Origin of the sequence: Ferrovibrio sp. (assembly GCF_019636075.1) — a bacterium.
Lineage (GTDB): Bacteria > Pseudomonadota > Alphaproteobacteria > Ferrovibrionales > Ferrovibrionaceae > Ferrovibrio.
In genome coordinates, this window is the sequence record NZ_JAHBYG010000018.1 from 1 (window position 1) to 56,797 (window position 56,797).

Annotated in this window: 52 protein-coding genes and 1 tRNA gene (1 of these 53 cut by a window edge); 40 read left to right on the forward strand and 13 right to left on the reverse strand. The window is 61.9% G+C overall.

Annotated features, from left to right (window positions below; all coding sequences use genetic code 11):
• Positions 1-348 (forward strand): cytidine deaminase (locus tag KF827_RS09435; protein ID WP_291003966.1); only part of this gene is annotated, 348 nt, incomplete at its 5' end.
• Positions 349-466: 118 nt separating this feature from the next.
• Here the strand turns inward: KF827_RS09435 and KF827_RS09440 are convergent.
• Positions 467-1,870, reverse strand: coding sequence for a membrane dipeptidase (locus KF827_RS09440; RefSeq protein WP_291003969.1), 1,404 nt, complete (start codon positions 1,868-1,870; stop codon positions 467-469).
• Between the two features lie 142 nt (positions 1,871-2,012).
• Here KF827_RS09440 and KF827_RS09445 point away from each other — a divergent pair, with 142 nt between their 5' ends.
• The gene (locus tag KF827_RS09445; protein WP_291003972.1) at positions 2,013-2,417 is read left to right on the forward strand and encodes an OmpA family protein; all 405 of its coding nucleotides are present in this window, start codon (positions 2,013-2,015) and stop codon (positions 2,415-2,417) included.
• Positions 2,418-2,438: 21 nt separating this feature from the next.
• Here KF827_RS09445 and KF827_RS09450 read toward each other — a convergent pair whose 3' ends face one another.
• Together KF827_RS09450 and ruvX are read right to left on the reverse strand one after the other, a co-directional pair.
• Positions 2,439-3,662 carry an MFS transporter gene (locus KF827_RS09450; protein WP_291003975.1) on the reverse strand — a complete coding sequence of 408 codons (1,224 nt, stop codon included), beginning with the start codon at positions 3,660-3,662 and terminating at the stop codon, positions 2,439-2,441.
• A gap of 125 nt (positions 3,663-3,787) precedes the next feature.
• Complete coding sequence (ruvX, locus tag KF827_RS09455) at positions 3,788-4,237, reverse strand: Holliday junction resolvase RuvX (protein ID WP_291004132.1); 450 nt, start codon at positions 4,235-4,237, stop codon at positions 3,788-3,790.
• 191 nt (positions 4,238-4,428) lie between these two features.
• Between ruvX and gatC the strand changes: the two genes are divergently transcribed.
• The 4 genes from gatC (at position 4,429) to KF827_RS09475 (ending at position 8,587) form a co-directional block, all read left to right on the forward strand.
• Positions 4,429-4,716 carry an Asp-tRNA(Asn)/Glu-tRNA(Gln) amidotransferase subunit GatC gene (gene gatC, locus KF827_RS09460; protein ID WP_291003978.1) on the forward strand — a complete coding sequence of 96 codons (288 nt, stop codon included), beginning with the start codon at positions 4,429-4,431 and terminating at the stop codon, positions 4,714-4,716.
• The gene (gene gatA, locus KF827_RS09465) at positions 4,716-6,194 is read left to right on the forward strand and encodes an Asp-tRNA(Asn)/Glu-tRNA(Gln) amidotransferase subunit GatA (protein WP_291003981.1); all 1,479 of its coding nucleotides are present in this window, start codon (positions 4,716-4,718) and stop codon (positions 6,192-6,194) included. Before gatC ends, gatA begins: the two co-directional genes overlap by 1 nt.
• A gap of 2 nt (positions 6,195-6,196) precedes the next feature.
• Positions 6,197-7,663, forward strand: coding sequence for an Asp-tRNA(Asn)/Glu-tRNA(Gln) amidotransferase subunit GatB (gatB, locus tag KF827_RS09470; RefSeq protein ID WP_291003984.1), 1,467 nt, complete (start codon positions 6,197-6,199; stop codon positions 7,661-7,663).
• A 168-nt stretch (positions 7,664-7,831) separates the two neighbouring features.
• Positions 7,832-8,587, forward strand: a complete 756-nt coding sequence (locus KF827_RS09475) for a methyltransferase domain-containing protein (RefSeq protein WP_291003987.1) — start codon at positions 7,832-7,834, stop codon at positions 8,585-8,587.
• Between the two features lies 1 nt (position 8,588).
• Here KF827_RS09475 and KF827_RS09480 read toward each other — a convergent pair whose 3' ends face one another.
• The 3 genes from KF827_RS09480 to KF827_RS09490 all read right to left on the reverse strand — a co-directional run bounded on the left by KF827_RS09480 (position 8,589) and on the right by KF827_RS09490 (position 11,439).
• Positions 8,589-9,767 carry a VWA domain-containing protein gene (locus KF827_RS09480; RefSeq protein ID WP_291003990.1) on the reverse strand — a complete coding sequence of 393 codons (1,179 nt, stop codon included), beginning with the start codon at positions 9,765-9,767 and terminating at the stop codon, positions 8,589-8,591.
• Between the two features lie 14 nt (positions 9,768-9,781).
• Entirely contained in the window at positions 9,782-10,627 is an 846-nt protein-coding gene (locus KF827_RS09485) for a MoxR family ATPase (protein ID WP_291003993.1), read from the reverse strand.
• Between the two features lie 122 nt (positions 10,628-10,749).
• Complete coding sequence (locus KF827_RS09490) at positions 10,750-11,439, reverse strand: MarR family transcriptional regulator (protein ID WP_291003996.1); 690 nt, start codon at positions 11,437-11,439, stop codon at positions 10,750-10,752.
• Positions 11,440-11,636: 197 nt separating this feature from the next.
• On the opposite strand from KF827_RS09490, the gene KF827_RS09495 reads away from it, so the two are divergent.
• From KF827_RS09495 to KF827_RS09505, 3 genes are all read left to right on the forward strand, one after another.
• On the forward strand, positions 11,637-12,572 hold the full coding sequence (locus KF827_RS09495; RefSeq protein ID WP_291003999.1) for an RNA polymerase factor sigma-32: 936 nt from the start codon (positions 11,637-11,639) through the stop codon (positions 12,570-12,572).
• A gap of 62 nt (positions 12,573-12,634) precedes the next feature.
• Positions 12,635-12,711: transfer RNA gene (locus tag KF827_RS09500), tRNA-Asp, on the forward strand.
• Between the two features lie 321 nt (positions 12,712-13,032).
• Positions 13,033-14,241, forward strand: a complete 1,209-nt coding sequence (locus KF827_RS09505) for a hypothetical protein (RefSeq protein ID WP_291004002.1) — start codon at positions 13,033-13,035, stop codon at positions 14,239-14,241.
• Between the two features lie 162 nt (positions 14,242-14,403).
• On the opposite strand, the gene KF827_RS09510 is transcribed toward KF827_RS09505, so the two are convergent.
• Entirely contained in the window at positions 14,404-15,288 is an 885-nt protein-coding gene (locus tag KF827_RS09510) for a LysR family transcriptional regulator (RefSeq protein ID WP_291004005.1), read from the reverse strand.
• Between the two features lie 104 nt (positions 15,289-15,392).
• Here KF827_RS09510 and KF827_RS09515 point away from each other — a divergent pair, with 104 nt between their 5' ends.
• The 25 genes from KF827_RS09515 to KF827_RS09635 all read left to right on the forward strand — a co-directional run bounded on the left by KF827_RS09515 (position 15,393) and on the right by KF827_RS09635 (position 39,776).
• A complete protein-coding gene (locus KF827_RS09515; RefSeq protein ID WP_291004008.1) occupies positions 15,393-16,520 on the forward strand; it encodes an S-(hydroxymethyl)glutathione dehydrogenase/class III alcohol dehydrogenase in 1,128 nt (375 codons plus the stop codon).
• On the forward strand, positions 16,520-17,368 hold the full coding sequence (gene fghA, locus KF827_RS09520; RefSeq protein ID WP_291004011.1) for an S-formylglutathione hydrolase: 849 nt from the start codon (positions 16,520-16,522) through the stop codon (positions 17,366-17,368). The genes KF827_RS09515 and fghA overlap by 1 nt, the downstream gene beginning before the upstream one ends.
• Positions 17,369-17,549: 181 nt before the next feature.
• The gene (locus tag KF827_RS09525) at positions 17,550-17,915 is read left to right on the forward strand and encodes an NADH-quinone oxidoreductase subunit A (protein WP_291004014.1); all 366 of its coding nucleotides are present in this window, start codon (positions 17,550-17,552) and stop codon (positions 17,913-17,915) included.
• A complete protein-coding gene (locus KF827_RS09530) occupies positions 17,912-18,466 on the forward strand; it encodes an NADH-quinone oxidoreductase subunit B family protein (RefSeq protein ID WP_291004018.1) in 555 nt (184 codons plus the stop codon). Before KF827_RS09525 ends, KF827_RS09530 begins: the two co-directional genes overlap by 4 nt.
• Positions 18,467-18,475: 9 nt before the next feature.
• Positions 18,476-19,120 carry an NADH-quinone oxidoreductase subunit C gene (locus tag KF827_RS09535; RefSeq protein ID WP_291004020.1) on the forward strand — a complete coding sequence of 215 codons (645 nt, stop codon included), beginning with the start codon at positions 18,476-18,478 and terminating at the stop codon, positions 19,118-19,120.
• 1 nt (position 19,121) lies between these two features.
• Complete coding sequence (locus KF827_RS09540; protein ID WP_291004023.1) at positions 19,122-20,300, forward strand: NADH-quinone oxidoreductase subunit D; 1,179 nt, start codon at positions 19,122-19,124, stop codon at positions 20,298-20,300.
• Positions 20,297-20,941: an NADH-quinone oxidoreductase subunit NuoE gene (gene nuoE, locus KF827_RS09545; protein ID WP_291004026.1), complete on the forward strand. Its 645-nt coding sequence runs from the start codon at positions 20,297-20,299 to the stop codon at positions 20,939-20,941. The genes KF827_RS09540 and nuoE overlap by 4 nt, the downstream gene beginning before the upstream one ends.
• A 12-nt stretch (positions 20,942-20,953) precedes the next feature.
• The gene (gene nuoF, locus KF827_RS09550; protein WP_291004029.1) at positions 20,954-22,243 is read left to right on the forward strand and encodes an NADH-quinone oxidoreductase subunit NuoF; all 1,290 of its coding nucleotides are present in this window, start codon (positions 20,954-20,956) and stop codon (positions 22,241-22,243) included.
• 5 nt (positions 22,244-22,248) lie between these two features.
• The gene (gene nuoG / locus KF827_RS09555; protein WP_291004033.1) at positions 22,249-24,303 is read left to right on the forward strand and encodes an NADH-quinone oxidoreductase subunit NuoG; all 2,055 of its coding nucleotides are present in this window, start codon (positions 22,249-22,251) and stop codon (positions 24,301-24,303) included.
• Positions 24,296-25,327: an NADH-quinone oxidoreductase subunit NuoH gene (gene nuoH / locus KF827_RS09560; RefSeq protein ID WP_291004036.1), complete on the forward strand. Its 1,032-nt coding sequence runs from the start codon at positions 24,296-24,298 to the stop codon at positions 25,325-25,327. The genes nuoG and nuoH overlap by 8 nt, the downstream gene beginning before the upstream one ends.
• Before the next feature lie 4 nt (positions 25,328-25,331).
• A complete protein-coding gene (gene nuoI, locus KF827_RS09565) occupies positions 25,332-25,820 on the forward strand; it encodes an NADH-quinone oxidoreductase subunit NuoI (protein WP_291004039.1) in 489 nt (162 codons plus the stop codon).
• A gap of 24 nt (positions 25,821-25,844) precedes the next feature.
• Positions 25,845-26,459, forward strand: coding sequence for an NADH-quinone oxidoreductase subunit J (locus KF827_RS09570; protein ID WP_291004042.1), 615 nt, complete (start codon positions 25,845-25,847; stop codon positions 26,457-26,459).
• A 2-nt stretch (positions 26,460-26,461) separates the two neighbouring features.
• On the forward strand, positions 26,462-26,770 hold the full coding sequence (gene nuoK, locus KF827_RS09575; protein ID WP_291004045.1) for an NADH-quinone oxidoreductase subunit NuoK: 309 nt from the start codon (positions 26,462-26,464) through the stop codon (positions 26,768-26,770).
• A gap of 15 nt (positions 26,771-26,785) precedes the next feature.
• On the forward strand, positions 26,786-28,717 hold the full coding sequence (gene nuoL / locus KF827_RS09580) for an NADH-quinone oxidoreductase subunit L (RefSeq protein ID WP_291004135.1): 1,932 nt from the start codon (positions 26,786-26,788) through the stop codon (positions 28,715-28,717).
• 1 nt (position 28,718) lies between these two features.
• Positions 28,719-30,227, forward strand: coding sequence for an NADH-quinone oxidoreductase subunit M (locus tag KF827_RS09585; protein WP_291004048.1), 1,509 nt, complete (start codon positions 28,719-28,721; stop codon positions 30,225-30,227).
• An 11-nt stretch (positions 30,228-30,238) separates the two neighbouring features.
• On the forward strand, positions 30,239-31,681 hold the full coding sequence (gene nuoN / locus KF827_RS09590; RefSeq protein ID WP_291004051.1) for an NADH-quinone oxidoreductase subunit NuoN: 1,443 nt from the start codon (positions 30,239-30,241) through the stop codon (positions 31,679-31,681).
• A gap of 29 nt (positions 31,682-31,710) precedes the next feature.
• Positions 31,711-32,460 (forward strand): biotin--[acetyl-CoA-carboxylase] ligase, encoded by a 750-nt coding sequence (locus KF827_RS09595; protein ID WP_291004054.1) that lies wholly within the window; start codon positions 31,711-31,713, stop codon positions 32,458-32,460.
• Between the two features lie 12 nt (positions 32,461-32,472).
• Complete coding sequence (locus KF827_RS09600) at positions 32,473-33,240, forward strand: type III pantothenate kinase (RefSeq protein WP_291004057.1); 768 nt, start codon at positions 32,473-32,475, stop codon at positions 33,238-33,240.
• A 13-nt stretch (positions 33,241-33,253) separates the two neighbouring features.
• Positions 33,254-34,909, forward strand: coding sequence for a ribonuclease J (locus KF827_RS09605; protein WP_367273131.1), 1,656 nt, complete (start codon positions 33,254-33,256; stop codon positions 34,907-34,909).
• A gap of 69 nt (positions 34,910-34,978) precedes the next feature.
• Positions 34,979-35,383, forward strand: a complete 405-nt coding sequence (gene mce / locus KF827_RS09610; protein WP_291004063.1) for a methylmalonyl-CoA epimerase — start codon at positions 34,979-34,981, stop codon at positions 35,381-35,383.
• 9 nt (positions 35,384-35,392) lie between these two features.
• Positions 35,393-35,659: a DUF1467 family protein gene (locus KF827_RS09615; RefSeq protein WP_291004066.1), complete on the forward strand. Its 267-nt coding sequence runs from the start codon at positions 35,393-35,395 to the stop codon at positions 35,657-35,659.
• 436 nt (positions 35,660-36,095) lie between these two features.
• On the forward strand, positions 36,096-36,419 hold the full coding sequence (locus tag KF827_RS09620) for a hypothetical protein (RefSeq protein WP_291004069.1): 324 nt from the start codon (positions 36,096-36,098) through the stop codon (positions 36,417-36,419).
• 88 nt (positions 36,420-36,507) lie between these two features.
• Complete coding sequence (gene proS / locus KF827_RS09625; protein WP_291004072.1) at positions 36,508-37,836, forward strand: proline--tRNA ligase; 1,329 nt, start codon at positions 36,508-36,510, stop codon at positions 37,834-37,836.
• 4 nt (positions 37,837-37,840) lie between these two features.
• Entirely contained in the window at positions 37,841-39,091 is a 1,251-nt protein-coding gene (locus tag KF827_RS09630; protein ID WP_291004074.1) for a lipoprotein-releasing ABC transporter permease subunit, read from the forward strand.
• Between the two features lie 7 nt (positions 39,092-39,098).
• Positions 39,099-39,776: an ABC transporter ATP-binding protein gene (locus KF827_RS09635; RefSeq protein ID WP_291004137.1), complete on the forward strand. Its 678-nt coding sequence runs from the start codon at positions 39,099-39,101 to the stop codon at positions 39,774-39,776.
• On the opposite strand, the gene KF827_RS09640 is transcribed toward KF827_RS09635, so the two are convergent.
• Complete coding sequence (locus KF827_RS09640) at positions 39,773-40,306, reverse strand: GNAT family N-acetyltransferase (RefSeq protein ID WP_291004077.1); 534 nt, start codon at positions 40,304-40,306, stop codon at positions 39,773-39,775. The genes KF827_RS09635 and KF827_RS09640 overlap by 4 nt on opposite strands.
• 281 nt (positions 40,307-40,587) lie before the next feature.
• Between KF827_RS09640 and dnaE the strand changes: the two genes are divergently transcribed.
• Both dnaE and pepN read left to right on the forward strand, forming a co-directional pair.
• Positions 40,588-44,049 (forward strand): DNA polymerase III subunit alpha, encoded by a 3,462-nt coding sequence (gene dnaE, locus KF827_RS09645; protein WP_291004080.1) that lies wholly within the window; start codon positions 40,588-40,590, stop codon positions 44,047-44,049.
• 11 nt (positions 44,050-44,060) lie between these two features.
• Complete coding sequence (pepN, locus tag KF827_RS09650) at positions 44,061-46,691, forward strand: aminopeptidase N (RefSeq protein ID WP_367273132.1); 2,631 nt, start codon at positions 44,061-44,063, stop codon at positions 46,689-46,691.
• Here pepN and KF827_RS09655 read toward each other — a convergent pair.
• From KF827_RS09655 to KF827_RS09665, 3 genes are read right to left on the reverse strand one after another with little or no spacing between them, the layout of a single operon-like run.
• The gene (locus tag KF827_RS09655; protein ID WP_291004083.1) at positions 46,688-47,317 is read right to left on the reverse strand and encodes a TetR/AcrR family transcriptional regulator; all 630 of its coding nucleotides are present in this window, start codon (positions 47,315-47,317) and stop codon (positions 46,688-46,690) included. The genes pepN and KF827_RS09655 overlap by 4 nt on opposite strands.
• Complete coding sequence (locus KF827_RS09660; protein WP_291004086.1) at positions 47,314-48,927, reverse strand: DHA2 family efflux MFS transporter permease subunit; 1,614 nt, start codon at positions 48,925-48,927, stop codon at positions 47,314-47,316. The genes KF827_RS09655 and KF827_RS09660 overlap by 4 nt, the downstream gene beginning before the upstream one ends.
• A gap of 6 nt (positions 48,928-48,933) precedes the next feature.
• Positions 48,934-49,971, reverse strand: coding sequence for an HlyD family secretion protein (locus tag KF827_RS09665; protein ID WP_291004089.1), 1,038 nt, complete (start codon positions 49,969-49,971; stop codon positions 48,934-48,936).
• Between the two features lie 148 nt (positions 49,972-50,119).
• Here KF827_RS09665 and KF827_RS09670 point away from each other — a divergent pair, with 148 nt between their 5' ends.
• A complete protein-coding gene (locus KF827_RS09670; protein WP_291004092.1) occupies positions 50,120-51,394 on the forward strand; it encodes an MFS transporter in 1,275 nt (424 codons plus the stop codon).
• Here KF827_RS09670 and KF827_RS09675 read toward each other — a convergent pair.
• Positions 51,391-52,707 carry a pentapeptide repeat-containing protein gene (locus KF827_RS09675; RefSeq protein WP_291004095.1) on the reverse strand — a complete coding sequence of 439 codons (1,317 nt, stop codon included), beginning with the start codon at positions 52,705-52,707 and terminating at the stop codon, positions 51,391-51,393. The two genes, KF827_RS09670 and KF827_RS09675, sit on opposite strands and share 4 nt — an antisense overlap.
• Positions 52,708-52,730: 23 nt before the next feature.
• Entirely contained in the window at positions 52,731-54,044 is a 1,314-nt protein-coding gene (locus tag KF827_RS09680) for a pentapeptide repeat-containing protein (protein ID WP_291004098.1), read from the reverse strand.
• Between the two features lie 283 nt (positions 54,045-54,327).
• On the opposite strand from KF827_RS09680, the gene rpsB reads away from it, so the two are divergent.
• The 3 genes from rpsB to pyrH all read left to right on the forward strand — a co-directional run.
• Positions 54,328-55,116: a 30S ribosomal protein S2 gene (rpsB, locus tag KF827_RS09685; protein ID WP_291004101.1), complete on the forward strand. Its 789-nt coding sequence runs from the start codon at positions 54,328-54,330 to the stop codon at positions 55,114-55,116.
• Between the two features lie 109 nt (positions 55,117-55,225).
• Positions 55,226-56,149, forward strand: coding sequence for a translation elongation factor Ts (gene tsf / locus KF827_RS09690; protein WP_291004103.1), 924 nt, complete (start codon positions 55,226-55,228; stop codon positions 56,147-56,149).
• 140 nt (positions 56,150-56,289) lie between these two features.
• A protein-coding gene (pyrH, locus tag KF827_RS09695) for a UMP kinase (RefSeq protein WP_291004106.1) crosses the window boundary here: on the forward strand, positions 56,290-56,797 show its 5' portion. Its footprint extends 233 nt past the window's final position; the window shows 508 of its 741 coding nt (coding positions 1-508); its start codon is at positions 56,290-56,292; the stop codon falls past the right edge of the window.

Sequence of the window (56,797 nt, forward strand, 5' to 3'; positions counted from 1 at the left end):
CATCATATCGCGGCGGCTTTGCGCACCCGCTCGGGCAAGATCGTCACCGGCCTGCATCTGGATACCTATGTCGGCCGCGCCTCGGTCTGTGCCGAAGCCGTGGCGGTGGGGCAGGCGATGGCCGATGGTGCCGGCGCGGCCGATCCGATCACTGCCATCATCTCGGTGCGCCATCCGCGCCCCACCGAGGCGAACCAGAGCATTCAGGTGGTGGCGCCCTGCGGTATCTGCCGTGAAATGCTGCGCGACTTCGCGCCCGATGCGCGGGTGATCCTGAATGTGGATGGCGCGCTTGCAAGCTATAGTACGGCGGACCTGCTGCCGTTGAAGTATCACCGCCAGCCGTAGGGCTGGAAAAGAGGGCCGCCAGCCGTAAGGCTGGAAGAGAGGGCCGCCAGCCGTAAGGCTGGAAGAGAGGGCCGCCAGCCGTAAGGCTGGAAGAGAATGCCGCCAGCCTTAGGGCGTTTCAGCCGGCCAGACTCTGCTCGAATACCCGGGCATAATTGCCGCCGAGGATTTTCAGCACGTCTTCTTCCTTGAGGCCTTGCTGCAGCAGGGCCGTGGCGAGCAGCGGCAGCTCTTCATATGTATCCAGCACCGATCCGCTGGGCATGCCCATCATGTCGGTGCCCAGGCCGACATGGTCGATACCGATCAGTCCTGCCAGCTGCGCCATGCCGGCGGCCATGGCCGGCAGGTCGGCGAAGTTCGATTGGTTGGGCCAGATGCCGATCACGCCGCCGGTATCGGCGATCAGCCTGGCATGGGCTACATTGATGCGGCGGCTGAACTCTCGCGGCTTGGCACGATAGGATGTGTGCGACAGGATCAGCGGCGTGCGGCTGGTCTTGGCGGCGCGTGCCACCAGGTCGAAGGTGCCATGCGCCACATCCACCACGATGCCGAGGCTGTTACAGCGCTCGATCACGGCAGCGCCGAAATCGGTCAACCCGCCATGTACCGCTGGCTCGGTCTGGATATCGCCCAGTTCGTTCGGCCGGTAATGCACAAGCTGCAGATGGCGCAGATGCCAGTCGCGATGCGCGGCCTCCAGGCGCTCGAGTTTGCCTTCCAGGAAATCCGCGCCCTCGGTGGCAATGATCACGCTGGGCTTGTTGGCACTGGCCGCGCGCAGATCGGCGATGCTGCGGATGATGCCCAGCTTCTGTTCGCGTACCAGGCCGAGCGCGCGCTCCATGCCGGCCTTGGTATGGGCATAAAGCTCGCCCTGCTTGGGATTGCGTTGCGGGCGGATGCGCCGGTCGGCATCCAGACGCGTCACCGGACTATCGGCCACCACGCTCAGGCAGATCGCCGCCATGCCGCCCGCGCGCATCGGCGCCGCCACCGGCTGGTAGGGCGCGCGTTCGGCGATGCGGCGGACCCCGTTGATGGCGCCGGCATGGCTGTGCAGATCGATGGTGAGATGGCCGGCCAGCAGGCGCCGGCCCGGTTGCGGATCGATCTCGGCCGCGTTGGCGGGCAGGGGCTGCCAGGCCGACAGCCCGAAAGCCAGGGCGGCGCCAATCGCTTGCCGCCGGCTGAACCCGGCGGCGATGGCGGTCTGCTGAACAGCCTGGGCATCATGCAACTGATAGCGCCAGCCGGATGCATCATCCTCGGGCAGGCGCAGCAGCCGGCCGCGCAGGCTCAGGGCTCCGCCATCCAGATGGATCGGTTCGGCGGCAAAGATTTCCACCCGGCGCTCGGCATCCTGCGGCAGGCAGCCAGCGCAGCAGATGGCATCGTCGGCCAGGGCGAAATAACGGAGGCTGGCGGTCTCACACTCAGCCGGCGGCAGCGGCCAACCTTCCAATTCCACCAGGCTGTCATTCGGGCTTTGCGCCAGATCTTTCCATGCGATGCGCATGGGCTACTCCATCTGTACTTAAGGAATACTCTGGTTTTCTAGCATAAAACGGTTGTTTTTGCCCTAGATTCTGTCCGATCCGGCCACAAAGGCGCCCTAATCCAGCAGCAGGTTGGGACCGTACAAAAACAGGAGGTGGGTCATGCGCTCTCGCCTGATAGCCATTGCTTTTAGCCTTTTGCCCTTTGCCGCCCCGATTGCGGCTTCTGTCGCAACTGCCGAGGAACGTTCAGGTCCGGTGCAGTCCGTGGTGTTTTTTGAAAACCGCTCCACCGGGTTGAGCCCGATGGCCCGCATGGTGCTGGATCGTCAGGTGCAGATGATCGAGGAACGGTTGCAGCCGCTGCCGCTGGCCCTGATCGGCCAGGCGACGCCCGATGAGGCGTCGGAAGCGGAAATCCTGTCGATCCGCCGTGCCGAGGCCGTGCGCGATTATCTGGTGGCGCGAGGTGTGCGGCCGGAAAATCTGATGCTGGGCAACCGCCCGCGGGCGGAAGCGCCTGCGGTGATCGCCACGCCGGCGCCAGCCACGGTGTTGATCAACTGACGGGCTGATCAACTGATCGGCTTAAGCCTGCCGGCTTGTCTTGCCGATGCCGAGCACGGTGAGGGTGGTAAGCGCCAGGATGACCGCCACCATCAGCAGCACGGCCTGCGGATTGCCGTGATCGAGCAGGATGCCGATCGCCAACGGTGCCAGTGCAGAGCCGGCATCCAGGCCTGAATAGACGAAACCGAACACCCGGCCGGAGGCGCCCTTGGGCGAAGCCTGGCGCACGATCATGTCGCGCGAAGGCGTTGTGCTGCCCTGCAGGAAGCCGGCCAGGGTGACCAAGGCGACCAGCAAAGCGTTTGGCAGATCGACAAAGGCAACGATGAAAATCAGCGTCGAAGCGGCAAGCAGGCCAAAGGTGACCAGCTTATACGGCGGCACCTTGCGGTCGGCCAATATGCTGCCGATCACCACGCCGGCACTGGCGCCGAGCAGGAAGCCGGTCAGTGCCATGGTGGCAATGGTCAACGGCGTGCCATACATTACGTTCACGATGACCGGGAAGAAATTCTGGATGCCGATCAGGGCGGTGGCCAGCATCAGGAAATAGACGAAGCACATCACAATCGGCAAGGTGAAGAGCGGCAGTTTGGCTGGTACGCCAGATTCCGCCTGTTCCTTCCGCACGGCGATATCTTCTTTCAGGCTGTCGCGCCGCAACACCAGGGCCAGCAAGGCCAGCAGGCCGACAGCCGCCGCCAGCGCCAGGGCGCCGCGCCAGCCCAGCGCCCATGCCGCCGCGCCCATGAAGGCCGGCGCCACGGCCCAACCCAGATTGCCGCCCAGGGTATGGCTGCCATAGGCGCGCCCGATGCGGTTCTGGTTCACAGAGGCGCTGAGGATGGAGTAATCCGCCGGGTGAAACACGCTGTTGCCGGCGCCGGCCAGCATCGCCACCGGCAGCAACAGCCAGTAATTCGGCACCAGGCCGTAAAGCAGCACAGCCACGCAGAAGATCGCCAGGCCACCGATCAGAACATTGCGGGCGCCGATCCGGTCTACCAGGAAACCGGCCGGTGTTTGCAGTAATCCAGAGGTGGCCGAGAATACCGTCATCACCAGCCCCAGCTGAGTATAGCTGACCTGGAATGCTTCGCGCAGGAACGGAAACAGCGGGGGCAATACCAGCTGGAAAAAATGGCTGCAGGCATGGGCGAAACCGATCAGCGCCATCACTTCAATGTCGCGCCGCGTATTGCCCTGTGGCGATATGGGGGCCTGCATGGAAATGTCGGTCATGACGGTCTGTTCCCGGGGCGAGCGTGTTATTGGCTTTGGGGCCTGGCTGTGCCGCCAGTTGCGAATGAGTATAGAGTGGTTCGGCTAAAAAGTAACCACCCGGTTGTGTTTTGTAGGCGCCAGGATCATGCCTGGCCGCTTTCCTGGCCGGCCAGCCAGTCGAGATAAGCCTGCAGGATATAGCTGGCGGCCAGTTTATCCACCAGTTCCGCCCGCCTTGCCCGGCTCAGATCGGCTTCCACCATCATGCGCTGCACGGCTACGGTGGAAAGCCGTTCGTCCCAATAAGTGAGGGGAACCGGCACCAGCGGCGCGATGTTGCGGGCAAAAGCCCGGGCAGCCTGGCAGCGCGGGCCTTCGGTGCCGTCCATGTTTACCGGCAGGCCCAGAACCAGGGCGCCGACGCCTTCTTTTTGTACGACGGCCAGCAGGTCGGCCACATCGTCTTTCAGCTTGCGGCGACGGATCGTGTCGTAGGGCGTGGCGATGCGGTGGCCGGCATCGGAGAGCGCCAGGCCGATGGTCTTGGTGCCCAGGTCCAGGCCGAGGAAACGCAGGCCGCCTTCCACCCGGATGGCCTCGGTGCCGGGCTTGGGGGCGCGCTGGCGCGGCGGCCTGCCGTTATGCAAGGCCCCGTCTGAGGGGGAGGATGGGTTGCCGGGCTCGGTCACGAATGCTACTTTCCGCCGCCATTTCAAGGAGATTCCGGCCCGCAGGGGCGGGAATCGCCTCGGTTTCGTTTCGGACTATAACCAACGGTGCGCACATGTCATTGGATAAAGCGGCGGTGGCGAAGATCGCCAAGCTGGCCCGCCTGAAACTGGAGCCCGAGCGCCAGGAGGCGATGACCGCCGAATTGAATACCATCCTGTCCTTCGTGGAAGAGTTGCAGGCGGTGAAGACCGACAATGTGCCGCCGCTCACCTCGGTGGCGCCGATGAAGCTGCGTTGGCGCGAGGATGTGGTGAATGACGGCGGCGACCCCGAGGCCGTGCTGCGCAATGCGCCGGGCCGCCAGGCCAGCTTCTATACCGTACCGAAGGTGATCGAGTGATGGCTATCAATCCCGCCGACCTCACGATTGCCGCCGCGCTCGCTCATCTGGAAAAGGGCGATTTCACGGCCCAGGAACTGACCCAGGCCAGCATTGCCGCCATGCAGGCGGCCAAGCCGCTGAATGCCATGATCACCGAAACGCCGGAAAAGGCGCTGGCCATGGCACAGGCTGCCGACGAGCGCCGCCGCGCCGGTAAGGCCGGCTTGCTGGAAGGCATTCCGATCGCCGTGAAGGATCTGTTCTGCACCCAGGATGTGCTGACCACGGCGGCCAGCCATATCCTGGATGGTTTCGTGCCGGCCTATGAATCCACCGCCACCGCCAATCTGTGGCGCGAAGGCGCGGTGATGCTGGGCAAGCTGAATCTCGACGAATTCGCCATGGGCTCGTCCAACGAGACCAGCTATTACGGCCCGGCCGTAAATCCCTGGCGTGGTCCGCAGGGCGAAAAGCTGGTGCCGGGCGGCTCTTCGGGCGGTTCCGCCGCCGCCGTTGCTGCCGGCTATGCACTGGGCGCCACCGGCACCGATACCGGCGGCTCGATCCGCCAGCCGGCGGCACTTTGCGGCATCACCGGCATTAAGCCCACCTATGGCCGCGTGTCGCGCTGGGGCATTGTGGCGTTCGCTTCGTCGCTCGACCAGGCCGGGCCGATGACCCGCGATGTGCGCGACGCCGCGCTGATGCTGCGTGCCATGGCTGGGTTCGATGCCAAGGATTCCACATGCGTCGACATGCCGGTGCCGGATTACACGGCCAAGCTGGAAGACGGCGTGAAGGGCCTGCGCATCGGTATTCCGCGCGAATACCGCATGGACGGCATGAATGCCGAGATCGAAGCGTTGTGGAACCAGGGCAAGCAGTGGCTGGTGGATGCTGGCGCCGAGGTGGTTGATATCTCGCTGCCGCATACCCATCACGCGCTGGCGGCCTATTATATCGTGGCGCCGGCCGAGGCGTCGTCGAATCTGGCGCGCTACGATGGCGTGCGCTACGGCCTGCGCGTGCCGGGCAAGGATCTGATCGAGATGTATGAGAATACCCGCGGCGCCGGTTTCGGCCGCGAGGTGCAGCGCCGCATCATGATCGGCACCTATGTGCTGTCGGCGGGCTATTACGATGCCTATTACACCAAGGCGCAGAAGGTGCGCACGCTGATCGCCAAGGATTTCGAGCAGGCCTTCCAGCGTGTGGATGCCATCCTCACGCCCACCTCGCCGAACGCGGCTTTCCCGCTGGGCTCGAAAAGCGACGATCCCATCGCCATGTATCTGAACGACGTGTTCACCGTGCCGATCAACATGGCCGGCCTGCCGGGCATTTCGCTGCCCGCCGGTCTGAACGCGGAGGGCCTGCCGCTGGGCCTGCAATTGATCGGCCGGCCCTTCGACGAGGCCACTTTGCTGCGCGTGGCGCGCAGCGTTGAAAAGGCAGCGGATTTCAAAGCCAGGCCCGACGCTTGGTGGAGCAAGTGACCATGAGTGCTGACGAGAAAAACTACATCCAGGGCGCAACCGGCGCCTGGGAAATCGTGATCGGCATGGAAGTGCATGCCCAGATCTCCTCCAAGGCCAAGCTGTTTTCCGGCGCCTCGGCCACCTTTGGCGCCGAACCGAATGCCCAGGTGAGCCTGGTGGATGCCGCGATGCCCGGCATGCTGCCGGTGATCAATGCCTATTGCGTGGAGCAGGCGGTGCGCACCGGCCTGGGCCTGAAGGCGCAGATCAATCTGTTTTCGGTGTTCGACCGCAAGAATTATTTCTTCCCAGATTTGCCGCAGGGCTATCAGATCAGCCAGTACAAGCAGCCGGTGGTGGGCGAGGGTAAGCTGATTCTCGATATGCCGGATGGTTCCAGCCGTGAAGTGGGCATCACCCGCCTGCATTTGGAACAGGATGCCGGCAAAAGCCTGCATGACCAGTCGCCGAACCAGTCTTATATCGACCTGAACCGTTCCGGCGTGGCGCTGATGGAAATCGTGTCGGAACCCGACATGCGCAATTCCGAAGAGGCCGGCGCTTACCTGAAGAAGCTGCGCACCATCCTGCGCTATCTCGGCACCTGCGATGGCAACATGGAAGAAGGTTCCATGCGCGCCGACGTGAATGTGAGCGTGCGCAAGCCGGGCGGTCCGCTGGGCACGCGCTGCGAGATCAAGAATGTGAATTCCGTGCGCTTCGTGATGCAGGCCATCGAATACGAGGCGCGGCGCCAGATCGATGTGATCGAGGGCGGCGGCCAGGTTGCGCAGGAAACGCGGCTGTTCGATTCCGGCAAGGGCGTCACGCGCGCCATGCGCAGCAAGGAAGATGCGCATGATTACCGCTACTTCCCCGATCCCGATCTGCTGCCGCTGGAACTCGATGCCGGCTGGGTGGAAAATATCAAGACCAGCCTGCCTGAACTGCCCGACGAAAAGAAAGCCCGCTTCATCGACAAGCTGGGCCTCAGCCCCTACGACGCCGCCGTGCTGGTGGCCGAGAAGGAGTCGGCGGATTTCTACGAGGCCGTGGCCAAGGGCCGCGACGGCAAGCTTTGCGCCAATTGGGTGATCACCGAATATTTCGGCGCGCTCAACAAGTCCGGCAAGAGCATGGCGGATTTCGTGATCACGCCGGAAAAGCTCGGCGGCCTGATCGACCTGATCGCCGACAACACCATCTCCAACCGCCTGGCCAAGGATGTGTTCGCGCTGATGGTGGAAACCGGCAAGGATGCCGCCACGGTGGTGGACGAGAAGGGCATGCGCCAGGTGACCGATACCGGCGCCATCGAAGCCGTGATCGACCAGGTGATGGCCGCCAATGCCGACAAGGTGGCGGAATATCGCTCGGGCAAGGACAAGCTGTTCGGCTTCTTCGTTGGTCAGACCATGAAGGCCTCGGGCGGCAAGGCCAATCCGGCGGCGGTGAACGATCTGCTGAAAAAGAAGCTGGCGGGCTGATTGCCCGCCAGGCGACTAACTTTTTCACGCCCCTGTGGGCCGGTGGTTGTGTTGATGCCGCGGGCTATGTGCCTCTGGCAGCAAACCCGCTGCGATTGAAACAATGTGATTGACGGCAGTCCTGGGCTGGGAGACAAGACCTCTCCATTTTCCTTGGATTCCCGCCTCATGTCTTGCCAGATCTGCTCAGCCGGCGCTTCTTCCTATATCACCCATGGTACGCATCACCTGGTGCGTTGCCAGGGATGCGGCCTGGTCTACATGGATCCGCCGCCGGCACCGTTCGATGTGCAGACTATGTATGCCGACACCTATAACGGCGCCACCGGCAGCTATTTCACCAAGGTGGATCGCAAGCTGAAGCGCAGCCGCCATCGCATACGCCGTCTGGCCCGCATGTGCGGCGGCGGTGCCGGGCGCAGCTTTCTCGATGTGGGCAGCAATGGCGGCTTCATGGTAGAGGCGGCGCGCGAGGCCGGTTTCGCGGCTGCCGGCCTGGAGCCCGATGGTGCGGCCATTGCCTGGGCCAAGCAGCATTTTCCGCGAAACCGCTATCTGCATGGCTTGTTGGAGGAAACCGATTTCGGCGGCGAGCAGTTCGATGCGATCTATTGCTCGGAAGTGATCGAACATGCGCCGGATAGCAACCGTTTCGTTGCGGCGCTTGCTGCGGCATTGAAGCTTGGCGGGTTGCTGTATCTCACCACGCCCGATATCAGCCATTGGCGCCGGCCGCGCGACATCACGAAGTGGGATGCCTTCTGCCCGCCCTCGCATTGCATCTATTTCAGTCCGGCCAATCTCACCCGCCTGTTGGACCAACATGGCTTTTCGGTGGAATGGCGTGCGCTGTCGTTCAAGCCTGGTATCAAGCTGATCGCGCGCAAACGCGTTGAGAGCCAACAGGCAAAAGCCGCGGCGTGATTTAGCGGTTCAGCTCTCGCATCGCGCGTTCCAGGCCCTCTAGCGTGAGAGGGAACATGCGGTTGCCCATCAATTGCTTCACCACGCCGACGGACGGCGTGTAATCCCAATATTTTTCCGGCACCGGGTTGAGCCAGGCGGCTTTGGGATAAGTATCCAGCAGGCGCTGCATCCAGGCGGAGCCGGATTCTTCGTTCCAATGTTCCACGCTGCCGCCGGGCTGCACGATCTCGTAGGGGCTCATGGTGGCGTCGCCCACGAAGATCAGCTTGTAATCCTGCTGATAGGTGCGCAGCACTTCCCAGGTCGGCTGGAATTCGTTGTGGCGGCGACGATTGTCCTTCCACAGCTTTTCGTAGACGCAATTGTGGAAGTAATAGAATTCCATATGCTTGAATTCGGCGCGGGCGGCGGAAAACAATTCCTCGCAGACGCGGATATGGTCGTCCATCGAGCCGCCGATATCGAACAGCAGCAGCACCTTGATCTTGTTATGCCGCTCGGGCACCAGCTTGAGATCGAGCCAGCCGGCATTGTTGGCGGTGGAGCGGATGGTATCGGGGATATCGAGTTCCATCGCCGCGCCGTCGCGGGCGAATTTGCGCAGGCGGCGCAGGGCCACCTTGATGTTGCGGGTGCCGAGTTCCACGGTATCGTCGAGATTCTTGTATTCACGCTTGTCCCACACCTTCACGGCGCGGCGGTTGCGCGATTTGTCCTGCCCGATCCGCACGCCTTCGGGATTATAGCCATAAGCGCCGAACGGCGAGGTACCGGCGGTGCCGATCCATTTATTGCCGCCCTGGTGGCGTTCCTTCTGTTCCTCAAGGCGCTTCTTCAGCGTCTCCATCAGCTTGTCCCAGCCGCCGAGCGCCTCGATCATCGCCTTTTCTTCATCCGTGAGGGTTTTTTCGGCCAGTTTACGCAGCCATTCCTCCGGGATCGTCGCCTCGATGCCTTCCGACATGAATTCCAGGCCGTTGAAGCATTGCGAGAAAACGCGGTCGAACTTGTCGATATTGCGCTCGTCCTTCACCAGCGTGGCGCGGGCGAGATAATAGAAGTCCTCCACCCGATAATTCGGCACGCCCTTCTGCATCGCTTCCAGCAAGGTGAGATATTCCCGCAATGAGGCGGGCACCTTGGCCTTGCGCAATTCGAGGAAGAAGTTGATGAACATGCCGGTTGCCTAAATTATCGACTCTCGCGGCGCGCGATGAAGGCCAGCCGCTCGAACAGATGCACATCCTGCTCGTTCTTCAGCAGCGCGCCGGCCAGCGGCGGAATCAGCTTGCCCTGTTCCTTGGTGCGCAAAGCCTCGACCGGCAGGTCTTCCACCATCAGCAGCTTCAGCCAATCCAGCAATTCGGATGTGGAGGGTTTTTTCTTCAGGCCGGGCGTATCGCGCAGTTCGTAGAACACATTCATCGCCTCGCGCACCAGGTTTTTCTGGATGCTGGGGTAATGCACCTCCACGATCTTTTCCATCGTCTCGCGGTCGGGGAAGCGGATGTAGTGGAAGAAGCAGCGGCGCAGGAAGGCGTCCGGCAATTCCTTCTCGTTGTTGGAAGTGATGATCACGATCGGGCGCTGCTCGGCCTTGATGGTCTCGCCGGTCTCGTAGACGAAGAATTCCATGCGATCCAGTTCGAGCAGCAGATCGTTGGGGAATTCGATATCGGCCTTGTCGATCTCGTCGATCAGCAGCACCGGGCGGTTGGGCGCGGTGAAGCCGTCCCACAGCTTGCCCTTCTTGATGTAATTGGCGATGTCCTTCACGCGCTCTTCGCCCAGTTGGCCGTCGCGCAGGCGCGATACGGCATCGTATTCATACAGGCCCTGCTGCGCCTTGGTGGTGGATTTGATATGCCAGGTGATCAGCGGTGCCTTCAGCGCCTTGGCGATTTCGATGGCCAGCACGGTTTTGCCGGTGCCGGGCTCGCCCTTTACCAGCAGCGGGCGTTCCAGCGTGATGGCGGCATTCACGGCCACCATCAGATCATTGGTGGCAACATAGCTATCGGTACCGGTGAACTTCATCTGACGCTGATCCTGTCTCGGGTCTGATTATCTTGTGCGGAAAAGGTTAGCGATGCCGCGCCATGGGGGCAATGTTGCCCCGGCGTCAATCTTGTCGGTTTCCGACCTGTGCATTGCGCCGGCTATTCGGCTGCGGCGGCTTTGTAATTCACGCAAAGCTGGCGGCATTCGCCGTCATTCAGGGTTTCGCCGGTCATGCCGCAGCGCTTGGGTTCGCCGCTGGCCGCATGGGGCACGGTCTTGGGCTTGCCATGTTCGGCGCAGAACATGGTGCAATCCTCGCACACGCCGAAATGCATCACTTCGCGGCGATGCTGCAATTCGGTGAGCAGGCGGGTGAGGCCGGTTACCAGCGCGCCGCCGCAATCGGCGGTCATGGCGCAGATGGATTTTTCCAGGCTGCGCATCGGGTCGCGCTGCAGCATGGCTTCGCCGGCTTCGGTGAGCGTGATGGCCACCTGGCGGCGGTCGCAGGTTTTCTTGCAGCGATCCACCAGCCCCTTGCTCTCCAGCGAGATCAGGGTTTGCGACACCGTGCCCTTGGTGGCGCCGAGATATTCGGCCAGGGCGGTGGGGGTGCGGGAATAGCGGTTGGCCTGGGCCAGAAAGCGCAGGGTTTCCCATTGCGCCGGGTTCAGGCCATCCACGAATTGCAGCTCGCGCGTGAGCCGGCCCAGACGGTCCAGAAGCAGGATAACATGTTGGGCATTCGAGGAAATTTCGCCCTGCATGCTGACAGCCTCGCCCGGCAGGCTAACCGTGTCGGCCTGGCAATTGGTGGGGAAGAGGTCGCTGTAAGGTGTGATCGGCATCACAAAGTCGTATCGACTCGAAAATAAGTTATTTACCCGAAGGCCTGTTTGGGTGCAGGATCGTAGCGAGCCGAAACAATATCGACGGCGCTCTCCGCCAGCAACCAACCAATGGCTTAGCCGTTAGGTAGGGCGCTGGCAAGCAAAAGTCGATGGAGGGTATGAAAATGGCATTACGGACGGTTAATCGCGGAAATATGGATACTGCCGACCGGCGCTATCTCTCCACCGTCATGACCAAGGCCATGCTCACTGAAGAGGAAGAGCTGGAACTGGCGCGGCGCTGGAAGGAAAAGGGCGACCAGGTCGCCATGCAGAAGATGATTTCGGCCTATTTGCGCCTGGTGGTGTCTACCGCCACCCGTTTCCGCAATTACGGCCTGCCGCTGCCCGACCTGATCCAGGAGGGCAATATCGGCCTGATGCTGGCGATCAACCGCTTCGACCCCGAGCGCGGCGTGCGTTTCTCCACCTATGCCACCTGGTGGATTCGCTCCTCGATGCAGGAATATGTGCTGCGCAACTGGTCGATCGTGCGGTCTGGCACCTCTGCCGGCCAGAAGGCGCTGTTCTTCAACCTGCGTTGGCTGCGTGCCAAGCTGGAAAAGGCCGGTGGCGCCGCCAGCCTGGACGACGACACGCGGGATTCGATTGCCAAGGCGCTCAAGGTGTCGCCCAACGAGGTTTCGGCCATGGCCATGCGGCTGTCTGGCCGCGACCATTCGCTGAACGAACCGATGGGCGGCGAGGAGGGCGGCGAGGCCTTCCAGGATTTCCTGGAAGATCCCGGCCCCAACCCGGAAGAGCAGGTGACCCGCCGGCATGACGGCGACCTGCGCCGGGCCTGGCTGACCGAATCGCTCTCGCAGCTCAACCCGCGCGAACGCCTGATCGTTTCCGAGCGCATGCTCAACGACGAGAAGGTGACCCTGGAAGAACTGGGCGAGCGCCTGGGCGTGACCAAGGAGCGCGTGCGGCAGATCGAAACCAAGGCGTTTTCCAAGCTGCAAAGCCTGGTGCTGCGCCGTTCGGCCGAGGCGGAAAGCGGCGGCGGCAAGGGTACGCCCCGCCTGCTTGAAGGCCTGGTTCCAGAACGGCTTAGCGGCAACACCGAAAATTTCGCCTGCTGCTAAGCGGTTTCCGGTCGGCCAAGCTTGACAGACCGGGGCAGGGCGGGTACACCCACCGCCGCTGCGGGGGTGTAGCTCAGTTGGTTAGAGCGTCGGCCTGTCACGCCGAAGGTCGCGGGTTCAAGTCCCGTCACTCTCGCCATTTATCCCGCTGAAAAGCCGCCGTCTGGTTCATCCAGCCGGCGGCTTTTTCGTGTTTAGAGCCGCGCCAGTGCCGGCCCCAATTCCGCTTTCAAGCGTTCGATAAGCAACTGCACTTTCGGCAGTAGATGCCGGCGGCCCTGTGGGAAAAGACGATGCTCAAAGTCGGGTAATCCAATTAGAAAATCGTTCGACTTAGTTCAAGTAATTGCTATATATAGGTGTAAATTGATTTATAAATCACCTATAGGTACACGCTCCGCGGTGGTAATAGTGATTAAGCCGCCATAGGGGCAGGCCACAACTAATATCGTGGGGAGATATGGCAAAAGACCTTGTTCTATCGACAGCAGGTCAGATGGTTGTTGCATCTGGTGCTGAAGGCCTTTTGGAGCAAATTCGTCCAAGCTGGCAGGCAAAGTCGCTGATAACGAGAGTCAAAACGCTACTCCCCGTTGATCCGAGCAGTGCTTGCCAGAGATTGCTCAATGCGGCGGTCCACGATCTTAGGGAAAAAGTCATCATAGCTGGTCTTGATGTCGCTCAAGAAGCAGCTTCACTGAACAAGCTGCCATCGGTGGTAAAAGCGGAAGACGTGTATGAGTATTCTACGACACACACGCTCGATCTCGCATACCATATGGGACTAATTAGCCGCCCCGAGTGGCGTCGGCTCAAGCGGGCTTATGACATTCGTAAAGACCTGGAACATGAGGATGATCAATATGAGGCGGGTATTGAGGACTGCGTATATGTGTTCCGTACCTGCATCGAGATTGTATTGGCTCGTGATCCAATTTCACCAGTTCGAGTTGTCGATATTAAAGAAATCATTGAGGCTCCAGCAAAGGTCACACTTTCCAAGGAGCTTGTGGAGGATTTTGAGAAGGCCCCAGACAAGCGGCAGTTGGAGATTTCAAAGTTTCTAATTAGCTTCGCTAGGGACGACAAAAAACCAGACATTGTTAGGCAAAATGCTATCGAAGCATTGCGTACACTTCGTTCAGTTGGACGGAAATCTGCTCAAGCTCAGGTAGGTCAATTCTTCCAAGAGGTGCTTACTCGCAAACCTGCGAGTCTCGCGGACATGAAGATTGCGGCTGCTGCTGGAGTGACAGCCTATCTAAAACAGCCAAAAGTTAGACAGTTTTTCTTAGAGTTTATGACGCAACTGCAACAGATCGGACACGTGTGGACGAAGTACGAGCAACACAGAAAAATTCTCGACGACTTTGAAGACGTTGGGGGATTGGCTGTGGTGCCGTCAGAGGTCCGTGTGCAAATAGTGACATGGATGGTGCGATGTTACATCGGTGAGCCTGGCGGTTACGGAATGGGTATCAACCGTCCTGTTTTTTATAGTGATTTTGCAGCTCCACGCATTAGGCGTCTTTTCCAAGATGCGGGAAAACTCGTTGCTGAGGATTTTGAGCGCGCGGCAAATGAAAAAATCGTAAAGGCCGCTGCTACAGATCGTCACATCGCTAGAAGGCTTGAACAATTGCGGGATTTTGTGACCACTGAGAGCTGATGGGAGGGCTAACTAGGCTGGCGAGCGGTGATAAGTTATTAAAAGTATTGCGGGAGTTTTTCCTGTCACGCCGAAGGTCGCGGGTTCAAGTCCCGTCACTCTCGCCATTTATCCCGCTGAAAAGCCGCCGTCTGGTTCAGCCAGCCGGCGGCTTTTTCGTGTTTAGAGCCGCGCCAGTGCCGGCCCCAATTCCGCCTTTAAGCGTTCGATGAGCAGTTGCACTTTCGGCAGCAGGTGGCGGCGCTGCGGATACACCGCCCAGACCGGCTCATCGGCGCGGCGGATATCGTCGAGCAGGGTTATCAGCCGGCCATCGGCGATGGCGTCCGCCACATAGAATTCTGGCAACTGGCAGAGGCCCATGCCGGCGATGGCGGCGCTGGCGATGGCGTCGCCGCTGTTGCAGCTCCAGCGCGGGCGCGGATAGATGCTGCGCTTCTCGCCCTCCACGTCGAATTGCCAGGCCTCCGCCGTGCCGACCAGGCAATCATGCTGGGCCAGATCATTCAGGCTTTGCGGCTGGCCGCGTTGCGCCAGATAGCCGGGCGCGGCGCAGAGCACCAGGCGGCGCGAGGCGATGCGGCTGCCCATCAGGCTTGAATCCGTGAGGTTGCCGGTGCGGATGGCGATATCGTAGCCTTCGCCCACCAGATCCACGATGCGGTTGGTCAGGTCCAGCACCACATTCACTTGCGGATGATCCACGGCATAGCGGCGCAGGATCGGCGCGATGAAACGCTCGCCCAGGCCGATCGAGCAGGTCATGCGCAAATCGCCCTTGGGATTGTTGCCGCCGCTGGCCGCCGCCAGCGCCTCGTCGCGTTCCGCCACCAGCTTGCGTAAGGGCTCCAGCAGGGCGCGGCCGGTATCGGTGAGCGTCACCTTGCGGGTGGTGCGTAGCAGCACCGGGGCATCCAGCCGGCCTTCAAGCTGCCGGATCGCCCGGCTGACCTGGGAGGTGGAAAGCCGCAGCAGCCGGGCGGCGCCGACAAAGCTGCCGGTGGTGGCCACCGCCACGAATTCCTCGATACCGATCCAACTGGCCATGATCATTATCCCATATATGCAATAATGAATTGCATATTATGTGCTTAAAGCCCGGGAATACACTGCTTAAGCTGCGGCAGCTTTTGAATCAGGAGAGACGCCCCATGAAAACCCGCGCCGCCGTGGCCTTTCAGGCCGGAAAACCGCTCGAAATCGTGGAGCTGGACCTGGAGGGGCCGAAGGCCGGCGAGGTGCTGGTGGAGATCAAGGCCACCGGACTGTGCCATACCGATGATTTCACCCTGTCGGGCGCCGACCCGGAAGGGCTGTTCCCGGCCATCCTGGGCCATGAGGGCGCCGGCGTGGTGGTGGATGTGGGCCCGGGTGTGAAGAGCGTGAAGAAGGGCGACCATGTGATCCCGCTCTACACGCCGGAATGCCGGGAATGCCCGTCCTGCCTGTCGCGCAAGACCAATCTGTGCACCGCCATCCGCGCCACCCAGGGCCAGGGCCTGATGCCCGACGGCACCTCGCGCTTCTCGTTCGAGGGCAAGCCGGTGCATCATTACATGGGCTGCTCCACCTTCTCGAATTACACCGTGCTGCCCGAGATCGCGGTGGCGAAGATCGATAGCAGCGCGGCTTTCGACAAGGTTTGTTATATCGGCTGCGGCGTCACCACGGGCGTGGGCGCGGTGATCAACACCGCCAAGGTGGAAGCGGGCGCCACCGCCGTGGTGTTCGGCCTGGGCGGCATTGGGCTGAACGTGATCCAGGGCCTGCGCATGGCGGGTGCCGATATGATCATCGGCGTGGACCTCAACAACGGCAAGAAGGCATGGGGCGAACGCTTCGGCATGACGCATTTCGTCAACCCGAAGGAAATCGACGGCGATATCGTGCCTTACCTGGTGAATCTCACCAAGCGGCGCGGCGATACGATCGGCGGCGCCGATTACACCTTCGATTGCACCGGCAACACAACAGTGATGCGCCAGGCGCTGGAATGCAGCCATCGCGGCTGGGGCAAGTCGGTGATCATCGGCGTGGCCGGCGCGGGGCAGGAGATTTCCACCCGGCCGTTCCAGCTCGTCACCGGCCGCACCTGGATGGGCACGGCATTCGGCGGCGCGCGCGGCCGCACCGATGTGCCGCGCCTGGTGGATTGGTATCTGGAAGGCAAGATCGAGATCGACCCGATGATCACCCACACCCTGCGGCTGGACGACATCAACAAGGGTTTCGAGATGATGCATGCCGGCGAGAGCATCCGCTCGGTCGTGTTGTACTGATGGAAAGCCTCAGCAGTCAGCGCGTCTTCGGCGGCACGCTGTCCTTCCTGCGTCATGCGTCGGAAGCCACCGGCACGGCCATGACCTTCAGCCTGTTCGTGCCGCCGGGGAAGGGGCCTTTCCCGGTGCTGTACTGGCTGTCGGGCCTTACCTGCACGGCCAATAACTTTACCGAGAAGGCCGGGGCCTATGGCAAGGCCGCCGAACTGGGCCTGGCCATCGTGGCGCCGGATACGTCTCCTCGGAGCAATGGCGCGGGCGGCGAGGGCGTGGCCGACGACCCGGCCTACGATCTCGGCCAGGGCGCGGGCTTTTATATCGATGCCAGCCAGGCCCCCTGGACGCCGCATTTTCGCATGGAAAGCTATGTCACCCGCGACCTGATCGCCGCCGCCGAGGGACAATTCCCCGTGCTGGCGGGGGCGCGCGGCATTGCCGGGCATTCCATGGGCGGCCATGGCGCGCTCACCCTGGCGATGAAGCATCCAGGGCTCTACCGCTCGGTTTCGGCCTTTGCGCCCATCGTGTCGCCCACCCGCTGCCCCTGGGGCGAGAAGGCCTTCACGGCATATCTGGGGGAAGATCGGGCTGCCTGGCAGGCCCATGATGCCAGCCTTCTGGTTGCGGCCGGCAAGGCCAGCCACCTGGATGATATGCTGATCGACCAGGGTTTGGCCGATAGCTTCCTGGCCAATCAACTGAAGCCGGAATTGCTGGAACAGGCCGCCGCCAAGGCCGGACAAAAGTTAACGCTGCGGCGCCACGACGGCTATGATCACAGTTATTACTTCATCCAGAGCTTCATGGCCGATCATCTGGCTTTCCATTACAGCCGCCTGATGGTTTGATTACCGTCTCGCAACCACCCGCAAACCCTTAACGCGGGCCGGTTTTTCACCCACGGAATGTTACTGGGGAATTGTTGCGGTGCGGCACGGTTCGGTCTAAAACCGTTCCGGCCCGAGCTGGCGGAGTCCCATCCGCCGCAGGGTTTGCGACGATTTTCTGTGCTGGAAGGAGTGTGCGACCGTGGAAGCCCTACTGCGGGAGTACCTGCCCATTCTGCTGTTCCTCGGCCTCGCCATCGTGCTGGCTCTGGTAATGGCACTGTTGCCTTTCGTGGCTGCCAAGATGGCGCCCGATCCGGAAAAGAATTCCACCTACGAATGCGGCTTCGAGCCGTTCTCGGATTCGCGCCGTCAGTTCGATGTGCGCTTCTATCTGGTGGCCATCCTTTTCATCATCTTCGATCTTGAAGTGGCCTTCCTGTTTCCCTGGGCGATTTCGCTGGGCCAGATTGGTGTGTTCGGCTTCTGGTCGATGATCGTGTTCCTGGCTGTGCTGACGGTCGGCTTCATCTACGAATGGAAAAAGGGAGCGCTGGAATGGGAATGAGCGCCGCGACCGAAAAGGCTGCCCCGGCTGGCAATTCGCTTGTGCTGGGTTCGTCGCAGGACGAATTCTTCCGCGATATCTCCGACCAGCTCGCCGATAAGGGCGTGGTGGTTTCCTCGATCGACAAGCTGGCCAATTGGGCCCGCACCGGTTCGCTCTGGCCGATGACCTTCGGTCTGGCCTGCTGCGGCGTGGAAATGATCCATGCCTTCATGGCGCGCTACGATCTGGATCGCTTCGGCTCGATGCCGCGCGCTTCGCCCCGGCAGTCGGATGTGATGATCGTGGCCGGCACGCTCACCAACAAGATGGCGCCCGCGCTGCGTAAGCTTTACGACCAGATGGCCGAGCCGCGCTATGTGATCTCCATGGGCAGCTGCGCCAATGGCGGCGGCTATTACCATTATTCCTATTCCGTGGTGCGCGGCTGCGACCGTATCGTGCCGGTGGATGTGTATGTGCCCGGCTGCCCACCCACGGCGGAGGCGCTGGTTTACGGTTTGCTGCAATTGCAGAAGAAGATTCTGCGCACCACCACCATCGCCCGCTGAGGTGCCCCGATGAGCGATAGTGTAAAGCGCGAACAGGAACAGAGCCTGCGGGAATTGGGCGAGCATATCTCTGCCGCCTTGCCCAACGATGTGCTGGGCTTCGAGGTGACGCTGGGTGAATTGACCATGCGTGCCCCGGCCGACCGCATCGTGAAGGTGCTGACCTTCCTGCGCGACGATGCCAATTGCCTGTTCTCGATTCTGGTGGATGTGCTGGGCGTGGATTGGCCGCAGCGCGAGCGCCGCTTCGATGTGGTGTATCATCTGCTCAGCATGAAGCTGAACCAGCGCGTGCGCGTGATCGTGGAGACCGATGAAGACACCCCGGTGCCGTCGGTCACTGGCGTGTATTCGTCTGCCGGCTGGTTCGAGCGCGAAACCTGGGACATGTACGGCGTGATGTTCTCGGGCCATTCGGATCTGCGCCGCATCCTCTCGGATTACGGTTTCGAGGGCCATGCGCTGCGCAAGGATTTCCCGCTCTCGGGTTATGTGGAAGTGCGCTACGACGCCGAGCAGAAGCGCGTGGTGTATGAGCCCGTGACCTTGCCCCAGGAATTCCGCCGCTTCGATTTCATGAGCCCGTGGGAAGGCGCGCATTACGTGCTGCCGGGCGATGAGAAGGCGGCACCGGCACAGGAGGCCAAGTCCTAACATGGCCGAAGTTTCGATTGCCAATTACATGGTGAATTTCGGGCCGCAGCATCCTGCGGCTCACGGCGTGCTGCGCCTGGTGCTGGAGCTGGACGGCGAGATCGTCGAGCGCTGCGATCCGCATATCGGCCTGCTGCATCGCGGCACCGAAAAGCTGATCGAGCACAAGACCTACCTGCAGGCCATGCCGTATTTCGACCGCCTCGATTATGTGGCGCCGATGAACCAGGAGCATGCCTTCTGCCTGGCCACCGAAAAGCTGCTGGGGCTGGAAGTGCCCGAGCGCGGCCAATATGTGCGCGTGCTGTTCGCCGAGATCGGCCGCCTGCTGAACCATCTGCTGAACGTGACCACGCATGCCATGGATTGCGGCGCCATGACGCCGACGCTGTGGGCCTTCGAGGAACGCGAAAAGCTGATGGAGTTCTACGAGCGGGTTTCCGGCGCCCGCATGCATGCGGCCTATTTCCGGCCCGGCGGCGTGCATCAGGATCTGCCCAAGGGTTTGGCCGAGGATATCTATGCCTATTGCGACCGGCTGCCGCCGGTGCTTGAGGATATCGAAGGCCTGCTCACCGAAAACCGCATCTTCCGCCAGCGTAATGTCGAAATCGGCGTGATCTCCGCCAAGGATGCCCAGGATTGGGGTTTCTCGGGCGTGATGCTGCGCGGCTCGGGCATCGCCTGGGATTTGCGCAAGGCGCAGCCCTACGAGGTTTACGACAAGCTGGATTTCGACGTGCCGGTGGGCAAGAACGGCGATTGCTTCGACCGGTATCTCTGCCGCATCGAGGAAATGCGCCAGAGCCTGCGCATCATCCGCCAGTGCATCGAGAAGATGCCGGGCGGCCCGGTTTCGTCGCAGGATCGCAAGGTGGTGCCGCCCAAGCGCGGCGAGATGAAGAAGTCGATGGAAGCCTTGATCCATCACTTCAAGCTCTACACCGAAGGCTTCCATGTGCCGGCCGGCCAGGCCTATGCCGCGGTGGAAGCGCCGAAGGGCGAATTCGGCGTGTATATGGTTTCCGATGGCACCAACAAGCCCTATCGCTGCCGTATCCGCGCGCCGGGCTTCGTGCATCTGCAAGCCACGGATTTCTTGTCGAAGGGCTACATGCTGGCCGATGCGGTCTCCATCGTCGGCAACCTCGACATCGTGTTCGGCGAGGTCGATCGATGAGTGGCGTCCATATAGCTCCCCCGGAAATGCAGCCGAAGGATTTCGCCTTCACGGCCGAGAATCTGGAAAAGGCGAAGGCGATCATCGCCAAATATCCGGCCGGCCGCCAGCGCAGCGCCACCATGCCGCTGCTCGATCTGGCGCAGCGTCAGCATAATGGCTGGGTGCCGATGGCAGCGATCCGCACCATCGGCGAGATGCTGGGCGTGCCTGAAATCCGTGTGCTGGAAGTGGCCAGCTTCTACACGATGTATAACCTCGCCCCGGTGGGTAAGCATTTCGTGCAGGTCTGCACCACCACGCCCTGTTGGCTGCGCGGCTCCGACAAGGTTGTCGAAGCCTGCGAGAAGCATCTCGGCGTGAAATGCGGCGACACCACGGCCGATGGCCAGTTCACCTTGATCGAGGTGGAATGCCTGGGTGCCTGCGTGAATGCGCCGATGATGCAGATCGGCGACGATTACTACGAAGATCTCGATGCCGAGAGCACCGGCAAGGTGCTGGATGCGCTCAAGCGCGGCGAGAAGCCGAAGGTCGGTCCGCAGAATGGCCGCCAGACCTCGGCGCCGCTGGGCGGCCCCACCACGCTCACCACTTTTAATCCGCCCGCCGGCAATGCGCCGGTCGGTGGCGACGATTGAGGCGGACCCGCGATGCTGCAGGATAAAGACCGCATTTTCACCAATCTCTATGGCCAGCAGCCATGGAGCCTGGAAGCCGCCCGCAAGCGCGGCGATTGGGATGGCACCAAGGCCATCATCGAGAAGGGCCAGGACTGGATCATCGACGAGATGAAGAAGTCCGGCCTGCGCGGCCGTGGCGGCGCGGGTTTTCCCACCGGCCTGAAATGGTCGTTCATGCCCAAGCAATCCGATGGCCGCCCCAGCTATCTGGTGGTGAATGCCGACGAGGGCGAACCGGGCACCTGCAAAGACCGCGACATGATGCGCCACGATCCGCATAAGCTGATCGAGGGCTGCCTGCTTGCCGGTTTCGCCATGCGCGCCGTGGCTGCCTATATCTATATTCGCGGCGAATTCCATTACGAAGCCGATGTGCTGGAAGCCGCCATCGACGAAGCGCGCTCTGCTGGCCTGATCGGCAAGAATGCCTGCGGCTCGGGCTATGATTTCGATGTGTTCGTGCATCGCGGCGCCGGCGCTTATATCTGCGGCGAAGAAACCGCGCTGATCGAAAGCCTGGAAGGCAAGAAGGGCCAGCCGCGCCTGAAGCCGCCTTTCCCGGCCAATGTGGGCGTCTGGGGCTGCCCCACCACGGTGAACAACGTGGAAAGCATTGCGGTTGCCCCCACCATCCTGCGCCGTGGTGGCGAGTGGTTCGCCGGCATCGGCCGTCCGAACAACACCGGCACCAAGGTGTTCTGCATTTCCGGCCATGTGAACAAGCCGTGCAATGTGGAAGAAGAGATGGGCATCCCGCTGAAAGAGTTGATCGAAAAGCATGCCGGCGGCGTGCGCGGCGGCTGGGACAACCTGCTGGCGATCATTCCCGGCGGTTCCTCGGTGCCTTTGCTGCCCAAGGCGATCTGCGACGACGTGCTGATGGATTTCGACAGCCTGCGCGCCCAGCGTTCGGGCCTCGGCACGGCGGCCGTGATCGTGATGGACAAGAGCACCGATGTGGTGCGCGCCATCGCGCGGCTCTCGAAATTCTACAAGCATGAAAGCTGCGGCCAATGCACGCCGTGCCGCGAAGGCACCGGCTGGATGTGGCGCGTGATGGAGCGCCTGGTGCGCGGCGAAGCCGAGAAGCGCGAAATCGACATGCTGCTGGAAGTCACCACCCAGGTGGAAGGCCACACGATCTGCGCGCTCGGCGACGCGGCGGCCTGGCCGATCCAGGGCCTGATCCGGCATTTCCGCGGCGAGATCGAAAGCCGCATCGATGCCTATCACGGCGTTCAACAAGTGGCAGCGGAGTAAGGCCCATGCCGAAGCTGACCGTAGACGGCATCGAAGTTACCGTAGAGCCCGGCACCACGGTGTTGCAGGCCTGCGAACTGGCCGGCAAGGAAATTCCGCGCTTCTGCTATCACGAGCGCCTCAGCATCGCCGGCAATTGCCGCATGTGCCTAGTGGAGCAGGAGAAGGCGCCCAAGCCGATCGCGTCCTGCGCCATGCCGGCCGCCGATGGCATGGTGATCAAGACCGACACGCCGCTGGTGAAGAAGGCCCGCGAAGGCGTGATGGAATTCCTGCTGATCAACCATCCGCTGGATTGCCCGATCTGCGACCAGGGCGGCGAATGCGATTTGCAGGATCAGTCGGTGGGTTACGGCAAGGGCGGTTCGCGCTACGACGAAAACAAGCGCGCCGTTAAGGACAAGTATATGGGTCCGTTGGTGGCAACCACCATGACCCGCTGCATCCACTGCACTCGCTGCGTGCGCTTCGCCACCGAAGTGGCCGGTGTGCCGGAACTCGGCGCCATCGGGCGCGGCGAGGATATGCAGATCACCACCTATCTCGAGAAGGCCTTCTCGTCGGAACTCAGCGGCAATGTGATCGACCTTTGCCCGGTGGGCGCGCTGACCTCCAAGCCCTATGCCTTCACCGCCCGGTCCTGGGAATTGCGCAAGACCGACAGCATCGACGCCATGGATGCGCTGGGCAGCAATATCCGCGTGGATGCCCGTGGCCCCGAAGTGATGCGCATCCTGCCGCGCCTCAATGAGGACGTGAACGAGGAATGGATTTCCGACAAGACCCGTTTCGCCTATGACGGCCTGAAGCGTCGCCGGCTCGACCGCCCTTATGTGCGGGTGAACGGCAAGCTGCAGGAAGCCAGCTGGAACGAGGCCTTCGCCGCCATTGCCAAGGGCCTCAAGGGGCTGAAGGGCGAGCAGATTGCCGCCATTGCCGGCGATATGGCCTGTGCCGAAAGCATGCTGGCGCTGAAGGATCTGCTGGCAGCCCTCGGTTCGGCCAATGTGGAATGCCGCCAGGACGGCGCCAAGGTGGATCCGGCGCATCGCGCCAGCTATCTGTTCAATTCCACCATTGCCGGCATCGATCAGGCCGATGCGATCCTGATCGTGGGCAGCGATCCGCGCCATGAGGCGGCGGTGCTGAATGCCCGCATCCGCAAGCGTTTCCTGCGCGGCAATGTGAAGATTGCCGTGATCGGCGAGAAGCTGGACCTGACCTATCGCTACGAGCATCTGGGCAGCGGCCCGGCCGTGCTCAAGGCCATCGCCGATGGTCAGCATGCTTTTGCCGAAGCGCTCAAGGGCGCGCAGAACCCGATGATCATCCTGGGGCAGGGCGCTCTGGCCCGCCCGGATGGTGATGTGGTGCTGGGCCTGGCCTGGCAGGTGGCGGATCGCTGCGGCCTGGTGAAAGACGGCTGGAACGGCTTCAACGTGTTGCATACCGCCGCTGCCCGCGTGGCCGGTCTCGATCTCGGCTTTACATCCGCTGGCAATGTCGATGGCATTCTGACGGGCGCACAGAGCCAGGCGATCAAGGCGGTGTATCTGCTGGGCGCCGACGAGATCAATACTGCCAATCTGGGCGCTGCCTTCGTGATCTATCAAGGCAGCCATGGCGATGCCGGCGCCAAGCGCGCCGATGTGATCCTGCCGGGCGCGGCTTATACCGAGAAGGATGCGGTCTGGGTGAATACCGAAGGCCGCGTGCAGCTTGGCCGCCGCGCCGCAGCGCCGCCGGGCGAGGCGCGCGAGGATTGGGCGATCATCCGCGCGCTATCCGAAGTGCTGGGCCACAAGCTGCCTTACGACAACCAGGCCGCCCTGCGCCGCCGCATGCTTGAGGTCGCGCCGCATTTCAGCGCCGTCGACCGCGTCACGCCGGCCGCCTGGGGCGTGTTCGGCGTAAACGGCATGCCCAACGACACGGCTTTCCAGTCGCCGATTGGCGATTTCTATCTCACCAACCCGATCGCGCGCGCCTCCGCCACCATGGCGGAATGCTCGAGCATCGCGCGCGGCGAGACCTTGGCGATGACGGGTTCCGATGACTGATACCATCTGGCAGACTCTCTGGCAGGGCTATATCTGGCCGGGTGGCCTGATCCTGGCCAATATCCTGGCGCTGGTTGTGCCGCTGCTGATCGCAGTGGCCTATCTCACCCTGATGGAGCGCAAGGTGCTGGCGGCGATGTCGCTGCGCATGGGCCCCAACGTGGTGGGCCCGTTCGGCCTGTTGCAGCCGTTTGCGGATGCCGTGAAGCTGATCTTCAAGGAACCGATCATTCCGTCGGGTGCCAACAAGATTCTGTTCATCATGGCGCCGTGCCTCACCTTCATTCTCGCGCTGATCGCCTGGGCAGTGATTCCGGTGGCGGAAGGCTGGGTGATTTCCAACATCAATGTGGGCGTGCTGTACCTGTTTGCGATTTCCTCGCTGGGCGTCTACGGCATCATCGTGGCCGGCTGGTCGTCGAATTCGCGCTACGCCTTCCTGGGCGCGCTGCGCTCGTCCGCGCAGATGGTGTCCTACGAAGTCTCCATGGGCTTCGTGATCATCACCGTGCTGCTCTGCGTCGGCTCGTTGAACCTTTCCGCCATCGTGGAAGCCCAGCGTACCGTATGGTTCGCGCTGCCGCTCTTCCCGATGTTCATCATCTTCTTCATTTCCACCCTGGCCGAAACCAACCGCCATCCCTTCGATCTTCCGGAAGCGGAAGCTGAGTTGGTGGCCGGTTATCAGGTGGAATATTCCTCCATGCATTTCGCTCTGTTCTTCCTGGGCGAATACGCCAACATGATCCTGATGAGCGGGATGACCACCATCCTGTTCCTGGGCGGCTGGCTGCCGCCGATCGATGTGGCGCCGTTCAACTGGCTGCCCGGCATCTTCTGGTTCGCGCTGAAGATACTGCTGCTGCTGTTCGTGTTCATCTGGATCCGTGCCGCGCTGCCGCGCTACCGCTACGACCAGCTGATGCGCCTGGGCTGGAAGGTGTTCCTGCCGATCTCGTTGTTCTGGGTGGTGGCAACCGCCGGTTTCCTGGTTGCCTTCGACCTGCTGCCCAAGGGGGTCTGAAGCCATGGCTTTGCTCGATCGCGGCATTCGCACCGTCTTCCTGTGGGAAATGGTCAAAGGCCTGTCGCTTGCCTTCACCTACATGTTCAAGCCGCGCGCCACGGTGAATTATCCGTATGAAAAAGGCCCGCTCAGCCCGCGCTTCCGCGGCGAGCATGCCTTGCGCCGCTATGCCAATGGCGAAGAGCGCTGCATCGCCTGCAAGCTGTGTGAAGCGGTCTGTCCGGCCCAGGCCATCACCATCGAGGCCGAGCCGCGCGACGACGGCTCGCGCCGCACCACGCGCTACGACATCGACATGACCAAGTGCATCTATTGCGGCTTCTGCCAGGAAGCCTGCCCGGTGGATGCCATCGTGGAAGGCCCGAACTTCGAGTTCGCTGCCGAAACCCGCGAGGAGCTTTTCTACAGCAAGGAAAAGCTGCTGGCGAATGGCGAACGCTGGGAATACGAGATCGCCCGCAATATCGCGGCCGATGCGCCGTATCGCTGAAGTCCGGGCGAGGGGGACACCTTAATGATTATTCATGCCCTGGCCTTTTATCTGTTCGCCGCCATCGCGGTGGCGAGCGGATTCATGGTGATCGCGGCGCGCAATCCCGTGCATAGCGTGCTGTTCCTGATCCTGGCCTTCTTCAATGCCGCCGGCCTGTTCGTGCTGATGGGCGCGGAATTCCTGGCGATGATCCTGGTGATCGTCTATGTGGGCGCCGTGGCGGTGCTGTTCCTGTTCGTGGTGATGATGCTCGACATCAACTTCGTCGAGCTGCGCCAGGGCTTCCTGCAATACCTGCCGATCGGCGGCCTGATCGGTTTCATCCTGCTGGTGGAATTGCTGCTGGTGCTAGGCGGCTGGGCCAGTGTGCCCCATGTGGCCTCCAGCGGCGCGCTGCCGATCCCGCCGCCGGAGCAGGTGACCAACACCCATGCGCTCGGCCATGTGCTCTACACCAAGTATGTCTATCTGTTCCAAGGCTCGGGCCTGATCCTGCTGGTGGCCATGATCGGCGCCATCGTGCTCACCCTGCGCCATCGTCCGGGCGTGCGCCGCCAGGATATCGCCGTACAGACCTATCGCCGCCGCGACGAGGCGGTGGAGGTCAAGAAGGTCGAACCGAGGCAGGGGATCTGATCATGACCATCGGACTCGCGCATTATCTCTCGGTTGCGGCCATCCTGTTCGCGCTGGGTATCTTCGGCATCTTCTTGAACCGCAAGAACGTGATCATCATCCTGATGTCGGTCGAGCTGATGCTGCTCGCGGTCAACATCAACCTGGTGGCTTTTTCCACCCACCTGAACGATCTGGTGGGCCAGGTCTTCACGCTGTTCGTGCTCACCGTGGCGGCGGGCGAGGCGGCGATCGGCCTGGCGATCCTGGTGGTCTATTTCCGCAACCGCGGCACCATCGCGGTTGAGGATATCAACATGATGAAGGGCTGAGGCGCGGCGATGACGATGTACCATCTGATCGTTTTCCTGCCGCTGCTGGCGTCTATCGTCGCCGGCCTGGGCGGCCGCCGTATCGGCGATGTGGCCAGCATGGCCGTCACCACGGGGTCCGTGGTGCTGTCGGCCGTGTTGTCCTGGGTGGCCTTCTACCTGGTGATCTACAAGGGCGATGTCAGCACCGTGAAGGTGCTGGACTGGATCGAGTCCGGCAGCTTCAGCGTGGATTGGGCGCTGAAGGTGGACCAGCTCACCGCCGTGATGCTGGTGGTGGTCAACTCGGTATCCGCCCTGGTGCATATCTATTCCATCGGCTACATGAGCCACGATCCGCACCGCGCGCGTTTCTTCTCGTATCTGTCGCTGTTCACCTTCGCGATGCTGATGCTGATCACGTCCGACAACTTCCTGCAGCTGTATTTCGGCTGGGAAGGCGTGGGCCTGGCCTCCTATCTGCTGATCGGCTTCTGGTATAAGCGGCCCTCGGCCAGCGCTGCCGCCATCAAGGCCTTCGTGGTCAACCGCGTGGGCGATTTCGGCTTCGCGCTCGGCATCATGGCTTTGTTCCTCACCGTGGGTTCGGTGAATTTCGACGTGGTGTTCAAGGCGGCGCCGGAACTGGCCGGCAAGACCTTCCACTTCCTGTGGAAGGATTGGGACATCCTCACGGTGGCCACCTTCCTGCTGTTCCTCGGCGCCATGGGCAAGTCGGCTCAGCTCGGCCTGCATACCTGGCTGCCCGATGCCATGGAGGGCCCGACCCCGGTTTCCGCCCTGATCCATGCCGCAACCATGGTCACCGCCGGCGTATTCATGGTTGCGCGTTGCTCGCCGATCTTCGAATACGCGCCCACCACGCTGCAGATCGTGGCCGTGGTCGGCGCCAGCACGGCGTTCTTCGCCGCCACGGTCGGCCTGGCGCAGAACGACATCAAGCGCGTGATCGCGTATTCAACTTGCTCGCAGTTGGGCTACATGTTCTTCGCCCTTGGTGTCTCGGCCTACCCAGCGGCGATTTTCCACCTGTTCACCCACGCCTTCTTCAAGGCCCTGCTGTTCCTGGGCGCCGGTTCGGTGATCCATGCCGTGGATGGCGAGCAGGATATGCGCCGCATGGGCGGCCTGTGGAAGCATATCAAGCTCACCTATGCGATGATGTGGATCGGCAGCCTGGCGCTGGCCGGCCTGCCATTCTTCGCCGGCTTCTATTCCAAGGACATGATCCTGGAGGCCGCCTTCGCCTCGGGCACCGGGGTGGGGCAGTATGCCTTCATTCTCGGCATGGCCGCCGCCGTGCTCACCGCCTTCTATTCCTGGCGCCTGATTTTCATGACCTTCCACGGCAAGCCGCGTGCCGACCATCATGTGATGGAGCATGTGCATGAAAGCCCGATGGTAATGCTGTTCCCGCTCTTCGTGCTGGCTTTCGGCGCGGTCTTCGCGGGCTTTGCTTTCCATAACGGTTTCATCGGCCATGACCTGAAAGCCTTCTGGGGCGACAGCCTGTTGATCCTGGATCAGCACAAGGCGATGGAGAATGCCCATCATGTGCCGCTCTGGGTGAAGCTTGGGCCCATCGTGGTTGGTCTGGTCGGCATCGCGGTGGCCTGGCTGGCCTATGTGAAATACACCGAGATCCCCGGCAATGCCGCCAAGCAGCAGCGCCTGCTCTACAGCTTCCTGCTCAACAAGTGGTATTTCGACGAGCTGTACGACCGCATCTTCGTGCGGCCGTCGCTGTGGATCGGCCGCGTGTTGTGGAAGGGCGGGGATGGAAAGATCATCGATGGCCTGGGGCCGGATGGCTTTGCCGCCATCGTGGTGCGCCTGGCCAAGCGGGCCTCGGTTCTGCAAACCGGCTATGTCTACCATTATGCTTTTGCCATGCTGATCGGCGTGGCCGCCCTCGTGACCTACTTCTTCACCCGCACGGGGCATTGAGATGACCGCCATGCCCTTGCTTTCGATCGTCACCTTCCTGCCGCTGGTCGGCGCCGCCTTCATCCTGCTGGCCCGCGGGCCGGAAGAGATCGTGGCCCGCAATGCTCGCAACGCCGCGCTCTGGACCACTGTGATCACCTTCGCGGTGTCGCTGCTGATCTGGATCGAATTCGATAATTCCACCGCCGCCTTCCAGTTCGTGGAAAAGCATGAATGGCTGGCGCCGGGCATCAGCTACCACATGGGTGTGGACGGCATTTCCATGCTGTTCGTCATCCTCACCACCTTCCTGATGCCGCTTTGCATCCTGGCCTCATGGGATGCCATCGAGCATCGCGTGAAGGAATACATGGTCGCCTTCCTGGTGATGGAGACCCTGATGATCGGCGTGTTCTGCGCGCTCGATCTGGTGCTGTTCTATCTGTTCTTCGAGGCCGGCCTGATCCCGATGTTCCTGATCATCGGCATCTGGGGCGGCAAGCGCCGCATCTATGCCAGCTTCAAGTTCTTCCTCTACACCCTGCTGGGTTCGCTGCTGCTGCTGCTGGCGCTGCTCTACATGTATTTCCAGGCCGGCACTACCGACATTCCCACACTGATGAAGCATGCCTTCGATCCGGGCGTGCAGAAATGGCTGTGGCTTGCCTTCTTCGCTTCCTTCGCCGTGAAGGTGCCGATGTGGCCGGTGCATACCTGGCTGCCCGACGCCCACGTTGAGGCGCCCACGGCGGGTTCGGTGATCCTGGCCGGCGTGATGCTGAAGATGGGCGGCTACGGCTTCATCCGCTTCTCCATCCCGATGTTCCCCGATGCCAGCCTGTATTTCGCGCCGCTGGTATTCGGCCTCAGCGTGGTGGCGATCATCTACACCTCGCTGGTGGCGCTGGTGCAGGAGGATATGAAGAAGCTGATTGCCTATTCCTCGGTGGCCCATATGGGCTTCGTCACCATGGGCACATTCAGCCTCACGCTGCAGGGCGTGCAGGGCGCGATCTTCCAGATGCTCAGCCATGGCATCGTGTCGGGCGCGCTGTTCCTCTGCGTCGGCGTGGTTTACGACCGCCTGCATACCCGCGAAATCGCCCGCTATGGCGGCCTGGTCAATATCATGCCGAAATACGCCGTGGTGTTCATGCTGTTCACCATGGCCAATGTGGGCCTGCCGGGCACGTCGGGTTTTGTCGGCGAAATGCTCACCCTGGTCGGTGCCTTCAAGGCCAATACCTGGGTGGCGCTGCTGGCCACCACCGGCGTGATCCTTTCTGCCGCCTATGCGCTCTGGCTGTATCGCCGGGTGATTTTCGGCGAACTCACCAAAGACGACCTGAAGGCGATGACCGATCTTTCGCCGCGTGAAGTGGCGATTATCGCGCCGCTGGTTTTCCTCACCCTGTTCATGGGCATTTATCCGGCGCCGTTCCTCGATGTGATGGCGGTGTCGGTGAACAACCTGCTGGATCAGCATCAAGCCGCGATTGCCGCCGTCAAGGCGGCGGTGGCAGCCAAGTAGGAGTATCGGCGATGACCTTCGCTTCGCTGGCGCCCGTTTATCCCGAACTCTGGCTTGCCGTTGCCGCCATGGCGCTGCTGCTGCTGGGAGTGTTTCGCGGCGAGGGCTCCACCCGCCTGGTTTCTTGGCTCGGCGTGGCCGCTCTGGTGGTTACGCTTGTGCTGGTGCGGGCGCAGCCGGCCGAAAGCCAGAGCGCCTTCGGCGGCATGTTCCTGGCCGATGGCTTCGCGCGGTTCGCCAAGCTGCTGATCCTGATCGGCTCGGGCTTCGCCATCGTGCAGTCGCTCGGTTATATCAAATATAACCGGATGGATCGTTTCGAATATCCGGTGCTCATCCTGCTGGCTAGCGTCGGCATGATGATGATGGTTTCGGCCAACGATCTGATGTCGCTTTATCTCGGCTTGGAATTGCAGAGCCTGTCGCTTTATGTGCTGGCGGCCTTCAAGCGCGACAGCGAGCGTGCCACCGAGGCCGGCCTGAAGTATTTCGTGCTGGGCGCTTTGTCGTCGGGCATGCTGCTTTATGGCTCTTCGCTGATCTATGGCTTCACCGGCTCCACCGGCTTCGTGCAGATCGCGGAAGCCGTGAAGGCCAGCGGCAGCCATGCTTCGATCGGTTTGATCGTGGGTATCGTGTTTCTCTCCGCCGGCCTGGCTTTCAAGGTTTCGGCGGTGCCCTTCCATATGTGGGTGCCCGATGTGTATGAGGGCGCGCCCACGCCGGTTACGGCTTTCTTCGCCGTGGCGCCCAAGATTGCCGCCGTTGCATTGTTCTGCCGTGCCATGCTCAGCCCGTTCGGCGATATCGCCGCCGATTGGCAGCAGATCATCATCGTGATCAGCGCGCTCAGCATGCTGCTCGGTGCCTTTGCCGCCATCGCGCAAAACAACATCAAGCGCCTGATGGCTTATTCCTCCATCGGCCATGTCGGCTATGCCCTGGTGGGCCTGGCCGCCGGCACCGAAGAAGGCGTGCGCGGCATCCTGATCTATCTGGCGATTTATCTGGCCATGAATGTGGGTACCTTCGCCTGCATCCTGTCGATGCGTCACCGCGACAGTCTGGTGGAAGGCGTGTCGGATCTGGCCGGCCTGGCCAAAACCCATCCCTTCATGGCGTTCCTGTTGGCGGGCTTCATGTTCTCGCTGGCTGGTGTGCCGCCGCTGGCCGGTTTCTTCGGCAAGTTCTACATCTTCATGGCCGCCATCAATGCCAAGCTGTATGCGCTGGCTGTGTTGGGCATGCTGAGCAGCGTGGTGAGCGCTTATTATTATCTGCGCATCGTCAAGATCATGTATTTCGACGAGGCCGACGAACCGCTGTCCAAGCCGCTGCGCACCGAACTCGGTGCGGTGATGGGCATCACCGGCCTGTTCACCCTGCTGTTCTTCGTCTATCCGGCACCGTTGCTGGCTGCCGCCCAGGCGGCTGCGAAAACCCTGTTCCCGTAAGGGGCGGGGTGAAGCGGGTCTGAGCCGCCATGCTGTGGCGCCAGGTTGCCCTGGAGGCGGTGGATAGCACCAACGAGGAGGCCAAGCGGCGGGCCGAGGCCGGCGAGGCGGAAGGCCTTGCCATTACCGCACGCCGCCAGACGGCAGGGCGCGGCCGTCGCGGCCGGCAGTGGGAAAGCCCGGACGGCAACCTGTTCGTTTCCATGCTGCTGCGGCCGAGCCGCCCACCGATGGAAGCCGCCACGCTGTCTTTTCTATCCTGCCTGGCCATGGCCGAGGCAGTGGAGCGCGTGGCGCCGCATTTGGGGCCGGGCCTAGCCTGCAAATGGCCGAACGACCTGTTGCTGAATGGCGCCAAGCTTTGCGGCATCCTGCTGGAATCGCGCAACAAGCCGGGCAATGACGGCATGGGCGGCGGCATCGATTACCTGATCATCGGCATCGGGGTGAATCTGGTTTATCATCCCGCCGATACACCTTACCCGGCCACCGATCTGGCAGCGCATGGCGTGGCGGTTACCCGGGAAGAGTTTCTTGCCGTGCTGCTGGATCGTATCGGCGATTGGTATGATCGCTGGAGCCTGCAAGGTTTTGCACCGGTGCGCGAGGCTTGGCTGAAACGGGCCCAGGGCCTGGGCCAGAAAATTGTAGTGCGGTTGCAGGCCAGCGAACTGCATGGCCGCTTCAAGGCGCTGGATGATACCGGCGCGCTGGTTCTGGAAACCGCCGATGGCGCCACCAGGATCGTTACCGCCGGAGATGTGTTTCCGGCCGCATAGGGAGTGCACGTCATGTTGCTGGCGATCAATGCAAACAACACGAATGTTAAATTCGGGATATTCGACGGTGATCGTATCGTCGGCGAATGGCGCCAGCATACTTCGGCCATGCGCACCGCAGACGAACATGCGGTCTGGCTGTTCCAGCTCATGGCGATGGAAGGCATCGATCCGAAAAGCATCACCGATGCGGTGATTGGCAGCGTGGTGCCGCAGGCCTTGTTCAATCTGCGCCGGCTTTGTACCCGCTATTTCAATTGCACGCCGCTGGTGCTGGGCGAACCCGATGCGGTTTATGGTGTGCAGATCAAGGGGCAGGGGGCTGGTGCGGATCGTATCTGCAACACCGTGGGCGCCAGTATCATGTTTCCCAACACGCCGATGATCGTGGTGGATTTCGGCACCGCCACTACGTTTGACGTGGTGGATGAAGAGGGCAGCTATTGCGGCGGCGTGATCGCGCCGGGCATCAATCTGTCCATCGAGGCGCTGGTGAATGCCACCGCCTTGCTGCCGCGCATCGTGGTGGAAAAGCCATCCATGGTGATCGGCACCAACACGGTTTCCTGCATGCATAGCGGCGTGTTCTGGGGGTATGTGGGCTTGATCGAAGGCATCGTCGCCCGCATCAAGGCCGAATTCGGCAAGCCGATGAAGGTGATTTCCACCGGCGGCCTGGCGCCGGTTTTCGAGGGCGCCACCGATGTGATCGAAACCATCGTGCCCGATATCACCGGCCAGGGCCTGCGCGAAATCTATCGCCGCAGCCGGGGCCGCTAGGATGCCCAGCAGAGTGCCGGGGCGCAAAGACGACAGCCTGTATTTCCTGCCGTTGGGCGGTGCCAACGAGATCGGGATGAACCTGAATCTCTATGGCTATCGCAATCAATGGCTGATGGTGGATCTGGGCACCAGCTTTGCCGATGAAGGCCAGCCGGGCATAGATATGGTGGTGCCCGATACCAGTTGGATTTCGGATCGGCGCGAAGATCTTCTGGGCCTGGTGATCACCCATGCCCATGAGGATCATCTCGGCGCCGTGGCGCATTGCTGGGAAGATCTGGAATGCCCCGTCTGGGCCACCGGCTTTGCCGCATCGGTATTGCGCCGCAAGCTGGCCGAGAAGGGGCTGGAAGATGAAGTGCCGGTGCATATCTACAAGCCGGGCGATACGATCCAGCTTGGGCCATTCAAGATCACCGCCATCGGCATCACTCATTCCACCCCGGAAAGCCAGGCCCTGGCCATCGAAACGCCCCATGGCGTGGTGCTGCATACCGGCGACTGGAAGCTCGATCCCGATCCGGTGCTTGGCCCGGCCAGCGAGATCGAAACCCTGCGCAATCTTGGTGATGCCGGCGTTCTGGCCATGGTCTGCGACAGCACCAATGTGTTCAATCGCGGCCGCTCTGGCTCGGAAGGCGAAGTGCGCGACAGCCTGCTGCAACTGCTGAAGGATCGGCCGGGGCGTATCGCCGTCACCACCTTCGCGTCCAATCTGGCGCGGGTTGATACGTTGCTCGGCGTTGCGCGTGCGCTTAAGCGCCATGTCTGCCTGCTCGGTCGTTCGTTGCATCGCTTCACGGAAGCTGCGCGCGAGAATGGCTATCTGCAGGATGTGCCGGCCTTTGTGGATGAACGCGAGGCCGGCTATTTGCCGCGTGAAAGCGTGATGTACATTTGCACCGGTTGTCAGGGCGAGCCGCGTGGCGCGATGGCGCGCATTGCGTTCGATCAGCATCCGCATGTGGTGCTCAGCCCCGGCGATCTCACGGTGTTTTCCTCCAAGATCATTCCGGGCAACGAGCGCGGCTTGTTTGCCATGCATAACGAGCTGGTGCGGCGCGGCATCGAGGTGATTACCGAGAAAGACGCCTTTGTGCATGTCTCCGGCCATCCCTCGCGCGATGAATTGGCCGAGATGTATGGCCTGGCGCGCCCGCAGATTGCCATTCCTGTGCATGGCGAACCGCGCCATCTGGTGGAGCATGCGCGCTTCGCCCAAAGCCTGCAGGTGCCCCATGGCCTGGTGCCGGCCAATGGCGACATGGTGCGGCTGGCGCCGGGTTTGCCGGAGGTGGTGCAGCAGGTGCCGGCCGGTCGGTTGGCGGTGGATGGCGACGAGTTGATCCCGCTGCAAGGTGGCAGCCTGCAAAGCCGCCGCAAGCAGGCCTTCAACGGCTCGGCGCTGATCTCGCTGGCGGTGGACGAGGCCGGCATCCTGCAGGCGGCGCCGAAGCTGGCCCTGCTGGGTGTGGTGAATGGCGATGTGGATCTCACCGAAGCCGAGATCGCTGCCGAGATTGCCGTGGCCATCGACCGGCTGAAGCCCGGCCGCCAGCGCGATGACGCGGCGCTGCAAGACGCCGCCATCAAGGCGCTACGCCGCAACCTGAAGCCGATCACCGGCCGCAAACCGTTGATCGAAGTGCATATCCTGCGTTTGTGAACACGCTTGTAATGAGCCGGTTTCCGCCTCATATATCTTGGCATAACCGCTAACCCGGGAGCCCGCCCCATGATCGGTCGCCTCAACCATGTCGCTATTGCCGTGCCAGACTTGGCCGCCGCCACCGCCACCTATGCCGCCACGCTTGGCGCCAAGGTTTCGGCCCCGGTGCCGCAGCCCGATCATGGCGTAACGGTGGTGTTCGTCGATCTTGGCAATACCAAGATCGAATTGCTGCATCCGCTGGGTGAGGGTTCGCCCATCGCCAACTTCCTGGCCAAGAATGCCCAGGGCGGCATGCATCATGTCTGCTACGAGGTGGACGACATCATCGCCGCGCGCGACAAGCTGAAGGCCGAAGGGGCGCGCGTGCTGGGCGATGGCGAGCCGAAGATCGGCGCCCATGGCAAGCCCGTGCTGTTTCTGCACCCGAAGGATTTCTGCGGCACGCTGGTGGAACTGGAACAGGTCTGAGGCGGCGTTGTGAACTGGTTCAACAACACGGTCGCTTTTGTCGTCATCTATATGGTGACGCTGTTTTGCGTGCTGCCGATCGGTGTGCGCACGGCGGAAGAGGCGGGTGAGGCGCCGTTGCCCGGCCAGGCCACATCGGCGCCGGCAAACCCGCGCCTGGCCTTCAAATTCCTGCTCACCCTGGCGATTTCGGTTTTGTTGTTCGGCGTCTATTACGCGATAGGATATTTCGATCTATTGGGCTTGTCGGAGCTCTTTGGCCGCAACGCGGTCTAGCTCCACGCCAATGCATGCAATTTAGAAAGCATGCTTACGAGTGATTCTGACAAAAAAATAGGAGCAAGGATGAACCCTGCTCCGTTTCCCGTCTCGCACGGGTAAGTTTAAGCCTCCCCAGACTTGGGCCGCCCGTTTCCAGGCGGTTGCACAGTTTTTATAGCTAATTGCCTTGGTTCTGTCACCGATTATTTTCACAAAGCCCAACAGAATGTTAAGCCAGCCAGGATAAAGTGCAGGAATGCATGCTAAGTCATTGATGCTTATTATCGCGGCAACGCTGCCCATAATCGAGGCAAGGGCACAACCGGCCGCAACCGGCTCGGAATCGGCCGAGTTATCCACAATCGTGGCCATGAGTGCTGTCGATTGCCGTCGATTCCTGGCGACTCGGCCTGCTTCCGCTGCTCCGGTGGAGCATAAGCCGGAGGCCGGCGTGACCTATCAGCCCGGCGTCGATGTAAAAGGCCGCCCGGTGGCGCCGGCTGATCTACAAAACGGCACTTCATCGATATTATCGCAGAATTTCGATTTAGAGCTGAAATTCACCTTGGCCGAATTGCTCGGCCCCCGGGCCGGCGCCTATGCCCAGGGGCGTGCTGGGGCGGCGCAGCTTACCGTCGGTCGGCTGCAATTCGATCCCGCCACCGGCCGGCTCAAGCTGGGCGACGAGCCGGTGCAGGCCCCGGCGCAGGCCGCCGCCGAGGATGCGGTGCTGAAAGCCTGCCGCGCGCATCTGGCGAAACCGCCCAAGCGGTGAGAGGCATGCCTTGCGGCAAGCTGGGCCGGGCCTTAAAAACGCCAGGATTGCCCCGCAAATACATCCAGAGCTTTTCCAAGGAAACCCCATGCGTCTGAGCCGCTATTTCCTGCCCGTGCTGAAGGAGAATCCCACCGAGGCGCAGATCGTCAGCCACCGGCTGATGCTGCGTGCCGGCATGATCCGCCAGACCGCCGCCGGCATCTATTCCTGGCTGCCGCTGGGCCATCGGGTGCTGAAGAAGATCGACCAGATCGTGCGCGAGGAGCAGGATGCCGCCGGCGCACAGGAAATGCTGATGCCCACCATCCAGCCTGCCGAGCTGTGGCAGAAGAGCGGCCGCTACGACGATTACGGCAAGGAGATGCTGCGCATCACCGACCGCCACGAGCGGCCGATGCTGTATGGCCCCACCAACGAGGAAATGCTCACCGATATCGTGCGGGCCGATATCAAGAGCTATCGTGAGCTGCCGAAAATCCTTTACCACATCCAGTGGAAATTCCGCGACGAAGTGCGTCCGCGTTTCGGCGTGATGCGCGGGCGTGAATTCCTGATGAAGGATGCCTATTCCTTCGATATCGACCAGGCCGGGGCGCGCCGCGCCTATAACCGCATGTTCGTGGCTTACTTACGCACCTTCGCCCGGCTGGGCCTGAAGGCGATACCCATGCAGGCCGATACCGGCCCGATCGGCGGCGACCTGAGCCACGAATTCATCGTGCTGGCCGAAACCGGCGAAAGCGGCGTGTTCTGCGACAAGGCGTTGATCGAGCGCGACGTGCTGGGCCAGGGCGTGGATTACGATGCCGATCTGCAGCCCATCGTGGATAGCTGGACCGCGCCTTACGCGGCCACCGAGGAAAAGCACGATGTCGCCCGCTTCGAGGCGCTGCCCCAAGAGCGCCAGGTGGCGGCGCGCGGCATCGAAGTGGGCCATATCTTCTATTTCGGCACCAAATATTCCAAGCCCATGGGCGCGGTGGTGCAGGGGCCGAATGGCGACCAGATCACGCTGGAAATGGGGTCTTACGGCATCGGCGTATCGCGCCTGGTGGGCGCGATCATCGAGGCGAGCCATGATGACGCCGGCATCAAATGGCCGCTCTCGGTGGCGCCTTATCATGTGGGCCTGATCAACCTGAAGGCCGGCGATGCCGATTGCGAAAAGGCTTGCGACGATCTCTATGCCCGCCTGAAGGCCGCCGGCGTGGATGTGCTGTATGATGACCGCGACGAACGTGCCGGCGCCAAATTCGCCACCATGGATCTGATCGGCTTGCCGTTCCAACTCACCATCGGGCCGCGCGGCGTGAAGACCGGCATGGCCGAGGTGAAGGACCGCATGACCGGCGCCAAGGAGGAAATCCCGCTGGACGCCGCTTTCAACAAGATCGTTGCCGCCGTTAAAGGATAAGCCGATGCCTTTTGCCGCCTTTGAGTGGATGCTGGCCCTGCGCTATCTGCGCGCCCGGCGGCAGGAGGGCTTCATCTCGGTGATCGCGGTGTTCAGCCTGCTCGGCATCATGCTGGGCGTGGCCACCCTGATCATCGTGATGAGCGTGATGAACGGATTCCGCGCCGAATTGCTGGGCCGCATCCTGGGCCTGAATGGCCATATCATGATCCAGTCTGAACGCTATGCCACCATGAACGATTACGATCGCGTGGTGAGCATTGTGGCCGGCCTGCCCCATGTGAAACAGGCCAATCCGATGATCGAGGGCCAGGTGATGGTGACCGCTAATGGCGGTGCCACCGGCGCCATGGTGCGCGGGTTGCGCCAGGCCGATCTGGCGCGCGAAACCAGCATCGCCAAGGGTATGCGCGAGGGCTCGCTGCAGGATTTCGAGGGCGATGATGCGGTGGTGATCGGCCATCGCATGGCGCGCAAACTGGGCCTCAATCTCGGCGACAAGGTAACGCTGATCTCGCCGCAAAGCACTGCCACGCCTTTTGGCAGCGTGCCGCGCAGCCGCGCTTATACGATTGTCGGCATTTTCGATGTGGGCATGTTCGAATACGATTCAGGCTTCGTCTTCATGCCGTTTGAGGCTGCGCAGATCTACTTCCGCCTCGGCGACCAGGCCCATGCGGTGGAAGTGCGGCTGGATAACCCGGATGTGGCGCGCCGCGTGGGCACCGAGTTGATCCAGAAACTGGGGCGAGACTACCGTTTCTACGATTGGCAGCAGGCCAATCAGCATTTCTTCAATGCGCTGCAGGTGGAACGCAATGTGATGTTCCTGATCCTCACGCTGATCATCATCGTGGCGGCCTTCAACATCATTTCCAGCATGATCATGCTGGTGAAGGATAAGGGCCGCGATATCGCCATTCTGCGCACCATGGGCGCATCGCGCGGGGCGATCATGCGGGTTTTTGTGCTTGCCGGTGCCAGCGTGGGCGTGATCGGCACGGCGCTGGGCTTTGCGCTTGGGCTGGCTTTCTCGCTGAATATCGAAGGCATCCGCCAAGTGATCCAGAAACTGATCGGCACGGATTTGTTTGCCGCCGAGATCTACTTCCTCTCGCGGCTGCCGGCCAAGGTGGAATCCGCCGAGGTGGTGGCTGTGGTGATCATGGGATTGCTGCTGTCCTTCCTCGCTACGCTCTATCCGTCCTGGCGTGCCGCCCGCCTCGATCCGGTGGAGGCGCTGCGTTATGAGTGATCGGGTTATGAGCGACGCGCTGCTGCTGGATGGCGTGCATCGCCGTTTCCGTCAGGCTGGCGAGGAATTGCATATCCTGCGCGGCGTGGACCTGGCGGTGCGGCCGGGAGAGATCGTGGCTTTGCTGGGCCCCTCCGGCTCGGGCAAGTCCACCTTGCTGCATACGGCCGGCCTGCTGGAGCGCGCCGATGGCGGTCGCGTGCTGGTGGGCGGCGAAGATTGCAGCCGGATGAGCGATGCGCAGCGCACATTGACGCGCCGCCACCGCATCGGCTTCGTTTATCAGTATCATCATCTGCTGCCGGAATTCTCGGCTATCGAGAATGCCGCCATGCCCTTGCGCATCCGCGGCCTGTCGCGTGGCGAGGCGCAGGAACAAGCCCGCGTGGTGCTGGAAAGCCTCGGCCTCGGCCATCGCCTGAGCCACCGGCCGGCGCGGCTATCGGGCGGCGAGCAGCAGCGCGTGGCGATTGCCCGTGCGGTGGTGGGGCGCCCCAGCCTGCTGCTGGCCGATGAGCCGACCGGCAATCTGGATGAGAAGGCCGCCGAGGCCGCTTTTCAGGAATTGCTGCGTCTGGTGCGCGAGGCCGGCATCGGCGCGCTGATCGCCACTCATAACCTGGCCCTGGCCCGGCGTATGGATCGCGTGGTCAGCCTGCATGAAGGATTGCTGCGGGCCGCTTAAGCCGGCCTGCGCGCGAACCATTCTTCACGCGTCTGGCCCCATACATCGATTTCACGGTCGACCGGCGGCGGCAGCTTGGCCTGGCGCAGGATGCGCGAGCCCAGCCGCTTTGCCACCTGCTGCGAGGCGGCATTTTCCGGCGCGATGGAATGGATCACCTCGGTCCAGCCCAGATGGGCGAAGGCCCAGTCGGTGGCGGCTGTCGCGCCTTCGGTGGCATAGCCCTTGCCCCAGGCATCACGGGTGAGGGCCCAGCCGATCTCGGTGCCGGGCCAGCCATCGGGCTGCCAGGGGCCGAGCCGGCCGATCCATTTGCCGCTGGATTTCTCGATCACCGAGAACATGCCGAAGCCCATCAGCGCCCAGGAGCCGGCCATGATGCAGATGGTGCGCCATGCCACCGGCTTGGGCTGCACGCCGCCGAGATGTAACTGCACCTCGGGATCGGCCATCGAGGCCGCCCAGGGCTCGAAATCCTGCCATTCGGTGGGTCGCAGCAGCAGGCGTTCGGTTTCGATGTAGTTGGTCATAGGAATCTCCAGCATGGCGGCGGCAGACTATCCGCAAGCCCTGTGCGGGCAAAGCGCCACAATCAATAGAGCGGTTTTCCGCTTCGTTCGCCTAAGCCTGGGATTCGTCCGCGCCTGTTCCGAATCGGGTCTGGAATCAGGGATGTAAAAAGCCGACTCGGCACAAAAGCTGGTAGCGCGTTCCCGAATCGGACAGGCCGATCTGGGATTCGCCCCATGCCCGTTCTGGCATCCGGCGGCTAGGCAGCGTATCTTCTGGCTGAGAACAGGAACCGATCATCATGCCGCATGCCGATTTCGTCCATCTGCGCGTTCACACTGCCTATTCGCTCACCGAAGGGGCGATCCGGGTGGAGAAACTGGCGGAGCTTTGCGCCAAGCACCGCATGCCGGCAGTGGCGATCACCGATACCAACAATCTGTTCGGTGCGCTGGAGATTTCCAAGGCGCTGGCCGGCAAGGGCGTGCAGCCGATCATCGGCTGTCAGTTGAACATCTCGCGGCTGGATCAGGCCAGCGGCGGCTTCGGCGCCAAGAATCTGAAAAAGCCCGATCCCGACAAGCTGGTGCTGCTGGCGCAGAACAAGGCCGGCTATGCCAACCTGATGCGGCTATCCAGCAAGGCCTATCTGGATGTGCCGCCGGGCGAGGCGCCGCAAGTGGGCTGGGAGGATCTGGAGCGCTGGAATGAGGGGCTGATCTGCCTGGGCGGCGGTTTGCATGGGCCGATGGGCCGGTTGCTGGCCGATGGGCAGGTGGAAGCGGCGCGCCAGCCGCTGGACCGCCTGATGGCGATCTTCCCGGGCCGGCTCTATATCGAATTGCAGCGTCATGGCTGGGCCGCCGAAACGCGGGCCGAGCCCGGCCTGCTGGATTTTGCCTATGAGCATGATCTGCCGTTGGTGGCTACCAACGATTGCTATTTCGCCGATGCCGATATGTACGAGGCGCATGATGCGCTGCTCTGCATTGCCGAGGGCGCCTATATCACCCAGACCGCGCGCCGCAAGGTGACGCCCGAGCATCGCTTCAAATCGGCGGAAGAGATGCGCATGCTGTTTGCCGATCTGCCCGAGGCGATCGACAACACCCTGGTGATTGCCCGCCGCTGTGCCGTGAAGGCAGAGGAGCACAACCCGATCCTGCCGAGCTTTGGCGAATCCGGCAGCGAAGACGAGCCCGCCGCCTTGCGCCGCATGGCCAGTGCGGGGCTGGAAAAGCGATTGCAGGATGCCGGCATCACTGGCGATGCCGCCAAGCCCTATTGGGATCGGCTTGAATTCGAATGCCAGACTATCATCAACATGAAGTTTCCCGGCTATTTCCTGATCGTGGCCGACTTCATCCAATGGGCCAAGGCCAATGGCGTGGCGGTGGGGCCGGGGCGCGGCTCGGGCGCCGGCTCGGTGGTGGCCTGGGCGCTCACCATCACCGATCTCGATCCACTGCGTTTCGGCCTGCTGTTCGAGCGCTTCCTGAATCCCGAACGCGTATCGATGCCTGACTTCGATATCGATTTCTGCCAGGAACGCCGCGACCAGGTGATTACCTATGTGCAGCGGAAATACGGCGCCGAGAATGTGGCGCAGATCATCACCTTCGGCAAATTGCAGGCCCGCGCAGCGCTGCGCGATGTGGGCCGCGTGCTGCAATTGCCGCTGGGCCAGGTGGATCGCATCTGCAAGCTGGTGCCCAACAATCCGGCCAATCCGGTAACGCTGGACAAGGCGATCCTGCAGGAACCCCGCCTGCGCGAGGAGCGCGACCGCGACGAAGCCGTGAAGCGCATGATCGACGTGGCGTTGAAGCTTGAAGGGCTTTACCGCAACGCTTCCACCCATGCAGCCGGCGTGGTGATTGCCGACCGGCCGCTGGTGGAGCTGGTGCCGCTCTATCGCGATCCGCATGCCAGCATGCCGGCTACGCAGTTTTCGATGAAATACGCCGAAGCCGCCGGCCTGGTGAAGTTCGACTTCCTCGGCCTGAAAACTCTCGACGTGCTGGAAAAAGCCGTTGAGTTGATCAAGAAGCGCGGCGTGGAGATCGATCTGGCACGCATTCCCCTGGAGGATAAACCTACCTTCGACCTGCTTGGGCGTGGCGATGCGGTGGGGGTGTTCCAGTTTGAAGGCAGCGGCATGCGCGACATGCTGCGACAGATGAAACCCGATGCCTTCGAGGATCTGATCGCGTTGGTGGCATTGTATCGTCCGGGTCCGATGGACATGATTCCATCCTACATCGCGCGTAAACAGGGCCGCGAGGATCCCGATTACATGCATCCGTCGCTCAAGCCGGTGCTTGAGGAAACCTACGGCGTCATCATCTACCAGGAACAGGTGATGGAAATCGCCAAGGTGTTGGCTGGCTATTCGTTGGGCGATGCCGATCTGTTGCGCCGGGCGATGGGCAAGAAGATCAAGGCCGAAATGGATGCGCAGAAGGAGCGCTTCGCCAAGGGCGCCAAGGAGCGTGGCGTCGATCCGGGCCTAGCCGCGGAAATCTTCGAGCGGGTGGAAAAATTCGCCGGTTACGGCTTCAACAAAAGCCACGCGGCAGCTTATGCCTTGGTGGCCTGGCAGACGGCCTACCTCAAAGCGAATTACCCGGTGGAATTCATCGCCGCTTCGATGACGATGGATATTTCCAACACCGATAAGCTGAATGTGTTCCGGCAGGAATGCGCGCGCCAGAATATTCCGCTTCTGCCGCCGGATGTGAACAAGTCGCAGGTGGAATTCGACGTGGAGCAGCGCGATGGCAAGGGCGCCATCCGCTATGCCTTGGCGGCCGTGAAGAATGTGGGCGCGGCGGCGATGGCGCAGATCGTGGCCGAGCGTGTGCGCAACGGGCCGTTCAGCACGCTGTTCGAAATGGCCAGCCGGGTGGAGCCATCGGCGCTGAACAAGCGCATGCTGGAGAACCTTGCCAAGGCAGGTGCCTTCGATGGCATGGAGAAAAATCGCGCCAAAACCGTGGGCGGACTGGATATGCTGATCCGCCATGCCCAGGTGAAGGCCGAAGAGCGCGCCAGCAATCAGGTTTCGATGTTCGGCGGCGGCGGCCCAGCCAGCGAGCGACTGCCCAAATTGCCGGATAACGCGATCTGGACTTCGATGGAGCAACTGGCCAAGGAATTCGAGGCCATCGGCTTTTATCTTTCGGCGCATCCGCTGGATGCCTATCAGGCGTCGCTCAATCGCGTGGGCGTGAAGCGCTATACCGAAATGATGCGGGCGCTGAATAGCGGCGACCAGATATTCAAGCTGGCCGGCACGGTGATTTCGCGCCAGGAACGCACGTCGCAGAAGGGCAACCGCTTTGCTTTCGTAAGCTGCTCGGATGCCTCGGGTATGTATGAAGTGACGGTTTTTTCCGAATTGCTCGGGCAGCATCGGGATTGGCTGGAGGCCGGGCGCAATGTGGTGTGGACCATGGCTGCGCGGCTTGAAGGCGAACAGCCGCGCCTAACGGCGCAGAAACTGGAATTGCTCGATGATGTGGCAGCCCGCGCGGCTGCCGGCATCCTGATCAATCTCGACAAGACCGATGCGCTGCCCAGGATCGCGGATTTGCTGAACCAGGCCGCCGGCAAGGGCAAGGGCATGATCCGCATCGGCTGCCGGGTGGAAGCTTCCGGCGACCAGGCCGAGATGCTGCTGGAAAAACGCTTTGCCGTCACGCCGCAATTGCGCGACCAGTTGCTGGTGCTGCCGGGTGTGCTTGAAGTGCGCGATATCTGAGGAATGATGCCGTGAATGCTGTCCAGCCCAATATGACGCCCCGGGCCATAAACCGCCTCGACTACCGCACGCCGGATTACCGGATCGATAAGGTGGCGCTGGAATTCGATCTCGAGCCGCGCGCCACCCGGGTGGTTGCCAAGCTGGATATTCGCGCCGAACGGCCTGGCGCCCTGGTGCTGGATGGCGAGGCGCTGAAGCTGGTTTCGCTGTCCATCGATGGCCGGCCGTTGTCGCAGAGCGATTATGTGGTGGATGAGAAATCGCTCACCATCCATGCGCCGCCGCAGAAATTCACTTTGCGGATCGAGACCGAGATAGATCCCGAGGGCAATACGCACTTATCCGGCCTGTATCGTTCGAGCGGCAATTACTGCACGCAATGCGAGGCGCAAGGTTTTCGCCGCATCACGTATTTCCTGGATCGCCCCGATGTGATGGCAACCTATCTGGTGACCCTGCGGGCCGATCCCAAGGCCTGCCCGGTTTTGCTGAGCAACGGCAATCCGCAGGAAGAGGGCACGCTTGCCGATGGCCGGCATTACAAGGTGTGGCACGATCCCTATCCGAAGCCGAGCTATCTGTTTGCCCTGGTGGCCGGCGATCTGGCCGTGCTGGAAGATGACTTCACCACCCAGGGCGGCCGCGAGGTGAAGCTGCGGATTTATACCGAACATGGCAAATCCGAACGGGCGGGTTATGCCATGGATGCGTTGAAGCGCTCGATGCGCTGGGACGAGACGCGCTTCGGCCTGGAATACGATCTCGATCTTTTCAATATCGTGGCGGTGAGCGACTTCAACATGGGGGCGATGGAGAACAAGTCGCTCAACGTGTTCAACGACCGCTATATCCTGGCCGATCCGCAAACCGCGACCGATGCCGATTACGCCGCCATCGAGGCGGTGGTGGCGCATGAATATTTCCATAACTGGACCGGAAACCGCATCACCTGCCGGGATTGGTTCCAGCTCAGCCTGAAGGAAGGCCTGACGGTTTTCCGTGATCAGGAATTTTCATCCGACATGCGTTCGCGGCCGGTGAAACGCATTCAGGATGTGCGCAATCTGCGGGCTCGGCAATTCCCCGAGGATGCCGGCCCGCTGGCGCATCCGATCCGTCCGGATTCCTATATCGCCATCGACAATTTCTATACCGCCACGGTGTATGAAAAGGGCTCTGAAGTCATCCGCATGATGCACACCCTGCTGGGTGAGGATGGTTTCCAGAAAGGCATGAAGCTTTACGTGGAGCGCCATGACGGCGAAGCCGCCACCTGCGACCAGTTCGTGGCCGCCATGGCGGATGCCAATGGCTACGACATGGAGCAGTTCAAGCTGTGGTATAGCCAGGCCGGCACGCCGTCGCTGAACATCAGCGGCAGATACGATGCCGGCAGCGGCAGCTATGAATTGAGCGTGATCCAGCATTGCCCGCCCACGCCCGGCCAGCCGGACAAGCAGCCGATGCATATTCCGCTGCATGTCGGTCTACTGGATGCGCAGGGCCAGGATATTCCGCTGCGCTTGGAGGGCGAGGCAACGGCGATGCCCGGTCGCGTGCTGTCGGTGAAGCAACCGCAGCAGACATTCAGATTCATCGGGTTGCCTGAGCCGCGTGCATTGTCGCTCAACCGTGGCTTTTCGGCGCCGGTGAATATCAAGGCCGAGATCGGCGGCGCCGAGCGCGCTTTTTTGATGGCTCATGATTCAGATGCCTTCGCGCGTTGGGAAGCGGGGCAGCAATATGCTACCGACCTGCTGCTGTGCCGCGTGAATAACGGCGCCGGTTTCGATGCAGATTTTATCGATGCCATCGGTCTGATCCTGCGCGACGACAGCCTGGAGCCGGCCTTCGCGGCCGAAGCCATTGCTTTGCCTTCGGAGGATTACATCGCCGATCAGATGCCGGTGATGGATGCCGAGGCCGTGCATCTGGCCCGCCGCGCGCTGCGCCGACAGGTCGCCGAGGCGCATAAGGCAAGCCTGCTGCGGATCTATGATGGCGCAAGCGGCAGCGATGCCTATAGCCCGGATGCGGAGCAGGCCGGCAACCGCGCGCTGAAGAATGCCGCGCTGTCTTATCTTTCGGAACTTGCAGCGGAAGATGCCGGCATCCTGGCGCGTATCGATGGCCAATATGCCAAGGCCGACAATATGACCGACCGTATGGCGGCATTGCGGCTGCTGGTTGATTTGGATGTGCCTGAGCGCGCCGCAGCTTTGGCGGATTTCCATGACCGCTTCAAGGATGATGCCCTGGTGCTGGATAAATGGCTTTCGCTGCAGGCGATCTCGGCCTTGCCCGATACGCTGGAGCGTGTGAAGGCATTGCTGTCGCATCCGGCATTTTCCATGCGCAAGCCCAACAAGGTGCGGGCGCTGGTGGGCGGTTTTTGCATGAATGCGTTGCGCTATCATGCCGCCGATGGCACGGGTTATGCTTTCCATGCCGATCGGATCATCGAACTCGATCCGCTCAACCCGCAGGTGGCGGCGCGGCTGCTGGCCCCGCTGGGCCGCTGGCGGCGGGTGGATACCGCGCGGCAGGCCAGGATGAAGGCCGAGCTTGGGCGGATATTGTCGGTGCCTAAGCTTTCGCCTGAGACTTACGAGATCGCTTCCAAGTCGCTGAGCGGTTAAACTCTGTAGGCGCGCAAGAAGGTATCCACCGCGCGCTCGATGCGTTTGTGCATGGCGGCCTCCGATAGCGGCGGCATCAGGCCGAGCGTGCGACGCATGGCGATGGTACCGATCATCATGCCGATCAGATGATCGGCGGCTTCGGCGGGATCTTCGATCCGCAGATTCGCCGCAGGCGCCGACTTGCGCAGGAAATCGGCCAAGCGTTGGCGGTTGATCGCGGGTCCGTTGGCAAAGAAGGTGGCCACCATCTCGGGGAAGGCCTGGGCGGATGAGATCAACATGCGCTGCATGCCGATCGACCGGTCCGACTGGATCACCGCCAGGTAGTTCTCGCCGAAACGGATCAGCACATCGCGTGGCTCTGCATCGGCCGGCAAATCGCGCAGCGGTGCCGCGATGGTTTCGGCGCCCTGGCTGACAATAGCTGCAAAAAGTTCATCCTTGGAGGCGAACAGATTGTAGATGGTTTGGCGTGCCACCCCGGCTTCGCGGGCTATCGCATCCAGGCCGATGCCATAGCCCAGTTCGTAGAACAGCTTGCGCGCCACGGTGAGGATGGCGTCTCGCTTGGCCGGATCGGCCGGCCTGCCGCGGCCTGGCTTCGTGGCAGATTTGTTGCTCAATGCCCGCCTCCGCTGCCGGCTTGAGGGATCGGCCGCCTGGCCAGCATCACCGCGGCTGCGGCACAGGCGAATAGTATGGCCATCAGATAGAAGCAATCGGCAAACGACATGATGCTGGCTTGTTGCTGAATTTTTGCCCCCAGCAATCTGGCAGCCATCATTGTTTCGTCGGTTTGCAGCCGTTCCGCAAGGGATGTGGCGATACCATCGATATAGGCCTGCACTTCAGGCCGGCCGGGATTGATCGCCTCGATCAACCGGTTCCAGTGCAATGCATTGCGCTCGATCAGCACGGTATTGATGGCCGCCAGGCCGAAGGCGCCGCCGAGATTGCGGGTGAGGTTGTACAGCCCGCTGGCATTCTTCAATTCTTGCGGCGGCAGGGTGCCCAGCGCAATGGCATTGATCGGCACCATGCACAGCATCAGTCCCGCACCGCGCATGATCTGCGGCAGCAGCAATTCGTTGAACTGCCAGTCGCCGGTAATATTGGCCATGCCATAGGTGGAGGCGGCCATAAGGGCCAGGCCGAACAGCAACACCTTGCGTGGGTCGGTGTTGCGGGCCAGATAGCCGGCCAGCGGTGCGATCAGGAATTGCGCCAAGCCGGTTACGAACATGATCTCGCCGATCTGCAGGCTGTTCAATCCACGCACCCGGGCCAGGAAAAGCGGCAGCAGGTAGACCAGGCCATACAGCCCGATACCCATGGTGAAGCTGAAGGCGCAGCCCACCGCGAAATTGCGGTTGGCGAAAGCCTTCAGGTCCACAGCGGGGTTTTTATGCGTGATACTGCGCCAGAAAAACACCACGCCGCCAATGGTGCAGGCTATGGCGAAATTGCGGATAGCAGGCTCTGCCAGCCAATCCTTGCGCGGGCCTTCCTCGATCACATATTCCAGGCTGCCGAGAAAAACCGCCATGGCGGCCAGGCCGATATAATCGAAGCCGCGCAACAGGCCCAGATTGGGTTTATCGATATCCAGGAAGGTCCACACCACCACGCAAACCACGATGCCGGGCACCACGTTGATCAGGAACAGCCAATGCCACGACATCCATTGCGTGAGATAGCCGCCCAGGGTGGGGCCGATGGTGGGGGCCAGCGTGGCGATCAGGCCGATGGTGACCGAGGCGACGGCGCGTTTGCGCGGCGGAAACATGATGAACACGGTGGCAAACACCGTGGGGATCATGGCGCCGCCCAGAAAACCCTGCAGGGCGCGCATCACGATCATGCTTTCCAGGCTGTTCGACATGGCACAGCCAACTGATGCCAATGTGAAGCTGAGCGCCGATATGGTGAATAGAATGCGCGTGGACAGCAGGCGCGACAGATAGCCCGAAAACGGAATCATGATCACTTCGGCGATCAGGTAGGAGGTTTGCACCCAGCTGATTTCATCCGCCGAAGCCGAAAGGCCGGCCTGGATTTCATTGATCGAGGATGAAACGATCTGAATATCCAGAATGGCCATGAACATGCCCAGCACCATGGCGAGATAGCCGATATACAGCCCGGGGCTGAGTTTCGGCTCATCTGCTGCCTGGCCCACCGTAGCGGAACCCTGGCCGGCGACCGCAGAGGGCTGAACGGCGGTGCTGCTCATGATGCGTTACTCGGGCCTGGCGCGGCGATCTATCTCCACCAGCACAGACATGCCGGGCACCAGAGTATCGACCGGATTGCCGGCCGCCTTGTCGATCACCAGTTTCACCGGCACGCGCTGCACGATCTTGGTGAAATTGCCGGTGGCGTTATCGGGCGGCAGCAGGCTGAATTTCGCGCCGCTGGCCGGCGCCAGGCTGTCGATATGCGCTTGCAGCACCTGGCCCGGATAAGCATCCACCTTGATCTGCGCCTTCTGGCCCGGCCGCAAATCCCGCAACTGGGTTTCCTTGAAATTGGCCACCACATAGGCCTCTTGCAACGGCACGATCACCATCAACTGCACGCCGGGGCGTACATATTGTCCTAGCTGGGCGGTGCGGTTGCCCACCACGCCGTCGATGGGCGCACGCACCACGGTGTTTTCCAGATCCAGCTTCACCATTGCCACTTCGGCTTCGGCCTGGGCGATCATTGCCATGGCCTGTTCGCGGTTGGCCTGCAACACGGCAATCTGGCTGCGCTGCACGGAACGACCGGCTTCGGCGCGTTCGAGGGCGGCCTTGGCCTTACGCTGGTCGGTCTGCGCGGTTTCCAGCTTCTGGGTCGACACATATTGACCGCTGGCAAGCTGATTATAGCGCCGCAGATCGTCGTCGGTGCGGGTGAGATCGGCGCGGCTGGAACGCAGGCTTGCCTCGGCTTCGGCGATGCTGGCCTGCTGGGTGTTCAACTGGCGATCCACGATATCCATTGCGGCGCGGCGCGTGGCGAGCAGCGCTTCGGCCTGGGCCAACTTGGCGCGGTAATCGGCGTCGTCGATACGGAACAGCACATCGCCGGCCTTGACCCGGCGGTTTTCCGCGGCTTCCAGGCTTTGCAGGTAACCGCTGATCTTGGAGGAGATCACGCTCATATCGGCTGCCACGTAGGCATTGTCGGTGCTTTCGATGAAGCGGCCATGGCTCCACCATTGCCAACCGAAATGGCCAGCCGTGCCCAGCAGTGCCAGGGCGAACAGGGACAGAATGATTTTTTTCTTCATGGGGAGATTCCGAGACTGTCAGGCGCCTTGTCTATAATTATTGTACAGTATTGTCTATAAAATAATGGCGGCTTTGTGGCGCCCGTTACAAAAAAAGAAAGTGCAAGGGGCGGATAGTCAGGGAAAACCGGGATTGCTATGCAGGGCTATGACAAAAGCCAGCCTGCCGCCCGCCTTCAACCGTCTGTGGATCGCCAATACGGCAGCCCATGGGGCAGACCAGTTGAGCATTGCAGCGCTCCCGCTGATGGCCGCCCTGGCGCTGGGAGCCAGCCCGCAGGAAATGGGGGTGCTGGGGGCGGCGCAAACCTTGCCGTATCTGCTGTTGTCGCTGCTGGCCGGGTTGTGGGCGGATCGGTGGCCCCGCCATTGGCTGATGGCCGGGTCCGAGGCGGCGCGGGCCTTGCTGCTGCTCAGCCTGCCGGTGCTGGTCTATGGCGGCTGGTTGGGCCTCAGCCTGCTGAGTTTGTTGGGGTTTCTGCTGGCAACCGCCAGCGTGATGTTCAACGTGGCCTCGCAGGCCTATCTGCCTGCTCTTGTGCCACGCGGTCTGCTCGGCACCGCCAATGCCAAGCTGGAATTCGCCCGCGCGGCTGCGATCTTTCTGGGGCCGGGCTTGGCTGGGGCTTTTGCCGCCTGGGCTTCGCCGGCGATTGCGCTGGCGGTATCCGGCCTGGGATCGATCTGGGCTGCATGGCTGTTGCGGGATCCGTCGATGCGTCGCGATTTGCCGCCCGAATATACCGGGCAGGCCCGTCAGGCCATGCTGCCGGCGCTGGGCGAGGGGCTGCGGCTGGTGCTGCGCCAACCCTTGCTGCGTGCCATTGCCTGCTGTGCCATGGCATGGAATTTCAGCTGGTTTCTGCTGATGGCGGTGTTTGTGCTGTTTGCCAGCCAGACATTAGGCCTGGGCGCCGCCGAGATCGGCCTGGCCATGGGGCTGATCGGTATCGGCATGCTGCTGGCCAGCCTGTTCATGCCGATGCTGCAACGTAGCCTGGCTTTCGGACGGCTGCTGATGATCGGCCCCATCCTGTCGCTGCTGGCAGCTCTTGCCATTGCCTTGAGTTCTCTACCCGGCGTGATTGCCTCGGGCAACAGCATGGTTCTGGTCGGGGCCGGTTTTCTGCTTTTCGGTTTCGGGCCGATGCTGTGGACCATCAGCCAGAACAGCCTGCGCCAAGCCCTGGTGCCTGTGCAACTGATCGGCCGCGCCAGCGCGATTCAGCAGGTTGTGTCGCTGGGCATGCGGCCGCTGGGGGCGCTGGTGGGTGGCTGGGTCGGCGGCCGCTGGGGCCTGGAGGCCACGATCTGGCTGGGGGCGCTGGGTTTTGTGGTGCAATTCCTGATGATCGCGTTTTCGGCCATGCCGGGTTTGGCCAGCTTGCCGGAACCAGAGCCGGTGCCCGAGACGGCCGATTAGAGCTTGTAGCCCACCGCGCCGCGCAAGTCGGCGCCATCCAGATCGGCGCCGCGGAAATCGGTATTGGTCAGATCGGCATCCAGAAAGCTGGCGCCTTTCAGATTGGCCGCGCGAAAATCCGCCATGGTGAGGATCGAGCGGTTGAATATCGCGCCTTCCAGATCCGCACCCTGGAATTTCGCTTGAGTGAGATTGCATTCGGCAAAGCTGCTGGGCTGCTTGCGATGGAAGGCGCCGGTGATCAGAACCGGCGACAGCTTGGCGGCCCGGAAATCGGCGTTGGTGAGAATGCCGCGATCGAATTTGCAGCCCTGCATGTTGGCCGTGCTGAAATTGGCATTCAACATCATTGCGCCGCGCAAATCCGACAGCACGAAACGGCAGCCGGAGAAATCCGTGTTGCGCAGGATGGCATAAGAGAAATCGCCGGCGGAGAAATTGATGCCGGAGAGTTTCTGATCGGACAGATCGTAGCGGCTGAAATCGATCCGCATGCCCTGCTTACCCAGGGTTTCGATCCAGCTGAGATGCTCTTTCACGATGAATTGCAATGAACGATCCAGGCTTTCCAGGCTGCGCGGCAGGATCGCTTTCGACACATCGGCATCGCGCAGGTCGATCGGGCGGAAATAGCAGGCAGTAAGGTCGGCGCCATCGAAATTGGTTTCGTTCAGCATGGCGCCGGCCAGCACCGCGCCATGCAGCAGGCATTGGCTCAGATTGGCCTGGGTCAGATCGGCGCCGGCAAACAGGCAGCCGGTGAGGTTGGAGCCGGTGAAATCGGCATTGTTCAGCTTGGCATTGGAGAAATTCACATTGGTGAGATCGGTATTGCGGCCCACCACCTTGCCAAGTTTGGCCGAAGACAGATTGGCGCCGGCCATTTTGGCGTTGTCGAAACTGGCAGAGCGTTTCAGCACGGCGATCAGGTTGCCGTCTTCATCGGGCCGCAGCAGCACGCCGTCACGGATATCGGCGGCGGTGAGGTTGGCGCCTTCCAGATTGGCATTGCGCAGGTTGGCGCCGCGCAGGTCGGTTTTGGTGAGATCGCAGCGCCGCATATCGGCGCCCTGCAAATCGGTGGCGAAGAAATTGGCGCCGGTCAGGATCGCGTGGCTGAAATCGGCATAGGTCATCCGGCTGCCGACGAAATCGGCGGCGGTGAGATCCTTGCCGCTGAAATCCAGCCGGGATGCATCGCGGAAATGCATCACCAGGCGTTTGCCGCCGCGAACGCCCTTCACGTAGTTGGCATGCAATTCGAACAATTCGTCGAGTTCGTATTGCGCAATCACCTTGACGGTATTTTCCATCCGCCTGTTCCCAGATCCACCCGTTATTCCGTCTCGGCTTCGGTATTCACGCCGATGGCCGAGCGCAGGTCGGCGCCGCTCATCTTGGCATTGCGCAGATCGGCGCCAGACAGATCGCTGCCGCTGAAATCGGCGCCGGTCAGGTCGGCATCGCGCAAATCCGCATGCACCAGTATGGCGCGCGAAAAATTGGCACCGCGCAGATCGGCTCCGGCCAGCACGGCCTGGCTCAGATTCGCACTTTCCATATTGGCCGGCCAGCGTTTGCCCTGCAGGCTGGTGATCGGCATGGTGCCAAGCTTGGCCTGCTTCATGTTGGCACCGATCATGTTGGCGCCGGAGAATTTCGCACCGCGCAGATCGGCGCCCATCATGTTAACGTTCAGCAGCATCGCATCGGTGAAATCCGCCATGGTCAGCACGGCCTGCTGCAATTCGGTTTCCACCATGGTGCTCTGCACGAACAGTGCGGCAGAGAGATCCAGCTTGTTCAGCTTGGCGCCGGAAACATCCACCCGGCTGAAATCGGCGCGCTTGCCCTTGGCGCCCATGCTTTCGGCCCAGAGCAGATGTTCGCGCAGGATGCTTTGCAGCGGCTTTTCCAGATCGTTGATGGCGCGCGAGAATTGCGTACTGGCGGTGCTGCGGGCGTCTTTCATTTCGGATTGCCGGAAGAAGGCGCCGGCCAGGTCGGCCTGGTCGAAATTCGCCCCCGTGAGCGTGGCGCCGGCCAGCACTGCGCCGGAAAGCTTGCAATTGCTCATGTTGGTGTTGGTCAGGTCGGCGCCCACGAAAATGGTGCCGCGCAGGTCGCAGCCGGAAAGATCGGCATCCACCAGCTTGGCATGGGCCAGGTTGGCATGGCTGAGATCGGCATTCTGGCTGATCGCCCGGCCCAGCTTGGCGCCGATCAGCTTGGCGTGGCTCATATGCGCCTTTTCGGTAATCGCGCCGCCGGCCGCCACGGCCACCAGGTTGCCATCGGCATCCGGGCGCACCAGCCGGCCATCGCGGATATCGGCCCCGGTCAGATCGGCGAATTCCAGGTTGGCGCCGCGCAGCTTGGCGCCGCGCAGGTCAGACCGGGTGAGGTTGGTGTTGGAAAGGTCGGCGCCTTCCAGGTCGGCGCCATAGAAATTGGCGGTGGAAAGGTCGGAAAACCGGAATAAAGCGCCGCGTAGGGTGCTGCCCACCAGGTTGCATTGGCGGAGGTCGCGGTTGGCGAAATTCAGGCCCGAGCAATCGTAGAATTGCAGATTCAGGCGGTTGCCATTGCGTTGGCCCTTGGCGAAACGCTCGTGGGCCTGCACAAGGCTGGCCAGGGTCTCGGGCTTCATTTGTTGTAGGTCCATAGGCGTAGTATGCCCGAGGCGGCGCGGAAAATCCCGGTTGTATTGCGGAAAATCGGTGCAAGTTGTGATCATGGCTGGTTAATCCGACCGGGTAGGGGCGGGCGCTTGCCAAACCGCTCTGATTCGGCTAAAAGCGCCGCGTTTCCATACCCCACACGCAGGCTTGCGCATCCCTGGGGAGACATCCCAGGGCGGCGTTCCGGTGTTTCGGGCCACGGTGGCACGAGACGGCGCTTGCGGCGGACCAACCGGAAAAGGACCTAAGACGATGACCGTACCCACGTTCACGATGCGTCAGCTTATCGAGGCCGGCGTGCATTTCGGGCACCAGACCCATCGCTGGAACCCGAAGATGAAGTCGTATCTCTTCGGAGAGCGCAACAACATCCATATCATCGACCTGCAGCAGAGCGTTCCGCTGCTGCACCGTGCCCTGCATGCCGTGCGCGACATCGTTGCCGGCGGCGGCAAGGTGCTGTTCGTCGGCACCAAGCGCCAGGCTTCCGAAGCCGTGGCCGAAGCTGCCCGCAAGTGCGGCCAGTATTATGTGAACCATCGCTGGCTCGGCGGCATGCTGACCAACTGGAAGACCATCTCCCAGTCGATCAAGCGCCTCAAGGAGCTGGAAGAGCAGCTTTCCGGCGAGCATGGCGCGGTTGGCCTGACCAAGAAGGAATTGCTGAACCTGACCCGCGAGCGTGAAAAGCTCGACCGGGCGCTGGGCGGCATCAAGGATATGGGCGGTCTGCCCAGCGTGATGATCGTGATCGACACCGTGAAGGAAGACATCGCGATTGCCGAAGCCCGCACCCTGAACATTCCGGTGGTGGCGATCCTCGACAGCAATTCCGATCCGTCGGGCATCACCTATCCGGTGCCGGGCAACGACGACGCGCTGCGTGCCATCAATCTCTATTGCGACCTGTTCGGCCTAGCCGTGCTGGGCGGCATGGAAGAGCAGCTGGCGGCCAGCGGCGTTGATCTGGGCGAGGCCGAAGAGCTGCAGCCCGAGATTGCGCCGGAAGCCGAAGTCGCGGCCGAGGCGGCCCAGGCTTAATTCAGCCTGAGCGACGATTATCGGCGGCGCACCCCTGATCAAATCGGGGGCGCGCCGCCGCCGTTTAAGATTAAGCGTTTGAAACCTGATTTGAACCGGAGATACGAACATGGCTGAGATCACTGCGGCCCTGGTGAAAGACCTGCGCGAGAAGACCGGCGCGGGCATGATGGATTGCAAGAAGGCTCTGGGCGAAACCGCTGGCGACCTGGATGCCGCCGTGGATTGGCTGCGCAAGAAGGGCCTGTCGGCTGCTGCCAAGAAGGCCGGTCGCGTGGCCGCCGAAGGCCTGGTCGCCCTGGCTCTCGAAGGCAATACCGGCGCCGTCATCGAACTGAATTCCGAAACCGATTTCGTGGCCCGCAACACCCAGTTCCAGGGCATTGCCGCCGGCATCGCCAAGGCCGCCCTGAAGGTGGGCGACGATGTGGCCGCGCTGGAAGCCGCCGCTTTCCCGGGCGGCGCCGGCAATGTGAAGGAAGCCATCACCAACGCCATCGCCACCATCGGCGAGAATATGAGCCTGCGTCGCGCCAAGCGCCTGACGGTCGAGGGCGGCCGCGTGGTGGGCTATGTCCACTCCGCGCTGGCCGAAGGCCTGGGCAAGCTGGGCGTGCTGGTGGCGCTGAAGTCCACCGCGCCGGCCGAGGCCGTGGATGCGCTGGGCAAGCAGCTGGCCATGCATATCGCCGCCGCCAACCCGCAATCGCTGAGCGTGGCCGATCTGGATCCGGCCGCCGTGGAGCGTGAGCGCCAGGTGCTGACCGACCAGGCTGCCGGTTCGGGCAAGCCGGCCGAGATCATCGCCAAGATGGTGGAAGGCCGCGTGCGCAAGTTCTATCAGGAAGTGGTTCTGCTGGAGCAGACCTTCGTGATCGATGGCGAAACCCAGGTGGGCAAGGCGATCGAAAAGGCCGCCAAGGCCGCCGGCGCCCCGATCGAGCTGGTCGGTTTCGTGCGCTTCCAGTTGGGCGAGGGGATCGAGAAGAAGTCGGAAGATTTCGCCGCCGAAGTGGCCAAGATCACCTCGTAATCGCCTAACTCGTTGTTTTTTCGGGGCTCGCCCGCCGATCTGATCCAGCGCTTTTGCCCGGATCGGATTGGAGGGCGGGCCCCGATGCTGTATGGTCCGGCTTCGGGAATCGTCCCCGTCGCCGGCTTCCGAGGTCCAGTATGAGCATTTTAGAATCTAAGAATGGGCACCTGAAATATCACCGTGTTTTGCTGAAATGCTCGGGGGAGGCGCTGATGGGCCCAACCCCCTATGGCATTGATTTTGAAACCTGCGACAGGATCGCCCGCGAGGTGAAGAATGTGCAGGAGATGGGCGCCCAGGTCTGCATGGTGATCGGCGGCGGCAACATCTTCCGCGGCGTGGCTGGCGCCACCCGAGGCATGCAGCGCGCTTCGGCCGACTACATGGGCATGCTGGCCACCACGATCAACGCCCTTGCCATGCAGCATGCGCTGGAACGCCATAATGTCGACACACGGGTGCAGTCGGCTATCCGGATGGACACCGTCTGCGAACCCTATATCCGCCGCCGCGCCATCCGCCACCTTGAAAAGGGCCGGGTGGTGATCTGTGCTGCCGGCACCGGCAACCCGTTTTTCACCACCGATTCCGCCGCCGCCCTGCGCGCTGCCGAGCTGGGCTGCGATGCCCTGCTGAAGGGCACTC

What these genes read in the sequence shown, in the direction of transcription:
- nuoE (WP_291004026.1), top strand. Translation starts at nt 20,297, where the DNA reads ATGAGTGGCGTCCATATAGCTCCCCCGGAAATGCAGCCGAAGGATTTC.
- KF827_RS09475 (WP_291003987.1), top strand. Translation starts at nt 7,832, where the DNA reads ATGTCTTGCCAGATCTGCTCAGCCGGCGCTTCTTCCTATATCACCCAT.
- KF827_RS09480 (WP_291003990.1), bottom strand. Translation starts at nt 9,767, where the DNA reads ATGTTCATCAACTTCTTCCTCGAATTGCGCAAGGCCAAGGTGCCCGCC.
- nuoF (WP_291004029.1), top strand. Translation starts at nt 20,954, where the DNA reads ATGCTGCAGGATAAAGACCGCATTTTCACCAATCTCTATGGCCAGCAG.
- rpsB (WP_291004101.1), top strand. Translation starts at nt 54,328, where the DNA reads ATGACCGTACCCACGTTCACGATGCGTCAGCTTATCGAGGCCGGCGTG.
- KF827_RS09515 (WP_291004008.1), top strand. Translation starts at nt 15,393, where the DNA reads ATGAAAACCCGCGCCGCCGTGGCCTTTCAGGCCGGAAAACCGCTCGAA.
- KF827_RS09570 (WP_291004042.1), top strand. Translation starts at nt 25,845, where the DNA reads ATGATTATTCATGCCCTGGCCTTTTATCTGTTCGCCGCCATCGCGGTG.
- fghA (WP_291004011.1), top strand. Translation starts at nt 16,520, where the DNA reads ATGGAAAGCCTCAGCAGTCAGCGCGTCTTCGGCGGCACGCTGTCCTTC.
- KF827_RS09535 (WP_291004020.1), top strand. Translation starts at nt 18,476, where the DNA reads ATGAGCGATAGTGTAAAGCGCGAACAGGAACAGAGCCTGCGGGAATTG.
- gatB (WP_291003984.1), top strand. Translation starts at nt 6,197, where the DNA reads ATGAGTGCTGACGAGAAAAACTACATCCAGGGCGCAACCGGCGCCTGG.
- KF827_RS09450 (WP_291003975.1), bottom strand. Translation starts at nt 3,662, where the DNA reads ATGACCGACATTTCCATGCAGGCCCCCATATCGCCACAGGGCAATACG.
- dnaE (WP_291004080.1), top strand. Translation starts at nt 40,588, where the DNA reads ATGCCGCATGCCGATTTCGTCCATCTGCGCGTTCACACTGCCTATTCG.
- nuoK (WP_291004045.1), top strand. Translation starts at nt 26,462, where the DNA reads ATGACCATCGGACTCGCGCATTATCTCTCGGTTGCGGCCATCCTGTTC.
- nuoH (WP_291004036.1), top strand. Translation starts at nt 24,296, where the DNA reads ATGACTGATACCATCTGGCAGACTCTCTGGCAGGGCTATATCTGGCCG.
- nuoL (WP_291004135.1), top strand. Translation starts at nt 26,786, where the DNA reads ATGTACCATCTGATCGTTTTCCTGCCGCTGCTGGCGTCTATCGTCGCC.
- KF827_RS09445 (WP_291003972.1), top strand. Translation starts at nt 2,013, where the DNA reads ATGCGCTCTCGCCTGATAGCCATTGCTTTTAGCCTTTTGCCCTTTGCC.
- KF827_RS09595 (WP_291004054.1), top strand. Translation starts at nt 31,711, where the DNA reads ATGCTGTGGCGCCAGGTTGCCCTGGAGGCGGTGGATAGCACCAACGAG.
- KF827_RS09540 (WP_291004023.1), top strand. Translation starts at nt 19,122, where the DNA reads ATGGCCGAAGTTTCGATTGCCAATTACATGGTGAATTTCGGGCCGCAG.
- KF827_RS09665 (WP_291004089.1), bottom strand. Translation starts at nt 49,971, where the DNA reads ATGAAGAAAAAAATCATTCTGTCCCTGTTCGCCCTGGCACTGCTGGGC.
- nuoI (WP_291004039.1), top strand. Translation starts at nt 25,332, where the DNA reads ATGGCTTTGCTCGATCGCGGCATTCGCACCGTCTTCCTGTGGGAAATG.
- proS (WP_291004072.1), top strand. Translation starts at nt 36,508, where the DNA reads ATGCGTCTGAGCCGCTATTTCCTGCCCGTGCTGAAGGAGAATCCCACC.
- tsf (WP_291004103.1), top strand. Translation starts at nt 55,226, where the DNA reads ATGGCTGAGATCACTGCGGCCCTGGTGAAAGACCTGCGCGAGAAGACC.
- mce (WP_291004063.1), top strand. Translation starts at nt 34,979, where the DNA reads ATGATCGGTCGCCTCAACCATGTCGCTATTGCCGTGCCAGACTTGGCC.
- KF827_RS09640 (WP_291004077.1), bottom strand. Translation starts at nt 40,306, where the DNA reads ATGACCAACTACATCGAAACCGAACGCCTGCTGCTGCGACCCACCGAA.
- KF827_RS09490 (WP_291003996.1), bottom strand. Translation starts at nt 11,439, where the DNA reads ATGCCGATCACACCTTACAGCGACCTCTTCCCCACCAATTGCCAGGCC.
- KF827_RS09440 (WP_291003969.1), bottom strand. Translation starts at nt 1,870, where the DNA reads ATGCGCATCGCATGGAAAGATCTGGCGCAAAGCCCGAATGACAGCCTG.
- KF827_RS09485 (WP_291003993.1), bottom strand. Translation starts at nt 10,627, where the DNA reads ATGAAGTTCACCGGTACCGATAGCTATGTTGCCACCAATGATCTGATG.
- gatC (WP_291003978.1), top strand. Translation starts at nt 4,429, where the DNA reads ATGTCATTGGATAAAGCGGCGGTGGCGAAGATCGCCAAGCTGGCCCGC.
- KF827_RS09630 (WP_291004074.1), top strand. Translation starts at nt 37,841, where the DNA reads ATGCCTTTTGCCGCCTTTGAGTGGATGCTGGCCCTGCGCTATCTGCGC.
- KF827_RS09680 (WP_291004098.1), bottom strand. Translation starts at nt 54,044, where the DNA reads ATGAAGCCCGAGACCCTGGCCAGCCTTGTGCAGGCCCACGAGCGTTTC.
- KF827_RS09670 (WP_291004092.1), top strand. Translation starts at nt 50,120, where the DNA reads ATGACAAAAGCCAGCCTGCCGCCCGCCTTCAACCGTCTGTGGATCGCC.
- KF827_RS09585 (WP_291004048.1), top strand. Translation starts at nt 28,719, where the DNA reads ATGACCGCCATGCCCTTGCTTTCGATCGTCACCTTCCTGCCGCTGGTC.
- KF827_RS09635 (WP_291004137.1), top strand. Translation starts at nt 39,099, where the DNA reads ATGAGCGACGCGCTGCTGCTGGATGGCGTGCATCGCCGTTTCCGTCAG.
- KF827_RS09510 (WP_291004005.1), bottom strand. Translation starts at nt 15,288, where the DNA reads ATGGCCAGTTGGATCGGTATCGAGGAATTCGTGGCGGTGGCCACCACC.
- KF827_RS09530 (WP_291004018.1), top strand. Translation starts at nt 17,912, where the DNA reads ATGAGCGCCGCGACCGAAAAGGCTGCCCCGGCTGGCAATTCGCTTGTG.
- KF827_RS09600 (WP_291004057.1), top strand. Translation starts at nt 32,473, where the DNA reads ATGTTGCTGGCGATCAATGCAAACAACACGAATGTTAAATTCGGGATA.
- nuoN (WP_291004051.1), top strand. Translation starts at nt 30,239, where the DNA reads ATGACCTTCGCTTCGCTGGCGCCCGTTTATCCCGAACTCTGGCTTGCC.
- KF827_RS09505 (WP_291004002.1), top strand. Translation starts at nt 13,033, where the DNA reads ATGGCAAAAGACCTTGTTCTATCGACAGCAGGTCAGATGGTTGTTGCA.
- KF827_RS09495 (WP_291003999.1), top strand. Translation starts at nt 11,637, where the DNA reads ATGGATACTGCCGACCGGCGCTATCTCTCCACCGTCATGACCAAGGCC.
- gatA (WP_291003981.1), top strand. Translation starts at nt 4,716, where the DNA reads ATGGCTATCAATCCCGCCGACCTCACGATTGCCGCCGCGCTCGCTCAT.
- nuoG (WP_291004033.1), top strand. Translation starts at nt 22,249, where the DNA reads ATGCCGAAGCTGACCGTAGACGGCATCGAAGTTACCGTAGAGCCCGGC.
- KF827_RS09660 (WP_291004086.1), bottom strand. Translation starts at nt 48,927, where the DNA reads ATGAGCAGCACCGCCGTTCAGCCCTCTGCGGTCGCCGGCCAGGGTTCC.
- KF827_RS09675 (WP_291004095.1), bottom strand. Translation starts at nt 52,707, where the DNA reads ATGGAAAATACCGTCAAGGTGATTGCGCAATACGAACTCGACGAATTG.